This is a genomic window from Sporotomaculum syntrophicum, assembly GCF_009932395.1.
GTDB classification, from domain to species: domain Bacteria; phylum Bacillota; class Desulfotomaculia; order Desulfotomaculales; family Desulfallaceae; genus Sporotomaculum; species Sporotomaculum syntrophicum.
On the sequence record NZ_LSRS01000003.1, the window covers coordinates 841813 to 899483 of the forward strand.

Here is a 57671-nt window from a genome sequence, read left to right on the forward strand (position 1 = left end):
CAACACAATTACCGTCTATAGTCCCTTGTTTCCGGAGTTGACTCACAAGTTGTTGAAAATACTGTTCTAACAATTCATTTTCGGATATTGCTTTAAATAGTCGGCTAAAGGTGGAAACGCTCGGTGCTTGACTTGCTATTGGAAAACCGCATGCAAATCTAAAAACAGGATCTTGGCTTAATCGTTCGGTTAAAGCAGTAAAATTCGGTATTCTTTCAATAACCATTGCAAACAGAGCTCGTAACTTTGCAGCCATAGAGTACCCATTAGGCCCTAAAGAACTTTTCTCAAAGTTATCAATAATGGGGCTAAGATCGAGGGTATGAAAAATCTTTTCTAACCGGGTTTCCGGTTGCAGTTTCATAATTTCGTCAAAGGAAAACAGGCACTGTTGTTGAATATACAAGTAACTTCACCTCTGGTTTTTGTCGTTTGTTATTAGGTGCTACTTGTAATATTCGGCAAAACAAGGGGTGAAGTCCTTTTTTGTGGCCTTGAAACCCTTGATTCTATTGGCTTATGGATTATGCAAAACACTTACTTAACTACCTATTCCGATTTTATAAAAACAAATCCCCGGCACTTACTCCGGGGAAAATGAATATTCGGGTATAATATTATACCTTCCCAATTATTATTATTTTATACGAAAATTAGTTTGGCTAGTATGTGGTTCATTAAAATAATATAATTTATTACCATAATTTTAACTATGCCATCTGACCGGTTGGCACTTGTGGGCATGGCTATTATTTTAATGTCCTGCTAAGCTTTTTAACGAAACCTTTTATTCACAGGTTTTGGCTCACCGCGATCTTGGGGCTAGCTGCGGCTCTGGCTTTGGTACTGGTTGTATTTCATATTCGTTTTGTTCAGGTACCTGCTGCGCAGGCCCGCTATTAGTTAGTTCGTTAATTGCCGGGATTGTCTGGCCAGTAGTTTGCTGTTCCTCTGGTTTTTTGTTCATTGGTTCCTTTGCTGGTATTGCAGTCAGCAGGATTCGGCAAGGAACATGAAGAAAAGACTAATTATGACTACTTGCAAAGATGCATTGAACACTATTATTCCATTAACAACTGGAGCAATATCTTAACACGGACGGAGACACCTATGCAAAAACATGAACTTCAACAAGGTATCAAAGACTCAATCCCCATCATTTTGGGCTATTTACCGCTTGGTTTTGCCTTTGGAGTGCTGGCCAATGAAGCAGGCATGTCAATTTTACAAGCTACAACAATGTCGATTCTGTGCTTTACCGGAGCCGGACAATATGTGGCCATCGGCATCATACAAGCAGGTGGGGCAATATTCACTGTTATTATGGCCAATATTTTGTTAAATTTAAGGTACTCATTATTTTCTACATCGCTGGTGCCCTACCTTAAGGGACACGTGCCAACTGCCCTTGGCAGTCTGTTATCCTATGGCTTGACTGATGAGACCTATGCAGTAGCAATGAACCGTTATCAGGAGCATGCGCCGACTGCTTCTTATATGGCCGGGCTAAATCTAAGCGCACACCTTGGCTGGATCTCCAGTACACTATTGGGAGCAGTTCTAGGTGGTTATATTGGCAATACTGATCGTTTTGGCCTGGATTTTGCCTTACCGGCAATGTATACCTGTCTATTAATTTTTATGCTCAGAGATAAATCAGACGTTATTGTGGCCATATCTTCCGCCTTTTTTTGTTTGCTCATTGGTTATTTCATGCCTGCTGCTATGGCAAATATGTTTAATATTATTATAGCTACAGTAATTGCGGCAAGCTTGGGGGTGTTAATCAGTGAACGGGACTAGTATTTGGCTCATGATCATAGGTGTGTCGCTGGTATCCCTTTTGCCACGTATTCTACCGGTTGCACTGTTTTCTCGTTTTGATTTTCCTAAACCCTTTAAAAGGTGGTTAGCATTTGTAGCCCCGGCAGTTCTTGGTGCTTTAACAGCACTAAGTGTATTAGCACCTGAGGGGGCAATTAGTATTAGCCTTAATAACCGGTATATCTGGGCCTTTCTACCCACGCTGCTGGTTGCCATCAAAACCAAAAGTCTTTTCTATAGTTTATTAGTGGGTATTGTTATTACGGCCCTGCTTTATAATTTTGTATAATTTTGTTTGGACAAAATTACACTACCTGGTTTGTCGCTTACGGCCGGGTTATAGATGTTTTTTTAAATGTAATCACAGTCTATTTACTAAAAATTTTGTATATAAAAAATCTTATTGCTCAATTTCATATTTTTAGTATAATAGTTTGTTAGTAGATTAATTAAATATCGTGTAGTATGGGAGGATGGTAAGCTATGGGTTTTTTAATCTTTTTGACGCTGCTGCCAATTTTAGTTATTGTGTATTTAATGGTGCGACGACAAATGGCAGCTGATATCAGCGGTACGGTAGGTTGGGTATTAACCATCATCATTGCTCTAATGTTCTTTAATACTTCACTTGAGGTTAGCCTCAAATCCAGTCTGGCTGGGTTTATTTCTTCCTTTCCAATATCCTTAATGGTATTCGCCTCGATTTTTCAAATTACCTTTATGCAAGCTACTGGTGCTCTACAAAGAATAGTAGTCTTCATTAAAACACTAGCTCCCACTGATAAAGCAGTCCAGATTATGCTGCTCAATGTTGGTGCGGGAACTTTGCTAGTGTCTATTGGAGCAACACCTGTATCCATTTTGCCGCCAATTTTGGTAGCTATGGGTTACACCACCTTCGTTGCTGTTGCCCTGCCGGCCATCGGTTATGATGCCTTATGCACTTACGCCATGCTCGGTTCTTCACTGGTAATTATCGCCGATCTGACCGGTACTCCGCTGGTGGAATCAGCCAAGATAATTTCTCTCTTTTTACCGGTTATCTCCACCGTTATTGGTATAGGCATGTTATATATCGTCGGCAAATTCAACCTGGTCAAAAAAGGGTTGGTTGCGTGTGTGCTGGCCGGCGTCACCAATGGTTCCGCTGCTATAGCCATGAGCCATATTCCTTTTCTCAGCCAGGGCGTGGTGTTAACGGGCGTAGTTGCCGGTATGTGCACTATTTTAGTGATGCTGGTCTATTTGAAGCTCACCGGTCAGCCAATTATTGACCGTTCCAGACTAACTAAAGAAGACCTGAATACGGAAAAAGAAATGTCTTTATTAAAAGCAATGTCTCCATGGTTAATTCTAATCAGCATCTTATTAGTTATTAACTTTTATAAACCGATATTTGACCTGTTATTTAATGTTTTCGCCACGCCCATCTCCATCATACCTGACAAAATCATTAAAACCAGGCTACTTTGGAATGCCTATACCTGGGTGTTTATTAGTACCATCTTATCATTTATAGTTCTTAAGCCTTCCGGTAAAGCTGTCAAAACTACCTTTCACAAGTGGCTGGCTCGGGCTCCCAGGCCAACTTTTGCCGCAGGTGTGTTTTTCGCTACAGCCTTTGTATTCAACAATTCAGGAATGCAGGACCTGGGTACTACCTGGGAGGTTATTAAGCCGAACTCAAATATGATAGCCGTTTTAGCCCAGGCGTCAGCTAACACCTTCGGTCCCTTGTATCCATTTATCAGTGCCTTTTTAGGTTTGTTTGGAGGCTTTGTCAGCGGCAGTGAAGCATCAACCATCGCCATGTTTGCCAAATATCATCAACTCACTTCAGAAATGCTTAAGGTGAATGCCTTGATTGTTATCGCCGCAACTGCCATTGGCGGGGGCTTGGCCAGTGTTATTTCACCGGCCAAGCTGCAAAACGCTGCAGCTACAATTGATGCGCTAGGCTTGGAAAGCCAGGTTATCAAAACTGCCTTTGTGATCTCAGTAATCTTAACAAGTATTTGTGCAATTATGGCGATGCTGCTGATCTAAAAATCAACCTTTAACATTTTACATTTTAGTATGCACCTGATAAGATAAGTTGTAGTACATTACTATAAATTAGTACAAAGTTATTCATAGGATGAGGCATTGATGAATTACAGCTGTAGCTCAACCTGCTTTGGCTGACTCAACACAGCAAAGTCATTTAATAATTCTAATAGTTAATCAGGTTAGTTTAACTGACTTAACCAACCCTCAATACCTAATTTTAAATCAGGTATTGAAAAGGTGCCGTTGCAGTGATAAACATCTCCACGGGGGGTGTCCAAATACCGGATAATACTTTTGTAACCATCAGAGCAGGCAGCAGGACCATTAGGTATCCCGCTGCCTCTCAGGCTTTTAATGCAGGGGATAAATTAAACATGTAACCTGTATTCGGTAATGTCTACGCCGACTAATAACCCGGCGGTAGACCGAACATTATCAGCCTTAAAGTAGAACAAATTAAAGCTCTAACAGTTCTCAATGTGTAATAAATTATTAATGCGAACCCATTGGGAGGAGGAAGATGATGTTAATCGAGCAAGGTCCGATTAGACCACCCAGCGAAGCATATAGTTTGCTACTTCGAGTTACCAGGAACTGCCCCTGGAATAAATGTGCTTTTTGCATAACTTACAAAAACGAGCAATTCAGCCGGCGCACAGTTGAAGAGGTACAACGTGATATCGATACGGTAGCTAAGGTTGCTGAGCAAATCAGGAAAATTTCCTGGCATATCGGTTTAGGAGGCGAGGTCAACGGACAGGTAGTCAACGAGGCAGCACGCTATGGCCATTTGCCTTACCATGTTGCTCACTGGTTATATTCCGGCGCCAGAAATGTTTTTTTGCAGGATGCTAACTCATTAATCATGAAGACAAGTGATTTAGTGAAAATTATTCAATATCTTCGTACCACCTTACCCTCTGTTGCACGAGTAACCACTTACGCCAGGGCTAACACCGTAACAAGAAAAAGTACCGATGAACTCCGGGAACTACATGAGGCCGGTCTGGACAGGATTCACATGGGTATGGAATCTGGCTCAGATACAGTGTTGCAAATAATACAAAAGGGTATCACAGCTAACCAATTAATTGAAGCTGCGCAAAAAATTAAGGACGCTAACATATCGCTGTGCTGGTATATCATGCCCGGGCTAGGAGGCCGAGAGCATACCCGAAAACATGCCCTGGAAACCGCAGCTGTAATTAACCAGGGCAACCCTGATTACCTGCGTTTTAGAACGCTATCGGTATTAAAGAATACCCCGCTGCATGATATGATGACCAGTGGTGCTTTTACGCCTTTAGATGAAGATGAAGTGGTTATTGAACAACGTTTACTGCTTGAATCATTGACAGGAATAACGACAACGGTAGTAAGTGATCACATGCGAAATTTACTAATGGAACTGGAAGGCACCCTACCTATCGAACGCGATAAATTGCTGAATACTATCGATCGCTACCTGGGTATGACACCGCGAGAAAAAGCTAACTTCCAGCTGGGAAGGCGGGCCGGAGTATATTCAGTATTGGATGACATGAAAAACCCAATTAAATCCTCATATGTAGAAAAATTACTAAAAAATATTCATACTCCGGAACAATTAAAGACTGCGCTAACTGAATTACGCAGCCAATATGAATAATACAAAAAAACTTTAGTATTTGAAGCGGACATAAACGGTAGTACCACGAGCACTAGTTTCTATATCTATTTTGGCATGATGTCTCTGAGCAATGCTATAGCATACAGCAAGCCCAAGCCCCGTACCATTATTCTTAGTTGTAAAGAAGGGGGTACCTATTTTCTCAAGCACTTCCGAAGCTATCCCATTGCCATCATCCTGAACAACTAGTACAATTTCTTCCTTGGTCGTATAGGTTTTTATTTTCAACTTCCCACCTGGTGACATTGCCTGCAAGCCGTTTCGAACCAAGTTGATAATTAACTGCCGGATTTCTTCTTCATCCAAAAGGGTTTCTTTAATTTCTTCTAGTTCCACATAAATATCCATTTCAGAAACCCTTGCATCTGCTTGGATTAAGGGGAACAAGTTTTCAATAATCTTATTAAGGCTTTGCCTTTTTAATTGAGTATGTTTATCATTTGCCAAAGAAAGAAAATTCGTGATAATTGAATTTGCCCTGTCCAATTCATCAAGCATTAGGGGAAAGTATTTATTATTTTTAGTGTTCTCGTCCTTACTCGCTAACACCTGTATTAAACCTCGAACAGTGGTCATCGGGTTTCTGACTTCATGGGCAATACCGGCAGCTAATTTGCCCACCGTATTCAAACGATCAATTTTTATCATTTCCTTTTGAAGTAATTTAATTTCTGTGACATTTCTAAAATAAATAGACAATCCACCAAAAAAGGGATACGCATTAACTTCACAGAACAATTGTTGTGGTTCTGGAATTTCCAACTCAAAATTAACCCTTTGCTTACTATTAATAGCTTCATTAAGCTGTTCATATAGTGTTGGAACAATGGTTTCCGGGATTAAGTCCCATATACTCTTACCTTCCAGGGAATTATTAGATAAATGAAATATACGAACAGCTTCTTTATTAATGTAAGTCAATTGCCAGTTATTATCTACCGAAATAAAGGCATCAGAGATACTTTCTAAAATATTAGTAATCTTTTCATATGACACGCGATCCTGGTAAACCCGTAAATATCCCTGAACCTTAAATTTTAATGTGTCCGGGTGAAACGGCTTAATAATATAATCCGTAGCACCAATTTGATAGCCCTTAAGCACATATTCACTGGCGTGGTTAATGGCTGTAATGAATATAATTGGAATATTGTGAGACCTTTTCCTCATTCTAATCAACTTTGCTGTCTCAAAACCATCTAAACCAGGCATTTGTACATCCAACAAAATAAGTGAAAAGTCCTCTTTGAGTATTAATTTCAAGGCTTCTTCCCCGGAATTCGCCCTAACCAGGTTATAATGTGGAGACATTAATACAGCTTCTAATGCTACTAAATTTTCAACTCGATCATCAACTAGTAATATATTTAGTTTTTGCCCATCCATCCGAATCCCCCATTTTAATATCAAACTTGTTCATTTCTATCCGTAATTCTTGGCTAACTGATCTATACTTCACAATTTAACAACCAGCTTAAATTTAACACTACTTCTATACGTAAATTTAAACAAAAGTTTCATTTTTCCCTTCGGAAATATTGTAATATAACGTCATATTATAATTTCGTATGATAAACTAACTTGGCATCAAAATATAAATTGGGGGAATTATATGTTTATTCAAAATATATAAGAGAGGTGGAGCCGACCATGGAAAAAGAAGCTACTATTCAAGTGCTGGAAAATGGACCGTATATTATAACCGGCAACGCTATACTGATAGACACACAAGGAAATCATATTGAAAATAAAGGACAGACAGCTTTATGCCGTTGCGGTAAATCAAACAAAAAACCATATTGCAGCGGAAAATGTCAGGAGCAGGATTTTCAAAATGTATAACACATATTGCAAAACAAAGCAACCCCGTTATATCAATAACGGGGTTTTGTTCTAAAAATTTCCTCCACAAGAAAAGGACTTATTGCTATCATGCAGAAGATTAAGTCAAAGGAGCTCCAGCTGGTCAGCGGAAGAGATTCAAATGTGTAGGTGTTTAAATTGAGAGGAAGGAGATACTACAATGCCAAATGCTGATACATCGGGTAAATTCTATGAGAGACCGGAAACAATAGCCTCGGGCGACGAGGCAAAACAACTGCTCATTGACGGCAACAAAAGATTTATGCAAGCAAAGCAGGCCAATCTAGACCTGGGAAGCACCAAAAGAACAGCCTTATTAAAAGGACAAAAACCTTTTGCTGCCATACTCAGCTGCTCCGACTCCCGTGTACCTCCGGAACTAATCTTCGATCAAGGGCTCGGGGACCTTTTTATTATACGCAATGCAGGCAATATCATTGATCCGGTTTCCCTGGGCAGTATAGAATATGCTATCGAGCATCTCCAGGTGCCCCTCCTGGTGGTCATGGGACATCAGAATTGTGGGGCTGTAACTGCAACCGTCGAAGGCGGTGAAGCCACTGGCAGTATAAGCGCCATAGTCAAGAGAATCGCACCGGCAGTGGAAAAGGCCAAAGCAGGTAAAAATATGTCTAAAGAAGAACTTATTGAAAAATCCATTAAAGAAAACATCAAAGCGACAATTAGAATAATTGAAAGGAGTCCCATCCTGGAACATGTTTTAGCCAATGGAAAACTAACCATCGTAGGTGCGGAATACCACCTAGTGTCGGGTGAGGTACAATGGTTAAACTATTAGGTAACTGACAAGAGAGACATGTATCCATCGACACAACGCTCTTAGATAGCAATGCAATAGGGCACATACCGACGCTGTAAATGCGGAGCTTCCCAAAATAGCGCTGTCAGATGCTATAAGTGCCCCCAAAGGTGCTCTTATCAACCTTTTTGATTCCAAAGCAGCGCGTAAGCTGCTCCAGAAGCCATGTGGGTGCTGTGTTAGCTATGGAATAAAGCTTAACTGAGTACCTGGTGGTATAGTTGACTTGGCAAGAGGCTGGTTAAACCATTTATACATAACGCCCATGTTTAATTGGTTAGACGGTATGGACATATGCACTTCTTCTGCTATTGACTTTTAATATATGAATAAATGTACACCTGTCGTTGTGAGCAGGTGTATTAATTATGCTGTTTCCAGTACGCAATAATTCCCGGCGTTATTTTTCAGAACAATAAATTGCATCAGGGCTTGATCTAAAGGAGTTCAAAAATTAAAGTAGAATGACTATAGAAAAGATGCAGCGGAACGCTACAAGAATACAAAAGAGGTGTTTTTAATTGGAACTTATGCTAAAAGATAAAAATTGCATTATCACTGGCTCCGGTCGAGGCATCGGGCGCGCTACCGCATTACTATTTGCCAAAGAGGGCGGCCGTGTAGTGGTAAGTGATTTAGACGCAGGCCCGGCAAATGAAGTAGTAGAGGAAATCAAATCCTGTGGTGGTCAGGCTGTGGCATGTATAGGAGATGTAACCGACCGGGCATTTCCGGACAGACTGATTAAAACAACTGTGGCAGCCTTTGGACCCAGTATCGATGTGATTGTCAATAACGCCGGCTACATATGGGACGCGGTTATCCATAAAATGAGTGATGAACAGTGGGAAGCCATGCTTAATATACATTTAACCGCTCCCTTCAGGGTTATCCGGGCTGCCGCCCCCTATATACGAGAAGCTGCTAAAAAAGACAAAGAAGCAGGTCGTCTGATAACCCGTAAAATCATTAACATTGCCTCCACCGCAGGCTTAGACGGTAGCGCCGGGCAGACCAACTACTCCAGTGCTAAGGCAGCTCTGGTTGGCTTTACCAAAAGTCTGGCCAAAGAATGGGGACCTTTAAATGTGTGTGTCAATACGGTAGCCTTCGGTTTTATTGAGACCCGTCTCACTCAGGTTAAAGAAAAGAATGACCTCATCGAACTTGACGGCAAAAAGGTGTCTGTCGGTATCCCGGAAAACAGGCGTGATATGCTCAAACCAATGATACCCCTCAGAAGGTTTGGCACACCCGAGGAAGGTGCCGGTGCCGTGCTGCTGATGGCCTCGCCGCTGTCGGATTATATCACCGGTGAAGTATTACGAGTCGCGGGAGGAAAGTAATACAGCACAATAAATTTAATGACGCCGCAGTATCTTACTGCGGCGTTGCTATTAGCATAATATTTATGCAAAAGACACTTAAATAAGTTAAGTTATAGGGAAGTAGTCGAAGCTTTGGAGCAGTCACCTGTTACAAACATTAAACAGAGACAGCTTGTTTAATATTAAGATAAAAACAACTCCGGTTCTCTACGACTAGCAAATTTAACCTCAATATCTTGCTTATGTTCTAAAAAGCCCGGGTCATCAAAATATTTTGCTTCCACAGGACATTTCTTAATGCAAGAACCACATTTGGTACAAATACCATTTAACTTGGTAACATCTTCTTCATCAATAGAGCCCATTGGACAGACATGAGCACATAGCTTACAATCTATACAAACTTCAGTATTTGTTTTGGGAGTAACCTTTCTAATATCAATTGGATCACCATTGGCACTCTTAGGCACATAATAACTTCCCAAAGGCTGGTTGCCTGGCACATATACAGGTTTCATACTATCCGGACCATTTAATTTTTTATATATTTGCTCGGCAAAATCATTTGCAATGGTCATATCTTTTTCGTCAGGCCGGTTTTTAGCCAGGATTTTAGAAAAAGAATGCTCTCCGATAAATGCTGCTGCGGCAATAACTTGAAAGCCTTTCGATTCAAGTATACCTTTTAATTCAATTGCCGCATCATCATAATTGCGATTGCCGTAAAGTACTACAGGAACTGCTAATGCACCATTGCCCGCTAGAGTATCCAAATATTTAAGCAAAACATTGGGGACTCTTCCTGCAACGACTGGAACACCAAAAACTACTAAATCATCTGCTGTAAACGATACCGCTACCTTCCTGGCTTCCGGCAAGGTAAAATCGATATTCTTTACAGTTTGACCATCAAATTCAGCAATTTTATTAGCAATTGCTAATACTATTTTTTGCGTAGTGCCTGTGGCACTAAAATACATTGCATTAATATTTTTGTCCACGATGAGTTTGGTTACCACCTTTCCATTATCTAATATACCCTCTCAACCTATAATACACTATTTAGGCAGTTAACTGTTAATAAAACTTAAAACTTATCGTTCCAAAAATTAGCTATTGCCGCACTAGAATAATAGTAGTCTAAACCTGCCCGTCCATATAACCGCTGGATATTTCAAAAGTGTATATGAAATGGTGATGGAATTTTAATTGCAGTAAGAATGAAAAAAAACGAAATACAGTTTTAATTACAGTACTCCGTTTTTTTGGTGGGTGCAGTAGGAATTGAACCTACGACCCCTTCCGCGTCAAGGAAGTGCTCTCCCCCTGAGCTATGCACCCGCATATATAGCAAGGGATTGACGCACTTTCTAAGATGTCGAAAAAGTGTTAAACCACTTTCTTTTTTTAACTTTATATTCCATTATAAAGTGGTTGGTAAAAGGAGTCAAGTGGTTTAGAAATATAGATATTATCACTATTAAAAAAACAATTTTAATTTTGTGACATATCTACAGCTAACTTTTTGATTCACAAATTAACCGATTTCTATGTCATTAACTATGACTGAGTTCTAAACTTATCATGGTTGTACCTCCTTTGATATGGAATAAAAAAAACCTGCCGGGTGGCAGGTTAAAATAAAACTTTTTAATAATTAATATCAATTATTTTAAAATTATCATCTTCATTAGTCACTGTAAAATATACCTTTTTATATAAAGAATTACCCAAAGCATTAGTTAAGTTTACATCATATAATAAAATAATTTTATCATAATACTTTCCAGTAAAAATAGAAAAAGAATTATTTGTTTCACTAATTATTTCACCTTTGTTTAAAAATACATTTTTCATTTTTAAAACATATTCATCATATGTTTCATTAGTTGATTTACTTAAATATTGATTGTAATCTGAGCGATTTAATTCTAAAACCTCTTTTTCTTTATCGAAACTTTTTATACTTACAAATTTATAATCTAAAACGTTTATAAAATCATCTACGCCATATTCTTTATAATCACTTGTATCTTCTCCGTTTTTTATTGCATTTAAATAATTATTTACACATATTTTTGCTCTAGCTTCGATACTTAAATAATTAGAATAAATGAAGAATGTTAATACTAATACAACTATAACACTTATTATAATTTTTAAATTATATTTTTGATAAAATGACTTGACTTCATTTTGAACTTCGTTTGTCTGGATATTTTGATTATTGTTTTTATCCATAACCTCACACCCCTTAAGTCTTTCTTCCATTCTATCACTTAAAGCGGACAATATTACAAATTAATAGTTTAGTTATTTAATATTAATATCAACTATTTTGCATTATCTAACTATGATTTTTATTTTACGTCACCAATTAACAATTTATATTTTTCATATTCATCTTTATACCTATGCATTATTTCAAATTCTCGCATTTCTCCAGGTTTTAAAACTAAGTTATCATTTGTATAGTCACTATCTAAAACTTGATCATTCTTATCTAAAAAATCACATCTTACTTCAAAATAATTTATATCTTTATTGCTAACATTTTTTACTCTGCCCGTTATATAGATATAATCATTTTGTATTTTACTTTTATGGTTTTGTTGAATTTCTAATTTAGAAGAAGGATATATTTCTTCTTTCATTTGTTTTCTATATAAATCTCTTTCTTTATCTTCTTCTATATAATTTATTATTTCTACTAATTTATCATTTTCATCTTTATATAATTCATTTGCTCTTTGAACTGCTTCATCATAGTTTTTATTATTTAATAATTGAACTATTTCTTTTTCTCTTGGATCAACTTTTTGACTACATGCAGATAATAAAAGTATTGCAAAAAATATTATGCAATAATACAGTATTTTTTGATATTTAATATTCATAAAATCACTCCTAATAATAAGTGTTTTCAAAATCGTGACTAACAGTTAAATTACTTCCTGGTTTAACTTCAATATCTTTAGTTTCATATTTCCAAACATACAAATTACTTGTATCAAAATAATCTATCATATTTTCACTTATATAATTACTTAATTTATCTCTTATATAATCATTATCATCATCTATAATATTTCTTTTAGCACTATTTGAAACAATAATTACGTTATATTTGCCTGGTGCCACATCTTGAATGTCATAATTTCCGTTACCATCAGTTTTTGCGTAATAATAACCTTTTGGACTTTCTATTCCCAAAAAATATGAATCTGCTTCATCGTCACTAAGTTTTTTGTCAATCTTATCAGGCATTAAAAAAACAGTTGCCCCAACATCTGGTTTTGTTCCTATTAAGTCATTATATTGCCAAGTTATTAGGCCATTAATTGTTGCTGGTCTGTTGAAAATATAGAAAATACAAGAAAAAATTATTAAAATAATTATTGAAATAATAATTTCTTTTTTATATTTCAAATTTATCCCTCCAAAATTATTCTAAAAATACTTCCACAACAGACAATAAAATAATTGCCCAATACTCCTACCCCCAAAAATTTTTTATTCCATTTTATCACTTAAAACAGACAATTAGGGGTATATGACATAATGTTACATAATATTTGATTCTTTTCAGGTTAAGTTGTCGGGGTATTACTGACACTTATCTTTACTCTGTTTAAAACCATAGATGGAGCGGTTTAAATGATACTCGCGATTATATAACATGCATTATAATCACCATCTGTTAACCGCACATACTTTCCCTGTAATGCCTTGATTTTTATATACCACCCGGCACCCCTTTGGCGAAGACTATATAATAATTTATCGACAAAATAAAAATCCGCTCAATTGGCGGATTCTTTTTGTTCAGCAATTGCCCTATAAAAAGCACTTCTGCTTACATTAGTTATCTGACATATTTGTTTTACTGTATCATATAGGTGCATTATTCCGTTATCTAAAAACAATCCCAATAGAGTGTACCCTAATGGGATATATTAGTTTAGCAATCATTTTAATAAATGCTTCGCCATACAAGGTTTATCAAGTGTTTTTATTTACTCCTATTAGTTACCACATCTAAAATAACAATAAAATGAATTTAGAACTATTAAAATTATAAAATAGAATTAAATACTACCACATGTAGAATAAGATCTCCTTATTACCAAACAACATATTGGTTTTTATTAAGTAAATATAATTTTGACTCTCTATTTACAGTTGGTAATCAATGAATAAATTCAATTAAAATATGGTATTCGCTGAAAAAGCTATAAACATATACTGCTAAAATTTGCCTAAATTTATTTAGTATTACCCATATAATTGAAATATGCTCTTCTAATGGTAAGCATTTTTAATAGAACGCAAAGCCCTGCATTCCTCCCGCATTTATTGCAATCCTTTAAATTTACGTTCTTAGGGGTAGTAATTTTGAAGGCAACATACAAAGGATCGTATGTATCATTTCCTGAATTTGTCATATATAAAATACAACACCCTTCATGGGAAAAAAAACCTGCTTAGTTAGCAGGTTAATCATTGATGGATATTTTTTCAACAATGTCTTGTAATTCCTTCTCACCTGGGACAGTGTAGATTTTACTTGATTCCAAACTGCTATGTCCGGCCAGCATTGCTACCTTTTCAATTCCCGCTCCGGCAATTATAAGGTTATGGCAAAATGTGTGTCTTAGTATGTGACAAGTCAGTTTTTCAATTTTTGCCCTTTCTCCATAATGTTCTACCATGTGTTGTATCGCCCTGGTTGTCATTTGTGGGCTACGCTCAGATATGAATAGATATTTACTATCTGAATATTTATGGTCTTGTCTTTCCTTTAAGTAATCCTTTAAAGCATTCCTGGCATCCTTATTTAATGGCACTTCCCTATATTTATTTCTCTTGCCATGCCTGACAATTACCTTACCGCTCTTACAATTTACTTCAATGTCGGTTATTTCTAATTCTGTTACCTCTTCTACCCGCAAGCCAGTTTGAAGCATCATTTGTATAATAGCAATATCTCTAACTTTTTTTAATTCATTCTTTTCCTTCTCTACTTCTCTCAATAGTTTATTTTGTTCATTTCTATCTAACCACTTAGGAGCAAGTTTTTGACGTTCCTGCAATTTTATTTTTCTTGCAGGATTAATATTGCTTATTCCGTTCTCTACAGCCCATCCAAAGAAGGATTTTAAGGTTACAATTATTTTATTAACCGTTGCTGGTTTGCGTTCTTTAGTTATTATCAGGTATTGTTTATAATCCTTTATATCCATAGGGGTGATCCGCTCAATAGTGGCCTGTTGCTCATTGCTATCTTCATACCAGGAAATGAATTGTTGAATTGTTGTCCGATAAGAAATAATTGTTTTCTCACTCTTGCCCTCTGCTTCTAAATCTTTAAGGTATTTTTCTAGTTCATTGGTCATAGATTATCCGCTCCAATCTTAAAATTATACTATGACGAATTTTTTCTAAGATAATCTGCAATTCTACCTGTATTCTATGACCAATTATAGCATTTTAATGTCATATAATCAATATTCTATGACTAATTATTCAACATACCTTTATTCTTTTGATACCACAATGGAATAGATGCATAAGAAACAAATGGGTATCCTAAGATCAAAAATCAATTCTTATTTGTCTTTCACATTATTTAAAAACTTCGCAAACTATAACACCAAAACAATTATCGAACACATGTTAACTAATTTATCGATTATTTTTTGTTTAAACTAATGTAAATAGTATTAATTAATATTTTTACCTCCATTTTGTCTACCAACTCCACTTGCTTTTGATTTTTATAATTATTAATGATAATAAGGAACTTCTGAAACATGAAAATTGTTAATACCATTATGTTTTAGCGAATCGGTTCCGGTGATATCATTATTCTATAAAAAAAAGGTTCTTCAAAACACCTATTTAAAATTAATTAAGTCCATCTAAAGGACAGGGAAAAATTTTATTGTCACCTTCTGGCAACATTCCAGAATGACTTAATATCCTTTCCGGTAGTGATTACATTCTTTCCACACTTTAAATTAACCAAACAACAGTAGTGTTGCATTAAAGTATATTAGCATATTTAGGGTGTTTCCCAAATTCGTAAGACATGTAGTGAATTTACAAAACTGGTGTATACAGTTAAATGATTTTCTCTCTACCGTGTTAAAGGAACAACCAAGTAACAAGTAGCCCTCATCCACATTTTGACATTAATGTGCTTTTTATTACACTAAAAAATCTACAGCTGAGTAAACCGTTATGTCCGCTTCTACTTGCTTTACGACTTCTTGAAAAGCGGCTTCGTGGTCTATTTTACGTCGCCCTTTTGATTTGCGTTTAGGCTTGTAATAAAGCTTTTGGACGAAGACGGTAAAAGGTTCGTAAAGACAGACATCCAACAATCTTTTAATATTTAGTAGTGGCCCCTTATACCCTGTTTTCAACTTTATTAACATTAACAAACAATAAGTAATTAACGCTATGAACAACTGATTTTGCACCGCTTGCTGACTTGTGCCGTAGAAGTGCTTAACTAAAAAATGTTGTTTGATCCATTTAAAAAAGAGTTCTATTTGCCAGCGGTTGCGGTAGATGTCACCTATTTCTTCGGTGTTCAGATTAAAATCGTTAGTGATGATAGTTACAGGTTTACCTTGAATGTCTTCGACTTCAATTAGTCTAAGTGGGTGTTTCATCCGATTAATGCCCTTTGTTCCCAGGTAAACGATTTGATGCTTTTTAATTAAACCTGTTGGATCTACCGGGAATTCCTTGATTAATTCAATTTTGGCATTGCCCTTTAAACGGGTAACAAACCTGGTGCCGTTTGCACAGTATTTGTCAAATTTCTTGTAGTCAACATATCCCCGATCAAAAACATTTAAAGCATCTTTACCTATAACAATAAGTTCATCCATTTGGGTTTTGTCAGCGGGTTTGGCAGATGTAATTATTGCTTTATCTGGTATAACTCCTTCTTCACAGAACCTAAGCCTTTGATGAAGCTTTACGCCACCTTTGGTATTTCTAAAATCAGCCCATTGGTACTGGGAAAGGCAAAGACTTATAGTCGAAGAATCAATGAGGTAAATACGGCCTAATTGACGGGTGATACTATCAAAGCCAATTTCTTTCCCAATTTCAGTTATGCATTTTTTAAAAAGCAACTGGACCACTTCCAGAGACAGATCCCTTAACCTACGGGATATCTGTGAAGCGCTAATAGAATCAAGATAAATTGCCTGGTTAAATTGGTTTTCGTTAAGACTATTGCTAATATCCCGCAATCCAACATACTGTTCCAATTGGGCGTGGATGATAAGTATAATCAGTTGTTCGGTGCTTAATTTTTTAGCGTATTTGTCGACTCTCAGACTATCAATTTGCTCGCAAGAAGTTATGCTACAAACTGGTTTAAGCAGTTGAAAAAATGTGAATTTTGTTGTATCCTTGTCCTGCATTGTTAATCTCCTTATATTAGAGATTTGGGCAAGGACTACCTATATCTCTATTATAAGGATTTTTTCTTTGCAAAAACAGGTTTAATCTGCCAATTTGGCTGAATATAATCGATTTCGGCCGTAATTTATTCATTTTAGAACTTGACATATAGAAAATCTATTTATGCAACGCTAGTGACCAAACAACAATATTGAATAGATAAAGATAACTTGCAACACTACAGAAATATTTTTTTGGAGGGAATCTCTTAACTGGGATTCCCTCATTTTTAACAATTTATTATTACATTTTTTCTAATTTTTTGATTTTCTTTACTTGTCCGGTTTTAATACCCCCAGATATTCGTTTCTCTAGTGTAGTCCTATCCTTGATTACCACTTCTTTTAATTTTCTAATATTATAACAATCACCAATATTAGATATATCCTCATTAGCAATCCTTTTTAGTAAAATTTCTAAACCCTTTTCAACGCTCTTATATCTTGATAATCTTTTATCTGTTTTATGTTTAAATTCTTTATCTATATATGTACGGAAATCATTATACAATTCTTCAAGTTCAGATGGGTTAGCATTACTAAATGTATTAATAGTTCTTTTCATAGAAAACCTTATTTCATTACTTATATATTTTTCATCTGCATCTTCAGATATATATGCTCCATGCTTACGAATATTAGGCAATACCTCAAACGCTAACCATTTCTGAAATGCTATAGCTGAATTGTTTTCTGCCTTCATTGCCAGTAAATAGACATATTGCTCAGGGATAAAATCGCCTTTCCCCAAAATGTTGGGGAAACCAAATTCTTCTAAATATTTATTAATTGTTTCCCATCTATAAGAAATATAAATTTTATCATTTTTATTTTGTTTTTGAATAAATCCTAAATATTTTGCTATATCATCAATTCTAAACTCGATAACCTCATTACATTCTCTTGCTTTAACCTCATACTCATCATTACTAAAAATCATTAGTTCTTTACTCATAAAACAAATCCTCCAATATTTTTTTTGAACCTCTCACCTCAAAATGTCCTCACTGTTAGTGGCCTATTCTCACTTACCGCTGATTTTCTCTGTCAAAAAAACTATAAAACTATAAAACCATAAAATCACCTTATTCCCACATCACCTCCTTTAATTTGGGCACTACTTTGGGCAAGCCAAAATATCCTTGGTCGGATATTTCAGATATAATGCTACGCATATATCTTTAATCAATTATTGCTACATACATTCAATCATTCAATTAATTGTTTAAATATTATAGTTATATTATTCACCCTTTAAAAACCCTTATAAATATTGAGACTGCATGCAAAAGTTTACCCGTTTTCTATATAGGTTATTATCTTTATAGATTTGGGTTAACTTTTTATCAAAAACCATTGATATTATTGGATTTGTTAATGCTATTTTTTAACCTAAAATAATAATTACTTTTATACCATTAAAATTTAATGTTTGTTTAAAATATTACGATAAAGTTTGCGTTAGCATAACTTTATTTTTATTCGCAAGAATGAAATTATGTCGCTAGACAAAGCAGTGCTACCACGTTTGGTATTTAAGCGTTTTTTATAATACTCTGTCCTATTGATAATATGTTGTTATCTTTCATATATTTTTTTACACTCATATGATTCAATACTTTATTTGAATAATATGATTTATTTTCACAGCCAATTTTCTCTCTTAAATATTTTTTCTTATATTTACCAAAAGGTATAATTTTAAGTGTTTGAATAAATTTATCAACATAATTTTCTTTTTCAACTGGATTTTGTTTAGGTGCTTTTTTGTACTCTATATCTAAGTCAAATTCTCTACTTTTTACATTTTTCATTTGTTTTTTAAGCATTTCAATTACTATAGAATCATTATTTAAAATATATACATCTGCTTTATATTCATTGTTTCGGTTAATTCTTTTTACGGTTTGGTATAACTCACTAACTAGATAAGCAATTCTAACCTTATTAAAATCTTTATTTTTAAATATCATAACTCTGCCATTTTTAACAAGGTTCCAATTGCTGCGGTTGTCCATTTTCTTTTTGCTGTAGTATAAATATCTTAAAACAAATACATGAAATGGAATGTTTGGCGTATGTATTAAATATGCTTTATTAAAATCTTTCCAGTCATTCTTGCCAATTACATTTAGAAAGTGATTTATGCTTATATTTTTATGCTCTATTTTTATATATTGTTCATCATCTTTACTACCGCATATAAATAATTTATCTTCTGGCTTAAGAATACCCTCTATGTGTTTTCTTATCTGATCATAAAAGTTTATTGCTTTTAGTTTTTTACTTTTAGTGGTATTAATATCGGCAATATGCAAAGTCCAATTTCTATGATCAACTATTTTTGCTTGTCTTCTTACCTCAAAAATATCTGATATTTTATATAGATATTGAAAGCCACCATTTGCATCTAAAATAATATTGTTGTTCAACATCCAGTATTGAATATCAGAATCATATGTATAAGCATTTTGATTATCCACTACGCTTGTATGTTTATAGAACTGCTCTAAAATATGTACTTCGTTTAAAAAATCACTTTTTTTCATCGGAGTTTTATTTTCACTAATTTCATTCCTATAGGTCTTTGCATATTCTGGTGTAATATTTACCTGGATTAGTTTTTTAAATTCTTTAATCATTTTACCAGTATCCTTATTCTTACTATTAAAAAAAGATTTGCCTTTATTAGTTACTAGAAAATTTTCGAGTTCATTAATGCACTCATTATAAATTGGTCTTAATTCTCTTGGCAAACAGTCCTCAAACCACGCAAATCTTAATTTGTTGTAAAGATAAACTTCTAGCATATCAATCATTTCATCAATTATCAAAATGCTTCTGTCCTCTGAAAATATTTTTCTTTGCTTTTTGTCTTTGGATAGAACTTTATATTTTTCATGAGTAATAATTAGGACGTTGAAATTTTTTAATTTCTTTTTATGTTCTTTATAATTGCTGGCATCAATAGCAATGGCTATTTCTTTTCCAGCCAGCTTATTTATTCTTTTGTGGCTAAAATTTTTATCAGTATTTTTAAATTTTTGGACAAAAATGCTTTTAATTTTGGGATTTTGCATATAAAGTAATGCTAAAGTTTTTTCAGTTTCTAGTGACTTACCTAATCCTGCTTCAGTATCAATTACTAGAAACTTATCTTTGTTTTGCCCATTAATTATTGCATCCTGAAGGTACTCTAACTGTTTTTGTTTTTTCTCTGTGAACTCCATCCATACGATCTCCCTTTATTAGTTTAGGTTTTGCCGAATTATAAAAACTCATAGCTTCTCTTAAATTTTAAGTATCATTGAAAATATAAATATACTTGTTGTGATCTTTTAAATCTGTTTTAGAACATCATAAATCCACAAAACATTAGCCATCCAGCCATTTTAGGTGAATTAATTTACTATTGTTTGATTCATGCTCATACCTCCTATTAACTTGCTGGTCTCTATCCTAGATAAAAATAAAAAAAGACGTATTAAAGCAATCCACATACTTATCAAACCAGCAGCAGACTGTTCAACAACGTCCTTTAAGACTGTGTTGATACGTCTATACCAGCCTTTTATGAGCTATACAGGCAGGTTTAGACATAGAATATGTAATTAATAACTTTCATTTCGTTTATGTCTTGTAATTACGTCAAGGAAAGTCGTTAATTAAACAATAGATATAAATAAATCTGGTAACTATTGTTGTTCTACCTGTACAGCTCATTTATCATCAACCCCTTTCTTTGTGGGATATTTTAAAGAGTCAACAAAAAATTTTTATAAAATACCAAAACCGTGTTGACTATAAAAACAATCCTGTGTTAATATTAATTCACCTGATAATATTTTTATTTAAAGTAATAGGCAACATCTCCAAAAGTTTTTTTAAAAATTGCATCAAAAAATTGGCATTGGTATGCCCTGGGTATAATATACCCTTTTTGAGGTTGGATGTCAATAGTTAATTAACCGGCGAAATTAATCGCTGGTTTTTCTATGTAGAACATTCAACAAGGATAAATACTACCATAAAATCGCCTTAAAAGACGCTCAAATTCACCCAGCAAGGTTGTTTGTACCTATTTTCAGTTTTATTTTGTTACAGACCATTTAAATTAAATAAAAATTAAAAAGCACTTAAAAAGCCTAATATATAAGATTTTGGGGATATGATGAAAAGCATTGTGAGATAAGGGTTTAGGGGTTTGTGTTGACTGGATTAAGAGATTAGTGGAAAAGGTTGAAGAAGAAAAGTAAAGGAATGTATCTACCAAATAAAAAACCTGCTACATTAGCAGGTTTATAAATTAGAATAGCAATGCTTTTACTTCAGTTAGTATTGTTTCATTTTCTAAATGATGTGCTACCGTAATAAGTGTCATAATCTGACCTTCTGCTAGATTTAGATAATATTCTCTAACCGCTTCATATTTAAGTAAAACTGGCTAATCTCATATGTTCACATATACTATACAACGATTGCTTGTAAATATGTTCAAATAATTCTATGTCCATATTGGCACCCCCTAAATATTCAATTTATTCAGGGGATTGTATTTCTCATTTTGCTCTGCTAGTGCAGTACCAAAAAGGTTAACATACCTCATAGTCATTTTTAAATCAGAATGTCTAAGCATACGTTGTAATGTAAAAGCGTCTGCACCGCTCCTTATCATAGTCACTGAAAAGTAGTGGCGAAAGCTGTGAGCCGATACCCTAGCATCTTTAAAATTCATTATTTTTTTCAGGCGTTTAAAAATATTCTTTACAGCATTAGGCGTAAGACGTTCATTGTATTTATTTGTAAAGACAAATCCCAACTGTGCATTTTCAAAGTGCTGTTGAAGAAAAACGTAATATTCAGTTAGTTCCTTTTTGAGTTTATCCGTAATTGGCACAGAAGATTGTTGACGTTTCTTGCCAATTACTGTAATTGTTTGATTTTTAAAGTTAATATTATTCCAGGTTAAATTGCATAATTCACCTAATCTAACGCCTGTACCAAGCAATGTTAAAATTATGGTATAGTCACGATAAGCATAAAAACTTTTTTCTCTATATTTCATTCTTGAATAATAGTTCAACATTTGCTTGACTTGTTCATCCGTAAAAACATCAATTTTAACATCTGCTTTAACATAATCAATTTTTTTAGTTGGATTCTTATTCTCAGAAATGATTTCCGCTTCTTGCAAGTAGTTAAAAAATATTTTTAAGTTATGCAGTTTAGTATTGATTGATGTAGGATTATTTTTCCTTTGCTTTTGGCAATACATTAAATATTTCTTAATAATATTAGGAGTGACATCTTTTACATCAACAATTTCTTGTTCAACGCAAAAATCATGGAACTCATTAAGCGTTCTATTGTAGTTTTCAATGCTTACAGGTGAAAGATTTTTAAATTCCCTGTCGTCAATAAAATCTTTAATGGCAAATTTCATTAACACGAAAAAACCACCCTCCTAAAAATTTTTAGGAAAGTGGTTTAACACTTTATCAAGGAGTTAATCTGCGACCACTTTAATTTAAAAATCCGTAGACCCTTGATATATCTGGCTTGGTGGGTGCAGTAGGAATTGAACCTACGACCCCTTCCGCGTCAAGGAAGTGCTCTCCCCCTGAGCTATGCACCCGCATATATTATACTTGTCTCACGTGCAATATTTATTATGCCGTAAAGCGAGGGAAATGTCAAGGAGAAAATACTAATTCCTGAGCCTCACCATTGATTCCACTAGCATGCGACGTATGGGGAGGCTGTATGGACATTTTTCTTCACAGGCTCCACATTCTATACAAGCATCTGGTTTAGTCGGAAGCGCCCAGTAACGTTCCCTTGCCCAGCCTTTTAAATTATACCTAGTGTAGTACCCGTCCAGTAAAAAAACCATCGGTATATCAATACCTTGTGGGCAAGGCTGGCAATACTCACAACGTCGGCAGAAAGCCGCCCCCAAGGAACCGGCTTCCTCATTCAGTGCGTTTTTTTCATCTGCAGTTAGAGGCTGCAGCTCCTGACCAGCCAACGTATTTTCATCCACCTGGGCAATTGAATCCATACCGGGAATAACAGTAGATACCTTGTGTCCCAAGATAAAGCGCAGTGCTTGAATCGGGCTTTTTAAAGCTCCCCCAGCCAGCGGTTTCATAATTATGATACCGGCGCCCACTTGCTCCGCCAGCTCAAACAACTCCTGCGCTTCACTCGTTTCAACTACATTAAAAGGAAATTGCACTGTATCCAGCTCGCCTGACTTCAGCGCTGCTTGTAAATGACTCTTAACATGCCCTGTGACGCCGATATGCTTGACCACTCCTGCCTTTTGAGCTTCCTTTAAAGCAGCCAACGCTCCGTTCGGTCTAAACACCTGTTCAAGAGCTTCCCGGGTTTTCACGTTATGTAACTGGTAAAGGTCAATATAATCTACGCCCAGCATAGCCAGGCTGGTTTGAATATCAGAGGTCATATCGTCTTTGGTTCTGGCCATTGACTTGGTAGCAATGATAACCCTGGACCTGCTGTTTTTTAACGCTTCACCCATTTTAGCTTCACTATCTGTATAGCTCCGGGCGGTGTCAAAGAAATTAATGCCTCTTTCCAAAGCATGCTGCACAATGGTCACAGCTTCATTAACGGGTACCCGTTGTATAGGAATGCCTCCAAAGCCAATAACCGACACGTTAAGTCCGGTACGCCCCAGTTTTCTGTACTGCATCTTTCATCTCTCCTCCAACATTAATCACTTGGAAAACCAGTATAGCACGCGATCTAATAAAGCTACTGGTGGCACTTCCCGGGCTGCTACCAGTGGTACTTTGAGCAGTTGGTAGCCGTCGATGGTAAATACGGCATGACCGAGCCTCTGCCCTTCCCGCACCGGCGCTATAGTATTGCTATTCAATGATAAATTTAGTTTAATGTTAAGCTGCTGATCCCGCGCTATCTCAACCCGCACAGGCTCTGCAACAGTTAAAGGTACGGTTGCAAAAATACCGTCTTTAACCGGTATTTCAGTCATTTCCTTACCAGCGGGAAATATAGTCACCGGACGCACTTCAGAAAAACCATATTCCAGCAATTTAGCAGCTTCCCGGTAGCGATTGCCGGCATGTAAAACCACCGCAATTAAACGCTTGTCCCCCCTGGTAGCTGAAGCGATCAAACAATTGCCTGCCCGGGCTGTACTGCCAGTTTTAACCCCGTCAATACCCTGAACTTCGTTAGCACGCAGCAGCCGATTAGTATTATGCACTTCTTTTTCCTTCTCCGGCTCGACCCACCGGATAACGGTTTCCCTGGTTGCAACTAGTTTATTGACATATGGTTTCTGCAGTGCATAACGAGTAATTAAGCCTAAATCGTAAGCGGTAGTATAGTGCTGTGGCTCATAATATCCGTTCGTATTAGTAAACCTGGTGTCCGCAGCACCCAGTATAACAGCTTTTCGATTCATCTGGTAAATAAAGCTATCATGATTACCCCCGACATGTTCGGCTATGGCAACCGTGGAGTCATTTGCTGAAGTGATCAAAGCTGACTTAAGTAAATTTTCCAAAGTAATACGGTCACCTTTATTCAAACCGATCGTAGACCCTACAGACACCGAAGCAGCCCGTTCCGTTACGGTAACAATATCATCCATTTTACCGTTTTCCACGGCCAGTATAGCTGTCATGAGCTTGGTTAAACTGGCCGGTGAGCGTCTCAGCTCAGCACCCTTAGCGTAATAGACCTGGCCAGTTGCAGCATCCATTAAAATGGCAGCCCGGGCGTTGATATTAAGTGACTCGTCCTTAGCATGTGCAGCAGACAATGCAGTAAAGTTACAGAAAATCAAAAAACAAACGATTGCCATACAGTTTTTCAACAAATTTCCCGTTAACAATTATAACACCCCCTTGGTATTATTTTCATTAATAAAACTAAAAAAATTTAACATAATGGCCTTTACCTGGAAATACCCTATTATAGATTCTAATTCAGTTGGTTTTAATTACCCACTTAAACTTTTAAAGAGGTGAAAGATATGCGTGTTTATTTACTGAGCCGGCAAAGGATTCTACGCAACATACTGATGGGCGCTCTGCTAATTTTCACCGCAAGCCTATTTATCGTCATACTGCAGCAAAACACGGTACCCACTGATGTCGAACCACAACCCTATGAGATCTACAAAGTACAGACTGATAAACCAGTCGTGGCATTAACCTTCGATATCAGCTGGGGCACCCAGATTCCTGGACCGGTGCTGGATGTGTTAAAAGAAAAGAATGTAAAATCAACCTTTTTCCTCAGTGGTCCCTGGGTAAAAAAATACCCGGAGATTCCCAAAAGGATTGCCGCCGAAGGACATGAAATCGGCAGTCACGGCAACCAGCATGTTAACTACAGTGAACATGACCCTGATTGGATCAAGAAAGAGGTCATGACTGCACACCAAGACATTAAAGATGTCACGGGTGTCGAACCAAACCTTATTCGCACCCCCAACGGTGACTGGAATGACATGGTACGCCAAACCATTGCTGATTTAGGTTATAAGTCGATTAAGTGGAGTGACGATTCACTGGACTGGCAAAAAGACAAATCCGTGGAGCAAATCACCAACCGGGTATTAGAAAAAGCGCACCCAGGCGCCATAATATTAATGCACGCCAGCGACACCTGTGACCGCACCCCAGCTGCACTACCCGCTGTGATTGACGGACTGCGTGAAAAAGGATATAGTCTGGTAACTGTCAGTGAGTTGCTCAAACTAGGACCTGGAATAGTAGACTAAAAGTTATTATGAAACGTATAGCAATAAAAAATACGAAGGGGAACTATTTGAATTCCCCTTCGTATTTAAGTTTTCTTTAAATCGCCATGCCCAGGGCAATACCCCCAGTAACCCAGCGAAGCAATAAAAGCTGTTACCTCATAATGAACTTCAGTTTTTTGGCACCTCAAACATCTACTTAATACAAATACGAAACCAACTATTCTAATACTTACCGTTCTTATTTATTTGCAGGGTGCGGATTATATTCCTATAGTTATTAGAAATTGTTGAGGCTGATACTTTATATTTATGCGCCAGGATATTTTGATTAATTAACTTATTGCCGGTACTCCTGCTAACAGCATATATCACAGCCGCTGCCCAAGTTTCAGGCTTTTTAAAAGTCGGCGAGACCATTTTGCTATAATCCCACCACATTTTTTCAGCTATCTTAATTTGCTGGGCAGGATAACCCATTTCAGTCAAACCATCTTTAATTAATTTTGAAACCTCAGAATAATCATGCTCGACTTCGTCATTATGTGTCGAGCCTTCCATACAGCTATCTAAGGGAATACTCAGCTTCTGGCAAACCTTAGCAAAATCATAAGCTGGCTCACCCTTTTTGGCTCTCTTTTTTTCTACTTTAAGCAATTCCCGCAGCAGAGTTTGCAGCTTACTCCGCCCTGTCTTAGTGCGGGAAGCCTCCAGGGGAGTTTGCCCCTGCAAAATATCCATTGGCTCATTAATCCAACGGTCATAAAAATAGTCTAAGAAAACATTAGTAGCCCGCTGGGCTAGCTGGGATGAAGAACCACCCGTCTTATTAAGGTCTTCACCTAATTCCTTATCATACCTTTCCTCAAGGCCCCATACAATTGAGGCTGTTTCCATAACCAGTGCATTAATTATTTGGGACCGATGCTGCAAATAAGCATCCCACTTACCACGCCTGCCATTTTTACTCCAGAATAACTCGGCATCAAAAGTAATCCGGCTGATAATATAATCTTTGCTATAAGCAGGCAATATCAATCCACCCGTAGAAAATTCAAATTCATCACCTACTGGTAATATCCGAATAAATAAAAGCTGCCCTGGTACAAGTTCCTGCACAATGTCCGGATCAGCAACCAGTACTTCACCGCCTCTAAGCAAATCCTTTATTGTTATGGCATGGTTATCAATAACCTCGACCACCTGATAGATTGAACTTCTGCTTTTGCCCCATTTTTCGAGCAACTCTGTTTCTTCACGGGTAAAATTGCCAGCCATAATGACATACTCCAGCAAGGTGCGACCGCGAATCCGGTAATCAAATATGAACCATTCAAAAAAGCGCTCCATTAAAAAATCGTCTTCATAATCCGCCAAATCCGGATCAATAACACTGAAGTATTTCTCCCTCGCCATACCGACCTCATCCATGAGCATTTCATGATCGGCAAATTCGGCAAGCTTTGAACGGAGATGCTGCCCTGTACGCCACCAGCGGTATTTACCAATATCAATCACATTTTCCTTATTCGCATTGCTCGCGCCAGTTTTTTTCCTGGTACCGCTCAAGCATTGTTTATCCGGCATCCAAAGCACCTCCCTGATAATTTTTGTTAACAACAATCCAATTATTATATTTTCCTAGTTAAAGTAATTTTATTTTCTTCCTTTACTATATCAATATTCAGTTGCTTCAATAAATTCTCAGATAAATAACTGATTCCATCTTGCACAAATACATCAGACCTGTCGCTGCGTTTACCTACTATAGGTCTGTTCCTCCACACTTCCTGCTGGCCTGAAAATACTATAATTAAACCGTCCTGCCAAAATACCTGATAAAGCATGGCTTCCAACACCGGGCGTAAGGGCAGCGCATACGAATTGTCTTGTTTCTCAATTTTAAGGATATTACCCAGAGCCCGGCCGTTTAAAACTGCACGGCCAGTACCGGGTTCCAAAACTATATCCGGTACCTCCTCCGGGTGCAATATTTGCCAGGCGACTTCCCTTTGCAATTCTGTAGTTAGCACATAATGATCCGGGATAAGGCCCACCTGGTCAATATCGTTGCCCGCAGGGGTAAGATATTTAGAGACCGTCAATTTCAAGGCACCTCCGGAACTAAGCGGTAAAATAGTTTGCACCACACCCTTGCCATAGGTTACATCCCCTACCAGGGTAGCAATTTTATAATCTCGCAGCGCTCCGGCCAGCAACTCCGAAGCACTGGCACTATATTTATTAACCAAAACCACCATGGGCGGAGCGTCAGCAGTAGCCGGCTCCAGTGTACGTATCTCCTCCCGGTGTCCCTGCCCGTCCAGAATGCTGACCGCCAAGGTATCTTCTGCTACAAAATTACCCAGTATACCCACCGCTCCATCCAAGTAACCACCGCCGTTATTGCGCAAATCTAAAATCAGGCTTTCCATGCCGGCAGCTCTTAGTTTGTGCAGAGCATCGTTAAATTCCTGGCTGGAAGTGGAACTAAAGGCAGCTAAATGAATATATCCTGTATTTCCCGGCAGCATTTCATGTCTTACCGAGGGCACATGAATATCAGCCCGCAATAGACTAATACTAAAAATATCATTACCACGCATAATTGTTAAAATGACCTTGGAGCCAGCGGTACCGCGAATCTTACTCACTGCATCGTCCAAGGACCAGCCTGAGATGCTTTGTCCGTCAACAGCCCTGATGACATCGCCTGCCTTTATTCCACTCTTTTCAGCTGGGGTACCGGGTATTACACTCAATACTTGAGGATACTGCTCGCCGGGTACAACTTCAATACCAACCCCCACAAGATCGCCATTTAAAGCGTCAGTAAACCCTTTGAATTCTTCATCACTGAAATAATCGGCATAAGGGTCCTCCAAACTGTCCAACAAGCCTTGGATTGCCCCCTCCGTTAAGACTGTAGCATCAGGATTGTTCAGGTGGTATTCATGCAATAAATCCATTAACTCAACAACTAAAGCCGCGCCGCTTTCCAAATCGTCAACAGCCTGAGCAGGCGAAAACAAGCTAAAAGTGAACAAAAAAACGCATGCAATAATGAAAAAAAACCGCCTGGTCATTGTTAGCCTACCTCCCAGGGTCAGCCTTGGCTGAATTCACAGCGGCCCCAATTATATATATTTAACAACTACTTCTCTTGCTGAACTAAAAATTCCTGCCACAAAAAAAATTGTTTACACAAATACTAAACACATATTAAAATTACCCGGCAGGTATTTTATGCTTTACCGGTGAAAATACTGATTAGAATCAGTATTTTACTAAAAGGTAGGTGCCTTATGTGCCCGAATAATTTCTTAATCATAGACGGCAACAGTCTGGCCCATCGGGCTTTTCATGCTATTCCCCATTTGTGCACCAGCGATGGCACGGAGACTAACGCCGTGTATGGTTTTACCAATATGCTATTTAAAGTGCTGAAAAAAATAAAGCCCGATTATATTGCCGTAGCCTTTGATAAAAGCAAAATCACTTTTAGACATGATAGTTATGCAGCTTATAAAGCTAACCGCATGGCCACCCCGCCCGAGCTGCGGCCTCAGTTCCCGCTGCTCAAGGAAGTACTATGTCACATGCGCATCAGCATACTGGAACTGGACAACTTTGAGGCGGATGATATTATCGGCACCCTCGCCAGCTTAGCCGAGGCCAGCGACTTAGAGGCAGTTATACTCACCAGCGACGGGGACGCCCTGCAGTTGGTTTCCCCCCGTGTGCGCGTGCTACTCACTAAAAAAGGCATCACAGAAATGGAAGAATACGATGAAGGGCGGGTTTGGGACCGTTACGGAGTCAGCCCGGTGCAAATCATCGATATCAAAGGGCTGATGGGGGATACTTCCGATAATATTCCTGGTGTACCAGGTATCGGTGAAAAAACAGCGTTGAAGCTGATTCAGGAACACGGAACCCTAGAGGATGTAATTGCTGACGTTGACAAGCTGCCCGCCCGCTGGAGAAATAAATTGGTCGAACACCGGGACCAGGCCTTGTTATCTAAAAAATTAGCCACCATTGAACGCCAGGTGCCCTTAAATGTACAAATTGAACAATTTAAATGGCGGGGACCTGACTACCCGGCACTCCTAGATATATTTAGCAGGCTGGAATTTAAAACTCTTATCCACAATATTATCAATAAAGCAAACGAACGAGATAACAACGATAAGCCCCCTGAGCAGACAGTCGCTGAGCAGGATGAACTAGACACATATTTTGTGCAATACCAAAAGGTGTCATCACCAGAAGAACTGCTACAGGTAAGGAAGGCGGCCATTACGTCCGGGATGGTCATGCTAGAGCTTGCAGGCAGCCGGCAGACCGGCATCAGCTATGCTGCCCTAGCCGCCACCGACGATGGTACTGTATACATATTGCCTGTACAGGAACAAGCCAAGGCACTGGACACTATCTTAGACATTTGCGACGATCCGCAAATAAAAATCATCTGCGCCGACGGTAAGGAAGCTCTGTGGCTACTGCACCGTCATAATCGTTCCCTGCAGGGACTAGAATTCGACCTGCTGCTGGCCGATTACTTATTAAACCCCAGCGTCTCCCAAAATACGCTCATGGATCTGGCTCTGCAGTACCTGCAGCTGATTTTGCCCACTGCAGGCGAAGCTGCAACCGCAGCACGCGTAGACATACTGTGGCGCTTAAAGCAGCTGATGCACCAAAAGCTGGTGGACACCGGTATGGACCGACTGTATTACGAAGTTGAAATGCCGCTGGTGACAGTGCTGGCCGATATGGAAATGGAAGGGGTTGCAGTGGATCCTCAGATCTTATGCAGTATGGCAGAAGAAACGGGACAGCAAATCGATAGCCTGGTGCAGGAAATTTACCAGCTGGCCGGCGAGGAATTCAATCTTAATTCCCCCAAACAGCTGGGTGATATATTATTCAACAAAATGGGTCTGCCGGTGCTCAAGAAAACTAAAACCGGTTTTTCTACCGATGCCTCGGTGCTGGAAGAGCTGGCCTCCGCGCACGTGATCGTGGATAAAATTCTGAACTATCGCCAGCTGGCTAAACTTAAATCAACCTATATTGACGGTCTGTTCGGACTGATTAACCCTACTAGCGGCAAAATACACACTACCTTTCACCAAAATGTTACTGCCACCGGCAGGTTGTCCAGCTCAAACCCAAATTTACAAAACATCCCCATTCGGATGGAAGAAGGTCGTAAAATCAGACGGGTATTTGTTCCACATCAGCCGGGCAACCTGATCCTAACAGCCGATTACTCCCAAATTGAGCTGCGCATACTGGCCCATCTGTCCGGGGATCCAAACTTGATTAGTGCTTTTATACAAGGGCAGGATATCCATACCCGCACAGCCTCTGAGGTATTCAACGTACCCCTGGAGCAAGTGACAACGGAAATGCGCAGCCGTGCCAAGGCAGTCAACTTTGGCATTGTGTACGGGATCAGCGATTTTGGCCTGGCTAGGGACATTAAAGTCAGCCGGGCTGAAGCCGGAAAATACATCCGCAGCTATTTTGAGCGTTACTCCGGCGTTAAAGATTTTATCGACCGTAAAATTGCTGAAGCCCGAGAAAAAGGATACACCACAACCATGCTTAACCGGCGTCGCTACCTGCCGGACCTGCAAAGCCGCAACCGGGTAACCAGAGCTTTCGGCGAGCGCACGGCCATAAACACGCCCATCCAGGGCAGCGCAGCAGACATAATTAAGCTGGCAATGGTTAGAATATATCGTGAATTAAAAAGCAGATGCTTGGCCACAAAAATGATTTTACAGGTGCACGACGAACTTATATTTGACACACCCGCGGAGGAACTGCCGGTAGTCAAGGACCTGGTAAAAGAATACATGGAAAATGCGCTGCAGCTTAATGTGCCGTTAGTCGTGGATTTAAAACTAGGACCCAATTGGTATGACGTCAGAAAGGTGACATAAACATGCCTGAGCTACCAGAAGTAGAAACCATCAAAAGAACCCTGGGAAAAAAAATAACCGGTTTGACCATAACCGATGTCGAGATAATCATGTCCAAAGTCATTCGGGATCCCAGCCCGGAAGAGTTCAGTGCACAAATTACAGGCAGTAAGATTACCCGACTGGGCAGGCGCGGCAAATACCTGTTGTTGTATCTAACCGGTAATAATGTATTGGTTATCCACCTGCGCATGACCGGACGCCTGGTCTATACTGAGCCCTCCGAACCCCTGGCCAAGCATACCCATGTAGTCTTTTCCCTTAGCGACGGCAATGAACTGCGTTTTAACGATATTCGGCAATTTGGACGACTGCAGCTTGCTCCCAAGCAGGCCTTGAACCAGGTCAAAGGTTTAAAAGACCTGGGACCTGAGCCTTTAGAACGGGAGTTCACCAAAACTTTTTTACGGCGGGAGCTAAAACGCAAACGCGTGCGCATTAAGTCATTGCTACTGGACCAAACCTTTATTGCAGGCCTGGGCAATATTTACGCCGACGAAGCCCTGTACCGGGCTCACTTGAATCCCCAGCGCATCGCCAATTCGCTGTCCCCCCGGGAGATAGCCAAACTATATCACGCGATCACGGAAGTCCTGCAGGAGGGCATCGAAAACCGGGGCACATCCTTTAGAGACTATGTGGACGGAGATGGCCGCAAGGGCAACTACCAGGAACTGCTGCAAGTATACAACCGCGAAGGTTCCGCGTGTAAACATTGCGGTACAACTATCACTCGCATCAAAATAAACGGGCGCAGCTCATACTTCTGCCCCGTCTGCCAGCGAGAGCATAACTAGCCACTCCGCACCAGGTACACACTCTACCCATCACCATAGTATTGAGCCAAAGCTAACTATACCAGGGTAACAGACCATTTAATACCGCCTCCATATCCGCAAGCTGGGACTGGTACTGCAAAATTTCCGAGAGTAATCCGGGAACACCCGGACAAGTATGACATCATTAACCGGCTCCATTCTTATTGTCATGGTATTCTTTAAAATTCATTAGGTTCAGCTTATAACTAACTAGACTTATCATACAACATTAATATAGCATTATTTAGTAGACTAGCTATTACCTGTTCACCTTGCACGGGACAAAAATTTTCTTTAATATATGTTGTATCTAAACCAAACCAGCAGGACCATACTTAAACCCGGGAAAATTAATAATAATTGCATTTCGGGGGGAATATCATATGTTGATCGTTGGTTTAACGGGAAACATCGGCAGTGGTAAAAGCAGTGTAGCCCGTTATTTTAAAGAGCTTGGCGCCCGTGTGATCGATACAGACCAAGTGGCCAGGGACGTAGTGGCTCCGGGGACACCTGGGTTGCAGCAAATCGTCCAATATTTTAGTGCCGACATCCTAAACCCAGACGGCACTCTTGACCGATTAAAAATGGCGGAAATTGTTTTTCACGACTCCGAGGCATTAAAACAGCTCAATGCAATTGTACACCCAATCATCAGGACCGAATTATTAAAAGCAATGACTGATTATAAAAGCAAACCTGATACTCCTCTGCTGATTATCGAAGCCCCGCTGCTTATTGAAACAGGTTTATATAAGTTAGTGGATGAAGTCTGGCTGGTCACTGTGAACAGCGAAGCCCAAATTCAGCGAGTGATGAAACGGGATAAGGCAACTGAAGAACAGGTATCCAGTCGTTTGGCCTCCCAGATGCCCCAGGAGGACAAGATTCCTTACGCAGACAGGATTATCGACAACAGTGGTAATCCCGAGAACACCATAAAACAAGTGCGGCAAATATGGAGTGATGTGCTTGACCGCCCGCAGACGCAAGTTAAATAAATTCAGATTTATAATATTTTTACTAGTGCTGGTTGTAGCTTTTAACTTTACTAACATCGTAAAGCTGTATTACCCCATGCATTTCAGCGACCAAGTATTTAAATATGCCGCCGAAAATGATATCGACCCGTATTTTTTAACTGCCATCATGAAAACGGAAAGCGGCTTCAACCCGAATGCTGTTTCACCGAAAGACGCTAGAGGACTAATGCAGATTATGCCCGAGACCGGTGAATGGATAGCCAGGCAAATCAATATCTACCCCTACCACTCGGACCTGCTATTCGACCCCACAACCAATATTCGGATGGGTGCCTGGTATATCGCCAATTTAGAAGATGAATTTGCCGGCAATAAAATAATCGCACTGGCTGCCTATAATGGCGGACGCGGAAACGTAACAAAATGGTTGCAAGATAATAAGATATCCGGAGAACTATCGGACATCAGAACTATTCCTTTCCCGGAAACCAAAAACTTTGTGAGCAAGGTATTGTGGCATTACCGGATCTATACCTGGCTCTACGACAGGCAGTGACCATGATTGGTTAAATATACACCCTTGACAAACTGGTGCCGGAATCATATAATTTTATTTGCATGACGCATATGTCGGAGTGGCGGAATAGGCAGACGCGTACGTTTGAGGGGCGTATGGGTGACCGTACGGGTTCAAGTCCCGTCTCCGACACCAGAAAAGCCCGAAAAATAAGGGCACGAGACCGAACGTGAAATTATCACGTTCGGTTTTTTATTTGGTGAACGGATGCATAAAAGATAATCGTCAAATAAGCAACATACGCGATTATCTGTAACTATGCAACTTATGCAGAAAAGTCTCTAACAATAAATTTTTTCTTGAGACATATTTGTTAAGCCTGCCTACAAACATACGATTAAATTGGCCGCAAAATTGGCATTATACAGTCAGGAGGGGATTTTTTGAACATAGACAACTCATCAAAACCCTATTTGCGCTTTAAAACTCGGGACCAATTGCAAAGCTACTTGGCAAGAGCAGGCCATGCCGAATTTGACTTTCGTACTCATCCTATATTCGGGGCTCCGGAAAACTTTCATTACAGCGGCAGGGAGAAGGTTATTACCCGGGAAAATGACCAGAAATTCTTTGACAGTCTGGATGATTTCACTTGTTATGCCTTTCAATGTGATGCCGAAGGTTATAGTAATACGGAATATATTGATTTTGAATTATTAAACTAACAATGAGTTATATTATAACTTGCAATTTATCGTTACACCGTAGCATTAAAAATAGGTTTTATATTAACCAGGTCAAATTATATCTAATAATTAATGACTGATTCACACTGCACATTGAATGAAAAGTATATCCACAACGATAACCTACGGGCGATCTGGGCCGTGTCTATAAACCTGTCCTAATTGCAATAATACTGTCTTCTTTTTCTTTCCAGATAAGTTTAACGCAAGTAACAAGTATGAACAGGCCAAGATATTCAGTTTATCGGTTAGTAGATTTTCTTAACTGGGCATCGATGCTTCCGGTTAATTTAAGATAATTCTTCCATACATAATACATATTTGTATGCATGTGGTAGCCAGCAGATACATATAGTATAATTACATGAACTAACTGAATATAAGGAGGAATACATTGTGGCTTTTGAAGTATATCGGCCAAGGTCAACCAGTGAAAATATAGTTGCAATTACTAAACATCATATAAGACTTGGCACAAAAATAGCAGGCCTACTTAAGGGCGATCAAGTTGAAATAGCTTATGATAAAGAAACGAATAAATTGCGCATTAGGAGCGTAGATGAAGCTGGAATGAAGGTTACCAAAAATAAAATCGGCGCCAAGGGTGTATTAAATTATTTTGATCTTAATGTAGCCAAAGGTAATTATGCAGCCGAGTTCAATCCAGAGGAGATAGCTGTTTACGTGGATTTAAATACGCGGAAATGACTAAATGTTCAATTAAAGAGAATTGCTTTTAATTTATTAGTCGCTCATTAATTAAGCCGGGTTCCCCCCGACTTTTTGTTATTTCAAGGGAGCTACAATCCTACCTAAACTGTCGCGATTATGACACATCCTGCACAAAAATAATTGCTTTTGCATATATTTAATTAGCACTGCATTAACCAGAGGGGGCTTTTTTTGAGCAACGCTCCCTGGTTATAAGGAGGGAGGATTGATATATGCCTATTCAATATTTCTACAATGAACCAGATAATGTTCTATGCGTAAAAATAAAGGTTCCTGTAGTGCTGGCAGAAGCAGAAGTGCAAGTTATTATCGACAACGTTTTAACTTTACCCGAATCAGCCCAAAAAATTGATCACATTGACGCGCGCCTGCAGGACTTTGAGGCCAGGCCGGTTTTTGTGCATGAGAACGGAGACAGGTGGATCAGTGTTATCGAAGAAGAAGGCTGGGAAAAATTCGGCTGGCACTGGAGCACACATCGCCAGCCTGTAGTAAAAAAAATACTGATCAGCGGGACACTGCATAAACAAATTTATTATGTAGATAAGAACGACCACGTCAAACATGTGGGAGAAGACATCCCTTTTACAAAGGATACAACATTAGAAGTGCCACAACCTGTTGTTAACGAGGATAATGTTTTCATCCAGCTACACCACAAGGCCATCGATATGCGCTGGGATTTAAGGAATGGGTCCAGGCTATCTCAAACCGGGTTGCTGATTTTCCAGGTCAAGGTGGTGGAAGAAAGGCAAATTTTTGTGCAGGTTTGCCCGCAGTTAAATGACAGTTGTCCGGCCAATGTAAATCTGCTTAAGGACGGTAACATTCAAGCTTGGGCTACCAATACTGTCCCCATATTTTGGAACGGAAGCAACATCCTGCGCTATGGTAGTGCCCTGTTGGGAGCTGATCCCAGCAAACCAGCAGTTTTGTTCCAAACCATTACCCGTTCTTATCCTAGTGTCGCCCCCAACAGCCAGTATCGCTTTTGCTTTGATGCTAAAGAAATTCCGGATTACCAGAAAGCGCAGCAAGGAATGGCTGCTTATACCCTTACAGCGGAAGTCGTATTACTTGACGAGTTTGGTAAAGTAATCGCCAACGAAAACAAAAGCTGGACTGCCAGCCAGATTTCAGATGGCAGCTTCACTAATTTTTGTTTTAATGGCCGGACGCCCGAGGGAACCAGGGAAGCACTGGTGCGCTTTAGCTTTGAACCTCTTAATTCCGAAAACCAGACCAGGGGGTGGCTTCCCCCGCCATTTAAACCAAAACCACCCTTTGTGCCACCGCACGAGCCGCCATGCGAACCTGAACCACCTTATATACCACCGCCATGCGAACCGAAACCACCTTTTATACCACCGCCATGCGAACCGAAACCACCTTTTGTACCACCGCCATGCGAACCGAAACCACCTTTTGTACCACCGCCATGCGAACCTGAACCTAAGCCGCCGCAAAGCAAACCTGTAAACACCAGCGCTGTAGTCATTACCAATGTTAGTTTGATCTGCATGGGACAGTTTACCTAAAATACTTCAATTCCCAGAGGCTTGTAGAAAATAATAAAGACCGGTACACGCAACCGGTCTTTAACTACTCATGAGGTTGTACTGAATTAACGTATCTAGATATTGGTTTAGTTACATAGTTATCTGAGTTTTTAATTTATCATATAAAGTAGTTCTGCTAATACCAAGCAGTTTAGCGGCCCTTGACTTATTACCCTTGGTAATCTTCAATGCATTAGCAATAGCTTTTTTCTGAGCTTCTCTGGCCATTTCTTTGGTTGATTCGGCTAAGATAATGTGTTCCAGTCTTTTATTTTGCTCCCAGGCAGTAGTTCCCAAAAGATCAATTTGAATCAAATCAAGGTGGCAGCCTGCAATGGCTCGTTCAATAACATTTTCCAGTTCCCCAATATTTCCTGGCCATTGATAAGTTTTAAAGAAAACCATGGTATCATCCGAAACGCCTTTAATTTGTTTTCCATATTTTTTATTATACTTGTCTACCAAGTGATTGACCAATAAAGGAATATCTTTAATATGCTTTCTCAATGGAGGTATAGTGATGTCCAAAACGTTTAACCTATAATAAAGCTCTTTTCTAAACCGCCCTTCTAAAGTAAGCTTATACAGGTCCTGGTTTGTTGCAGCAATTATACGGACATCAATTTTCTTGGTTGTGATCCCACCTACCCGTTCAATTTCTTTCTCCTGGAGCACCCGCAGTAATCTTCCTTGCAAAGACCATGGCATACTGCCAATTTCATCAAAGAAAATTGTGCCACCATCAGCCAGCTCAAATTGACCCGGTTTTCCATGCTTGAGAGCGCCTGTAAACGCCCCTCCTTCGTAACCGAATAATTCTATTTCCGCAATCCCTGCAGAAATTGCTGTACAATCTACCTTGATGAAGGGACGTTTATAACGATTGCTGGCATTATGAATCGATTGGGCTAATAATTCTTTCCCAACTCCGCTTTCACCACATATAAGCACCGTGGAAGAGCTTTTTGCAGCTTGCAAAGCTTGACTCTTAATTTTGACCATACAGGGGCTCTGACTAATGAAACAATCAATTGTATACTTGGTGCCGTTTTGCTTAAATAGCTGGTTATTGTCTGTGATCTTATTCACCAAAGATAATTCTTGCCTGTTGTCTTCTTTCTTGCTGTGAATAGATGCCGAAATAGCTGCAGTTTCTTGCAAGAGCAAAATCGCACCGTTTATTCTGCCGCCTTGCAACATCGGCAGTCCATTGACAATCACGTTTGTAGAAAAAAGCTTGACCTTTTGGGGCTCACAAGAAACCCCATTGATGATTTTGTCAAAGGATAGACCAGCTAATAATTCCTTAATCTGCTGGCCAACCCGGATATCAGGGAATGTCTGTTTAAGATACACGCTGACTAAAGTTATTTTCCCCTGTACATCGGTAGCCACAAGCCCACACGGTGTTTTTTGAAAAATATCTGCTATTTCCTTGTATGTAAATCTAATGTGGTCAAGCAATTGATTGATCGCATCAGTATGGTTTATGATGCCAACCGGCCGGCCATTAATATCAATTACCGGGGTCTGCTCAATACGGGAGCTACGCAGCCAGCTGATGATATCAGCAAGATTATTAATAGTTAAATCCTCACGAATGCACATTATATCACGAAGGTAATATTTTTGAATACAGGTTTCAAGGCTGGTTCCCTTTAGCAGACAATCATCTAAAATATCGCGGGTAAACATACCAATTAATCGCCCGTCCTGATTATGGACAGATACTCCTGTTAGCCTGGTGCTTCGGAAAACAAGCAGAGCATCTTTCATTGTGCTATCAGGCTTCAATGATACATTGATGGGAACCATGATTTCTTTTGCTTTCATATACTCCACCAACCTCTATAATTTTGAGTGGTCCTAAGACTGCCCGGATACCGCTTCGCCGGATTTATTTAATCGCACCGACAAAAAAATAAAGCCGGGCAGAGGTTGCGTAAAGCAAAGCTAGCCCGGCATTACATACCGAATCCAACTCTCCTTCTCGCAATGGAAGGCGCAACAGTTTCCCGTTGAGCCCAATGGCCAGTAAACCATGACTGAAATAGTTTTAGGTTATATGGCTCCAGAGAGCACCCTATAAAATTATAAAAAGCTTTGTCATATGCAAAAAAGGACAAAGCTTTAAAAAATTGCTAAAGCTAAATTCCCCTTTCCGCAATGGGAGGCACACCGGTTTCCCTGTGTACCCAATGGCCAAGCAACCATACCATTTGTTCAGGTTACCAGACTCGGAGATATTTAATACACCCAATAATATAATACTTTATTAATAGATTAAAGTATTTTAATAATAATGTCAAGAATAGTTTGTATTATAAATAATCTTAGCTATCAAACTATTTTGTTAATTTTTTATCTGGCGTTAAAGCAACAGCAGCAAAGCTAAAAGTAGTGCAACAAAAAGACATGTTTTGGCGTCTAGTAAAAGTAGATGAACACATTTCATCAAGTTTTGTGCCTTAAACGAAGCGAAAGGAATGGTTATAAATATGAAAAAAATACTTTTGCCGGCACTGATCTTTTTACTAAGTATATCTTTGATTGGTTGTTCCGGCGGAGGTAACCAAACACAGTCTATAGTGGAACCATCACCCAACAGCCAGCAGCCGAGTAATGCAAGCGATGAGGCTCTGGTTACCGGGCTGGTCAAAGATTTCGGCAGGAAATTGCAATCTGTTTCACTGTCAGCACCCGAGGATCTAGTTCAAGTAAGCTTGCATGAGAATTATAGCGGATTGGTATCCACCGAGTTGTTAACCAATTGGCAAAGCGATCCTCAGAATGCTCCCGGGCGATTAGTATCAAGTCCGTGGCCGGATCGTATTGAAATTGTATCGTTTAACAAAATATCGGAAAAGTCCTACGAGGTTAAAGGTGAAATTATTGAAATCACCAGCACGGAGAAGAAAAACGGCGGAATTGCTGCCAAGCGTCCTATTACCCTCGTGGTAGAGAAAATTAATAACCACTGGCTAATTAATGCTGTAAAGCTGGGTGCATACGAGGAAACCAGCACCATTGTCTATAAAAACATACCATATGGGTTCGATTTTTACTTGCCGCAAAGCTGGAAAAACTATACGATAATCACCGGTCAGTGGGAAGGTTTTCCACCTGGCGGGCAGGTGTCTGAAGCTGCCGCATCCGGACCAATGATTTCCATCAGACATCCCCTGTGGACTGAGCATAACCAGCGGCAGGACATACCCATCCTGGTATTTACCCTTGACCAGTGGAACTCACTACAGCAGGAAAAATTTCATATCGGCGCGGCACCTATGGGACCGAGCGAGCTTAGCCGCAATAACAAATACGTTTTTGCCCTGCCCGCGCGGTACAACTACGCATTTCCAACCGGCTTTGAAGAGGTGGAGAATATTTTAGATGGCAATCCTCTGCAACCGATAACACTAGAACATTAAGCTGGTATGAGTAGATACATTATCTTGTAGTAGTTCGTCGTTTCATCAACTTTTCGTTAAACCTTCGGCAATATAATCAATAATTACGCTCATGACTTTCGGAAATAACTCTGCCCCAATCTCTTCCTTATGTAACCGGAGCAACATAATGGCATGCAATACCCCATTGATCACTTCTGGAGACTGTTCTTTGAACACATCGCGCTGAATTAAAGCTTCAACAAATGCAATCCCATCTTGGGTATGATCTTGTGAAAAATCTCTTACCAGATGCTTTGGCAGTTTACGTTTAACTCGTTCAGCTACTCCTTCCTTAAACCACTGCTGCAAAAGAGGATTTTCATCGGCCATTGCAAAAGCCATATGTAAGAAAGAAGAGATCAACTCTTTAGGAGGGAGTTTCTCCTGCATATGTTCACCGATTAACCGGTTCTTAATCTCTTCTTGTTGTTGTATGATGACATAAAAAAGCTCTTCTTTGGAGGAGAAAAATTTATAAAATGAGCCTTTAGCAATCCCGCAGGCTTGCACCAGATCATCAATGCTGGTTTTGTCCAGGCCATATTTAATAAATAGCTCTTTACCTTTGTTTAAAAGACATTGTCTGATTTGTTCCTTTTCATTTTCTGTAAACTTAGCCATTGTCTCAACTCCTTTGACCTTATTTTTATGACTACTCATTGACAAAAAGTCACCGAGTTTTTATAATGATCTTATCAGCCACAATAACAAATGTAAAGGTCACCTAAGGAGGGGTATTTTTTTACAACCCTTGGTGACCAGATGTTATTAATTAGTCATTTGGTCAATATGGAATTACATTAGAAAAAAATCAAGGAGTGATTAAACAATGCCTTTCACACAAGTTAATGGTATTAACCTGCACTATGAAATTCGTGGCGCAGGACCACGTGTCCTCTTTATTCACGGCATAGGCGCCGATTTAAAGAGCCCCGTCAGCATCTTCACTACCCCTGTCCCTCAATATTTCACTGTACTTGCCTTTGACCCCCGAGGGCTCGGGGAATCAGATAGTCCTCAAGAACCCTGCAGCATTGCCGAACTGGCCGATAATGCTGCCGGCCTGGCGGAGGCGGCAGGCTGGGAGCGTTACCATGTCCTTGGCGCTTCAATGGGAGGTATGGTGGCTCAGGAACTGGCGCTGCGCTACCCTGCTAGGGTGGAACGACTTGTTCTGTCCGTTACCAATGGGGGCGGCGTAAACTCTGGACCCCAGGTGATCGACAAATTAAATGAAATGTCTACTGCCGAAAAGCTCAAATTATCGGATAGTCGGAAAGACAAGGCCTGGGTAGCCGCCCACCCGGAGTTGGTAAGCCAGGCAGAGCAGGAATCAAAGGCCTTTTTGGCGGCACTACAGGCTAACCCGGAACATCTTCGGGGCTATAACAATCAGGTATATGCCGTACTCAGACACAATACCTTTGCCCGCCTGCCACAGATTAAAGCTCCAACCCTCGTTATCGGCGGGCGGTATGATAACAGCTGCCCACCAGACATAACCCGGGCGCTGGCCAAGCAAATACCGGGTGCGCGCTACGAACTGCTAGAGTCTGGACATGGTGACTGGTATTTTGACTCGGCTGCTTGGGCTATGATCATTGATTTTCTCCGCGGCTAGGCGGGTGCTACTTAAGACAACGGAAGAGCAAGCCTTGAGCTCCTCCCTTTTGCTTGATTATTAAGGTGGTTACAAGTCTCAGATCCAAACAACTCCAAAAAACCCCGGTTGAGTATGGGATAACCACCTACCTTTCGGGCACATTAAGAATAAATCGTTAAAACAAGGTGAGACCTCATGCTCGTTCGTTTTGGCTTTGTCGCCATGTCGGTATTGCAGGAGAAAGCCTCTCCTTCCAAAGCAGTAACCTTTAAGAATTACCAACAGCTTGCCCGGCAAAACCCCGGAGCTGCGCTGGATAAGGTTAAGCGGGTAGCCAGGGAAAACCTGTTCAATACACTGCGCCTGCTCAGGCATTGCCAGGTCAACGGGGTAAAGTTATACCGCTTCTCTTCAAAGATAATTCCACTTGCTACTCACCCGGAGTTAACAGACTGGGATTACTTAACAGAGTTAAGTCCCCAGTTGCAGCAAATAGGGGAATTCGTTAAACAGCATGAAATGAGAGTTACCTTTCATCCTGACCATTTCACATTGATTAATACCCCCCGCGAGGATGTTTTCCAGGCATCGGTGAACGACCTTATGCATCACTGCAGGCTCCTGGAGGTTATGCGACTGAATGACCAGGCCAAGTTAATTACTCACATTGGTGGCGGTTATGGCAACAAGAAGTCTGCGTTGGATAAGTTCATTGAAAACTGGGCCCGTATTCCTCAAAATATAGCTAGACGCATTGCCCTGGAAAATGACGACAAAACATTCACCGCCCGGGACACGCTCTGCTTATGCCAGAAACTGCAGTTGCCTATGGTATTGGATATCCATCACTTCAGCTGTAACCACGAAACAGATAGCCGCCTAGAAGATATTTATCCTGGATTTGTGGACACCTGGCAGGAGACCGGGTTACCGCCTAAAATTCACGCATCCAGTCCCAAAAGTGAAGCTGACTCTCGAGGCCACCATGATTATGTGGAGCCAGGCAGCGTGTATAACTTTATTAAGTTGGCGAGGGAATTGCCAATAGATTTGGATGTAATGGTTGAAGCCAAGCAAAAGGACCAAGCCATGTTTAAACTAGTTCAAGATTTAAGTCAATTACCGGGTATTGTACCAGTAAGCGCTGCAAGTGTCAGAATTTAAACTAATCACCAACTGCCCCTTACAACCAGCGTATTAAAGCAACTTGGCAACACCTACCTCCAGTTTGTGAAACTCAAAAACAATTTCAGCAGAATTTTTTGCTTCCTGTAAAGGGTGCTGCTGCTGAATTAATATGCTTAGTGATTGTTCACTTTGTATTTTATGTAAAAGGAAGGATATTGGATTTACTTTTTGAATATAGACATAAACAATGTCCCCAGTTTGAGGAGGAACCGGTATACAAATTAAATTAATAATGGAGGAGATGTGGATTTTGTTACATCGTCTACTATGAATTTTAATAGGCAGGTGCTAAGTAAATGAAAATTATTGGTTTAAACGGAAGTCCGCGCAAATCTCAAAGCCGTACCGGGCAGTTGGTGCAGGAGATATTAAACAGTGCCGGTGCAGCAGGCGCTGAAACTGAATATCTTAACATCACCGACCTAAAGCTGGATTTTTGCATTGCCTGCGGCAAATGTCATCATATCGGTTACTGTATCCTTAAGGATGACTTTGAGCCATTGATGGAGAAAATTATTGCTGCTGACGGATTAGTGGTAGGAAGCCCGGTTTATATTTATCAAATAACTGCTCAGTTAAAAGTGTGGGTTGACCGCTTGGGCGGGCCGACCATCCATTGCCAAAAGCTTCTTGGGAAATACGGGGCAGTGGTCTCTACCTCCGGCGGTGCCGGTGAAAATGAAACTGCCCAGTATCTAGAAGCAACTTTAATAAATACGGGCATGCAGTGCGTCGGACGCATTGCCAGCGGTATTGAGCTGGATGGTTTGCTGCCCCTTGATTCCCCTTTAATGCAAAATGCGCAAGAATTAGGCCTTTCCCTGGTCCGAGCGATTGAGCATAAGCAGGAATTTCCTGAACAAACCCAGGTCCACCATCAATTTAGAGAATTTTTCCGGTATGTGATTAGCCAACAGCAGGAAGCCTGGAATTGGGAATATAAATACTGGCAAGAAAAGGGTTGGTTATAAAACAGTTAGTTCCAAAGAATAACTAATCAACAGTCTTAGCTCGAACTTCCTTCGGACTAAGGCTGTTTAATGTGAAGCATTGCCATGCTGCCAGGTTCAGCAGTTGGCCTAGTCCAATTTTTGAAAACTGACCAAATCAAGGTCTACCCCGCAATAACTCCTTTAGTCCGCTGTAAATCGCTACCACATCATCTAGTTTCATACGTACCAGACCACTTGAAGAGGGGACCACAAAGTCAGTAATTCCGGGTACAACAGGTTCTTTTTGCTTACCCCAGGGTACATTACGCCGACCGCTGTACTTTTCGTATACCCCCTTGCCTACATAACACACTACATGTGGTTTGTAATATGCCAGCTTCCGACGCAGCTCGACTGCGCCTTTCTGATATTCCTGGGTCGTAATTTCAGCGGCTGCCCGGGTTGGACCTGACACAATATTCGTAATACCATAGCCCAGTTGAAGTAAACCGGCATCTTCCTCCGGACTATATTTGCGCGGTGTTAACCCCGCCCTGTACAAAATATTCCAGAACCGGTTGCTCGGGTTAGCAAAGTGGTGTCCTGTTTCCGATGAGCGGAGGCTGGGATTATAACCCACAAAAATTATTTTCAAGCCTTTTTCTAGAATATCTGATAACGGCTTTAACATATCAATATTCCCCATACATAATTAAAATTACTTGACGAGCCAAGTGTCAGGCTGCTGGATAAATGCCAGATTGCCAGTTCTATATTTTATTTTAATGCATTGAACCGGGACTAACAATAAATAATCAACATTACGGATTGTGATAGAGATTGTCTATCTAATATAAACATTTCCCCTCAACTTGCGGGCGGAGTTTATGCCAACAGGTTATATTTCATCACTATCCCCATAATCCAGTAACTATGTGTTAAAATATAATGGGTGATTAATGTAATGTTATGGTTTTTGTTTAATAATAACAACATGTTGATCAAATTGAATAATAATCAAGTGGCTATCCCAGAACAGAAAGATATAACGAGGCTGGCAATTCAGATAGATAGAGAAGTTCAAATCGGCGTTTTGGAGAACTCCCCTTGTTATGCTGCAGAATTCAGTCAGGTTTCGGAAGCGCTACCGGATGGCTTTGCATACATGAGTTTAAGAAAACTATTTTTTAAAACCGGTGAGGAGGTTTTTGGCATTGCCGGGCGCGCTTATCAAATTATACACTGGATACGCACACACCAGTACTGCGGTAAATGCGGTAGTTTAATGGAAAATAAAGCTGGTGAACTGGCCAGAAAATGTCCCAACTGCGGCATGACAAGTTACCCGCGCATATCTCCTGCCGTAATCGTTGCTGTAGTTAAAGATGAGCAGCTATTAATGGCTAGCAATATAAGTTTCCCGACTAGTTTTTACAGCGTGCTGGCAGGCTTCGTTGAACCCGGAGAGACTTTAGAGGCATGTGTGCAAAGAGAAATTAAAGAGGAAGTTGGTATTGAAGTTAAAAATATCACTTACTTCGGTAGCCAGCCCTGGCCATTTCCAGACTCCCTGATGATCGGCTTCACTGCCGAATATGCCAGCGGTGAAATTACCGTAAACAACACAGAACTAGCCACGGCGGATTGGTTTACACGCTCCCAACTGCCGGGAAATATCCCGAACATCAAAACAATTGCCGGACGTCTGATTGAGTGGTTTTTACAGGGGGGTACACATGGACTATACTCAAATAATAAAAGATGAATTGCAGCATTATGCTGATCCCAAGAAAGCAGAATACTTGCCAAGGTTCTTTAAGGCTCACCCCGGTGGTTATGGTGCCGGGGATAGCTTTATCGGGGTTACTGTGCCTAATCAGAGGAAAGTTGCTAAAAAGTATTATCAGCAAATACCCTTAGAGCAACTAGTGCAACTGCTCCATGCTCCCGTACATGAGTACAGGTTAACAGCGTTATTGCTACTGGTTTACAAATTTGGGAAGCTAACCGCCGAGCGGGATAAACAAGCTGTTGTTGATTTTTACTTGGCCAATACCCAGTATATTAACAACTGGGACCTGGTAGATAGCTCAGCAGATAAAATTCTTGGCGCTTACCTGCTGGATAAGGATAAAGAAATTTTGTATAAGTTAGCCAACTCCAACAACCTGTGGCAACAAAGGATAGCGATTATGGCCACTTATTACTTTATCAAGCAAAACAGGTTTGATGAAACCTTGAAAATTGCCGAGATGCTGTTAAACCACCAGCATGATTTAATACATAAGGCAGTGGGCTGGATGTTAAGGGAGATTGGCAACAGGGATTTTGCCGTTGAGTTCAATTTTCTACAGGTACACTACCGGCAAATGCCCAGAACAATGCTGCGGTATGCTATAGAGAAATTCGAAGAGGTACTGCGCCAGCAATTCTTAAAAGGTATGGTTTAATGCCGTATAATTTGCTTAACTTCTTCATCAGTAACCTGGTCAAAGTTGGCATAAAACTGTCCGACTGCATAAAAAGGCTCCGGCACCAGGGGGCAGACCACCTCATCCACCTCGGTACTGAGCATATCAATTACCTCAGCCGGCGCCACCGGTACTGCTAAAATTGTCTTATGTGGCTTGAATATTTTTTTAATGGACATGATAGCGGCTCGGGTGGTAAAGCCAGTGGCAATACCATCATCAACAATAATCACCGTTTTGCCTGTATATTCAGGGTATTCAGTATTACCTCGATATTCTTGCATTCTTCTTTTGATTTCTTTTATTTCTTGCTTGATAAAATCACTAATGGCCCCTTTGCCGGTAAACTGCAACAGCTGTTTATTTTCGGTTAACAGAACTGTGCCGTCCTGAGTTACTGCCCCAATGGCAACCTCCGGATTAAAGGGCGCGCCAATTTTTCTGGGGATGATAATATCCAGCGGCAGCCTTAGCTCTTCCGCAACTTGAGCAGCCGTCACTACTCCTCCCCTTGGTATAGCCATAATCACGCCATCAGCAATATCCTTTTCTTTTAAAATACCAGCAAGCACCGCACCGGCATGAATCCTGTCTTGGTAAATATAATTTTCCACAAAAATTCCCTCCAATTTTTGTAGAGTAATAGCAAGGTTAATAAATACAATTAGAAGTTTATGTATTTTACCATTAAAATATATATATTTTGAAAATTTATGCACAACATTAGCAAATACTATCTATAGACATCTACGAAATAAATCGCTGGCAAGAACCTGACCAGCGATTTTCTAAGCGCTATCTTACTAATAGATTTTATACCTGTTTAACTTTTTATACAGCCCTGCCCGGGATATGCCTAGCATAGCGGCGGTCCGGTTTTTATTACCCGCACAGGCTTCCAAAGCATCTAAAATAGCTTCCCGCTCAATATCTTCCACAAGCTTCGACAGCCCGCCTTTATGGCGTTTCCCCTTCAGCCTTCGACTATTTTGCATATAAAGGGGTAAATGTTCCTTACGGATGATATCACCATCGATAATATTAAAGGCCCTTTCAATTACATTTTCGAGTTCCCGGAGATTTCCCGGCCACCGCTGGTTTTTGAAAATTTCAATGACCTCTTTATCCGCCCCGGAAACATGTAGGCCGAAATCTTCATTAAACCGTTTAATAAAATAATTAACCAGCAGTTCAATGTCTTCAATCCGACTGCGCAGTGGCGGAATATTCAGGGTAACTACATTAATCCGATAGTACAGATCCTCACGGAATTCTCCGTTAATAATCATTTCCTCCAGGTTGCGGTTTGTAGCGGCAATAACCCGCACATCCACCCTACGAGTTCTGGTATCCCCTAGGCGCTCTATCTCTTTTTCCTGAAGCACGCGCAGCAGCTTAGCCTGCATCATCAAGGGCATATCACCGATTTCATCAAGAAAAATTACTCCTTTGTCGGCGAACTCAAATTTTCCCATATGCCCGCCCTTTTGAGCGCCGGTGAAAGCGCCTTCGTTATAACCAAACAACTCAGATTCAAGCAGTGTTTCCGGAATCGCTGCGCAGTTTACCCGAACAAACGGGCTCTGGCTACGGCCACTTTCGCTATGAATAGCCCGGGCAAAGAGTTCCTTCCCTGTACCGCTTTCCCCCCTGAGTAGCACAGTGGAATTGCTTTGAGCCACCCTTTTAACAGTTTCTTTGAGGGCAATAAACCCGGGACTTTGGCCAATAATGCGGTCGCAAATGGATGGTACCCGCTGCCTATAGGAAATTCCCTCCCGACGGTATTCTTGCAAGTTACGCTGTTTCTGCGTTTTAGTCGCTAGAGCTTTATCAGCAGTTTTAAGGGAAACAATACCTAGCGCACCAATAATATGCCCGTCCTTTTTGATGGGCATCCGGTTAGCTGTAATTTCGTAACCATTTAAGTTCGTAACATAGCCGTGCTCGGTTTCACCATCCTCTATTGACCGGCTAAATATTGGGACGCCTTGATAAATCTTTTGCACGTGTTGACCTACTAAATCCTGCACCTTTTTACCAAAGAGACTGGCAAAAGGCTGGTTAACCATGGTAATAATATAGTCTCTATCAATAGCAATGATACCATCGTTGGATAACTCCAGAATATTGGCCAGAGTTTCTTTAAGTCCGAATGTATTTTCAACATTTGAAGTTTCGGTAATATCTTGAATTACCGTTACCGCTCCAGCCATTCGGCCCTTATTGAACACGGGGCTGCAATTGGAGAGGTAGATTCTGCCATTTAGCACAAACTGGCGCCCCAACTGAGGATGGCCACCTAACAGAACGTCTAACAAGCCGGTTTTCGGTAAATATTTATGTACCGGCTGCCCTTTGAGCAACCGAACCGGTAGTCCAAAGAATTTTTCCACCTGGTAATTGCCGTAAATGATTAAGCCTTCAACGTTCACAGCCAGCACCGCATTGCTTGATGAGTCAATAATGTCTTCAAGTTTGAGCTTTGCAGTTCCCAATGTTTACACCAAACCTTTTCTGTGTGATAAAAGTAGACATTGTTCACATTCGCCGGACACAACTAAAAAACCTGCCTTGGAACAACAACAACTGAAATTTTGCCTTATTAAGCCCTTTCCGCCTAGTTTATACCTAAGCTGACAGTTATAGTCTAACCACATCCTTTTGGATTCAAGTACATTTTAATTAGAAAACATTATTGGCATGAAATTTGCCAAATCTTGCCCCCTGCATGGATATGTGATAAAATTCCCCCAGATCGAATAAAGGAGCAACAACATGACAAAACCATCTATTGCCTTTATCGGGACTGGCAAGGTAGGCTCGGCCCTAGCTATTTTGTTGCAAGCCAAAGGTTACCCCGTTACCGCCGTAGCCAGCTTAAACCGGTCATCGGCTGAGCAGCTGGCCAGCCAGTTGAATTGCCCTGTGTTGAGCAACCATGAGGCAGCAGCTAGGGCTGAGTTAGTTTTTATTACCACCCCCGACCGCAATATTGCTTCCGTAGCCGCCGAGATTGCAGGAGCCGGCGTTCTGCGGCCAAGTCAAATTGTAGTGCACACCAGCGGAGCTCATTCGGCAGATGAACTAACGGGTGTCCGGGAAACAGGCGCACTGGCGGTTAGCATTCACCCGCTGCAGTCCTTCGCCGAAGTTCAGGCCGCGATGAAAAACTTGCCCGGTTCGTACTTTGCCCTGGAAGGTGATGAAAAGGCCTTGCCCCTAGCCAGGCAAGTGGTTGAGGACCTGAACGGCAAATGGTTCACTATTTCCGCCGCCGACAAACCCATTTACCACGCTGCGGCCTGCATTGCCTCCAATTATCTAGTATCGCTAATGCACTTTGCTACCGTATTATACACAAAATTCGGGCTAGGTCCCCAAGAGGCATTTGCAGCTTTATATCCATTGGTGCAAGGGACGGTAGCCAATATCACTAAGGTAGGTCCAACACAAGCGCTGACCGGGCCGGTAGCCAGAGGCGACTCCCCCACTATTGCCGGACACATCAGAGCCCTGCAGGAACATGATCCCCAGTTGCAGGAGCTATACTGCATCTTGGGTGAATACACCATCAAGGTAGCCCTGGAAAAAGGCGGTATCACCGCACCACAAGGCGAAGAACTATATAAAATCTTCCGACAAAAATAGGTCTTTAAAAACGGGTTTTTAATCATGCGCTCGAGACCAGCAGCACAGCGTTTAATGTGCCTGGTCTGATGCAAATACGCCAGACAAAGCTTTTGCTCGGAGGTTAACTCAACCAGCACCTTGCTTTCTACCTAAGCAGCAGTTATCCTCACACCCCATTTGTTAACGTACTTATGAAATGCGAAAAAGCCTCTTGCAGCACAGGCAGAAAGAGGCTTTGAATTTTAAATACCAGGTTTGAGCCGCGACACTTTCGGGTAAAATCATATTTGTGATTAAGCTTATTGGCTTTTTTCCATTTGTTCAAATAAAATATCCTTGAATTTTGCCCGATCCGCCGGATTAATTAAAATTTCATTAATTTTGGTAAGTGTACGGCCCTTATAGGAAGCAACCAGGATTTTCCCTTTAGCGGCCGTAATACCGCCAATCTCACTGAAAGGTATTTCCTTTACACCGGACAAGCTTTTAACATATAAACAGCGCTCGGTAATAATATATTTTCTTGTTACCGCGGGAAGATAAAAAGTAATTAGATCCATAAAAGCAAATAATCCGAATACGCTAAAAAACCTGGTCCAGGACCAGACATAAAAAATCGCAAAGATCAGATTCAACGATATACCGACAATCATAATTCTTTTCAGATCTACGATAAAAGGCGGTTGTGTAGTCTCAAACAATATGTTTTCTTGAATATCCACCAGGCTCACCTCAAATTATAGTATAATTGCTAATAATTCGGCGCAGCGCATAAAAATCCTGTTTCAAAAATTATTACTCCAAAACCGGTTTGAATTACGGGTAAAAACTGCAGATTATTCCCACAATATATTATAGCTACCCAAGGCCAAGCCAGCATGCTATAATAACACTGTTTGTATATAGGCTGGATACATACTGTTGCTAAGCTGCAGATTGTTTATGCAAAAACGCATACAATTATGCAAATATGCATCAGGATATTATATGTTTCGCTAGCTTTATTGTTTAAAACCTGGTTTTAAACTACTGGCATGAATGTTGCTTAAGTAGTATATCAGTCAGGTGTGTTTTATTTTTGCGATAAGGAAGGGGATTTCCCGACATAATAATAGTAAGAGACATGCATTTGTCCTTACCAGGTAAGTTTTTTTGTTTTTTTAATATCAGAGGAAAGGAGGAGTTATATAATGGCAAACGTTAACGCCCCGATGGCTGGAAAATTAATCTCCGTTGATGTAAAAGTTGGAGATACCGTTAAGAAAAATGATCCCGTAGCTACTCTGGAGGCCATGAAAATGCAAATTAAAGTATTTGCACCGGCTGATGGTAAAGTAGCAGAAATTAAAGCTGAAGCTGGTGCCAACATTGACCCTTCAGTAGTAATCATGACTCTGGAGTAATTTTTTGTTTTTTTTACGGCCGGAGTAAAGAAAAAAATGTGTCGGCCGTCTTCGCGGGACCCCTTCCTTATCTAACACCTGCGCGACGGCCGTCAACATTTTTTTAAAATTAAAACCTAGGGGAGGTGTGCCTTAGTGGAATTTTTGCAGTCGGCAGCATTTTGGAGCGGTTTAGCGCAAATTTGCCTCATTAATTTGATTTTAAGCGGGGACAATGCGGTTGTTATTGCCCTTGCCTCCAGAAATCTGCCGCCCAAACCAAGAAAGTTAGCTATCCTTATTGGTAGCGGCGCAGCTATTGTTCTGCGTGTTATTTTAACTCTTGTGGCCGCTTATCTGCTTAACTTCCCATATCTACAAGCCATCGGCGGCGTGCTGTTGATTTACATCGGCATTAAGCTGCTTACAGATGAAGAAGGCGAGGAGGACATGGAGGCGTCCAGTAACATTGCGACAGCCGTTAAAACCATTGTTATCGCCGATTTGATCATGAGCCTGGATAATGTGCTTGCTGTGGCGGCTATTGCCAAAGCGGCAGGCGGAGAGCACTATATGATTTTAGTTGGTTTAGGTCTAGCGATCAGTATTCCGATTATTATTGGTGGCAGTCAGTTGCTGGTCTGGGTAATGAATAAGTTTCCACCCTTTGTCTATATCGGCGCCGGTTTAATCGGCTATGCTGCCGGAGAAATGTTTGTCGGCGACAAAAGACTTGGACCGATTTTATTTGGGAATGCGGAAACAGGCACCCATGGTCTAATGCCTCATAGCTTGGAATGGACGATTCCGGCGTTTGTTGTGTTGTTAGTTGTCGGCGTAGGCTGGTGGATACGCAAGAGAAGAGTGGCAGCCGTTGAGGGAAATGATTTCAGTCAATAATATTGGCAGTGTTTTACGAACTTATATATAGGTTATTGATCCTTAGTTGTGTTTTTGTTAAGTTTCACAAATTGGGCGGTTACCGATAACTAACTGGTTGTTATATTAGTTTTATTTTTTACTGAGGGGAGTGGTAATAACGACATGGAAGCAATTATGGCAGTTATAACAAACAATGATTTTTTATATAACGTGTTTGGCGGGTTTACCCATTTCACCTGGCAATCTGCGGTAATGATCCTGATTGGTTGCATATTAATTTACCTGGGCGCTGCTAAGGATTACGAGCCGCTGTTGCTGGTTCCTATTGGTTTCGGATGTATTTTGGCCAACCTGCCCCTAACTGAGTTAATCCATGTGCCACGTGATGGTTATGTATTTAACCATAGCATACAAGAAGCGTTAGGCGAAGCAGGCTTGATGCCCTTCGTGGAAGGCGCGCGAGTAGTTAATGAAGGTATTTTAGACGTGCTCTATAACGCAGGTATTGCGAACGAGCTGTTCCCCTGCCTGCTGTTCATCGGCATTGGTGCCATGACTGACTTTGGCCCGCTGCTGCAGAATCCCCGGGTCATGCTGCTGGGCGGCGCAGGCCAGTTTGGTATTTTCTTAACCCTGATGCTGGCGTTGGCTATCGGTTATGAAAAACTGGAAGCCATTTGTATCGCTATCATCGGAGCCTGTGACGGTCCTACCTCCATTTTTATAACCTCTATGTTTAACCCGGCGCTGCTTGGCCCGATTTCAGTGGCTGCGTATTCCTACATGTCGCTGGTACCTCTTATCCAGCCGCCGGTCATGAAACTGTGCACCACAAAAAAAGAACGGGAATTTATCATGTCTTACGAAATGCTTACCCCGGTTACCCAAAGAACCAAGATCTTATTCCCGATTGTGGTCACCATTGTTACTCTGCTAATTGCTCCGTCCGGCGGAGCTTTGATGGGTACTTTGATGTTCGGTAACTTCTTGAGAGAGTGCGGTGCGGTCGGGCGTTTAGTTCAGGCGGCAGAAAACGAAATCGCCAATATCACCACGTTATTCCTCGGTCTAACCGTAGGTGCCACCATGACTGGTGAGGTGTTCTTAACTGCTAAAACACTTGGTATCTTCGCCCTTGGTTTCATTGCCATCTGCGGCGATACTGCCTTTGGTGTCTTCGGCGCCAAGCTGATGAACCTGTTCTCAAAACAAAAGATCAACCCGCTAATTGGAGCATCCGGCATCTCGGCTTTCCCGATGTCAGCCCGTGTGGCACAAAAAGTGGGTAATGAAGCCAACCCACAGAATTACCTGCTGATGCACGCCATGGGCGTAAACACCAGCGGTCAGATCGGTTCTGTGCTGACGGCCAGCGTGATGATTGCAATTATCGGCGCTTTACAAACTATGGGTGTGGATTTAACTATTTAATAAGTAGGTGATAATTAATGGAAGCTATTGGCAACATGACTTTTGGCTGGTTGCTCACGGTTGTGGGCTTGGTAATGACCATGACCTCTCTGGGAGTTCTAATTATTGTAGTGAATATATTAAAAAAATTCCAAAATTAATAAGCTGTTATTGAAATATTTTTGCATTAGCTAAGCCTCATGGTTTATTAAATACCATGAGGCTTTTTGTTTCTACGTTTCTCATCAATCTGCCTGAAAGCAGGCACACCAGGCCTGGATTCATAATGTGGTTGGTAATCTGTTTCCCGGTAACCTACCGGTATGCCAACCACCCGGGCAGTAAAATCATCCAGGGCAAACAAATCGCTTTTATCAACCTCATGAATGCTTTTTTTACCCAGGGCACGCACTGCATCTTGTATTTCCTCACTGCAGGACCGCAAAAATTTAGCCAGGCTTTCGGCTCCCTTATGAACATCAAGCTTATTTTGATACTTGCCCTTGTACCAGACAATCTCCGGAGGAGGCTCCCAGGGCATCGGCTTCAGGGACTGGGTATGATTCATGGCAAATAAAGCCACACTGCCAATATAAACGGCATCCGCTCCCAGGGCTAGGGCTTTAAGAAAATCACCCGGGGTAGCTAACCCACCCGATACGATTAAGCTAACTTGCTGACCCAGATCATGCTTGCGAATAAAATCTGCCGCCCTTACTAAGGCAAACAGCGTGGGCAATCCAAAATCATCCTGAAGAATGGGTGTGGTGCCTTTGGAACCGGCATTGCTACCGTCCACGGTAAAGAAATCCACACCCGCAGACAGAGCAATGCTTAAATCAGCTTCCAAATATTTGCCTCCCGCCAATTTTACTCCAATGGGCACTCCACCGGTAATCTCCCTTAAGTAAGCCACCAGTTCCCCAAATTTGTCTGTCTGTTTCCCCATGCCTGGATAGGTAGCATGGACCACAGCTTTTTCTCCCCAGCCCAGTCCCATCTGTCGTCTTATTTTCCAGTCGATTTCTTGATCCTCTATGTAATGCCCTACCCCGCCGGCTGCTCCCTGGCCGATATAAATTTCAATCGCATCCGCTTGTTTTAGTATCGCCTCAGACTTATTCCATTTGCCCCGATTATATTGAATAATCAACTTACCGGCCGCATCTCTTTCAGCCTGCAGAAAGGGTCCCTCGCCGGTGTTGGTAGCCGTCCCAACTAGTTTACTGCCTTTAGCCAGGGCAATTTTAGCCTTAGCCGACAAGGCAAGAGCATAGGCCATCCCTGAAATCATAATGGGCAGTTCAATTTGCAAAGGTTTCTTAGCACAAGGCCCTATGATCACCCTTGTATCGATGGGAAGTCCCTCATCGGTGGGCAGCCGGTGCAACTGGGCAAAGTTAAACATTATACCATCAAAATTAGGTAGTTTCTTTGGACTGCCCAAAGGGCGCTTGATCATTTTCCCTGCCTGAGATCTGATATTAGTTTCAAGTATCTTCTGCAGACCGGTTTTTCGAGTTGCCGAGACAATCTCCCATAAGTTTTCCGAATAGGCGTCCACCATCAGCCGGTGCACGAAACTGTCTGCCGCTTTGTTGACAACGTTTCTGCCCACCCAAACCGCCCCATGATAGCCAATAAATGCCAGGGCAGCCTTGAGTAACATATTCTTCATCAGATTGTTATTGTCAAACATGTTTGCCATCCTTATAAAAATTATGCTAAGCAGCAAAAGCAGTTTAACTCATTATGCTGCTTAAGTTAATATATATTCTTCTATGACAGCCGTTTATCTATACTTCATTGATATATTTGCCAAGAAATCTACCATATTCGCGAAGGTTATTTTCAGCGGGGGCAAAAAAAAATCGGTGGACAAACATCCACCGAATTATATAAGGTTGTTGATTAACTATCTTTTATTACTTCTCCGCCAGATCTTCATCTTCTCGGCATCTTTAATCAGCTGTTCACGAAAGTCGGGATGGGCAATGGAGATCAGAGCCTCAGCTCTCTGCCAGGTATTCATACCCTTCAAGTTAATCTTACCATACTCAGTTACCAGCCAGTGTGTAGTGGTGCGGGTATCGGTAGCAATAGTCCCGGGAGCCAGGGTAGGAACGATGCGAGATTGCATCGACTCACTCTTGCCATAAGCCGAGGATAAGCAAATAAAACTCTTACCACCCTTGGAATAATAGGCGCCCATTACAAAATCAAGCTGCCCGCCAGTACCGCTGATTTGCCTGAATCCGGAAGATTCAGCGCTGACCTGGCCAAACAGGTCAACTTCTACTGCATTATTAATGGACATAAAGTTATCCAACTGTCCGATTACCCTGGGGTCATTGGTGTAATCAACCGTGGCACTCATCATTTCAGGATTATCATTGATATAATCATATAATTTCTGCGTACCCGCAGCGAAAGCATAGGTCTGCCGACCTTTATCGATATTCTTTTTGGAGCCATTGATTTTACCGTTGTCAGCCATGTCCACATAAGCATCAACATACATTTCCGTATGCACACCTAGATCCTTGAGGTCTGATTCAGCGATCATCATACCTATAGCATTGGGCATACCACCAATGCCTAGCTGTAGACAAGCACCATTAGGTATTTCTTCCACAATCAATTGTGCAACCCTTTGATCAACTTCGTTAGGGGCTGCAGCACCTAACTGCGCAATAGGCGGGTTCGGGCCTTCAACAATATAGTCAACCTGAGAAACATGAATAGCTACTTCAGTGCCACCCAAGCAGCGGGGCATATTTTCATTAACCTCAACTATTTTAATTTTGGCGTTATCGAAAGTAGCCATCTGGTGCGAGGCTTGAGGACCGAAGTTAAAGTAACCATGCTTATCCATCGGTGTTACCTGGCAGACAGCTACTGCAATTGGCTCTACACAGTACCGGTAAAAACCGGGTAATTCAGAATAGCGCATGGGTGAGTAAAAACCACAGCCCATGTCAATAATCTTGCGGTCAACCCCGGTGCAATGCCAGGAGTTCCAGGTAAAACGCTCGGCAGCATCTTCTACTTTCATTACCTCCGGCATCCACATGGTTACGCCGCCTCTGAACTTAACATCGGTCAGTTCACTTGCTCTTTCTGCAATAGCCTTATCAACTATAAAAGAATGCCCTAAACACCAACCGTAGTCTACCCAGTCACCGGACTTAACCATTTTCGCCGCGTCAGCAGCAGAAATCAATTTGTTCTTGTACTGATCCACAAAAGACATTAAATACCCTCCCCAATAATAGTGATTATTCTAGTTCTCCTATTTAATGGCAGCATTCACTTCATCATGGACGCTGCTAAAAATGGTGTCTGAACTCACAAATCTATCATTATAGTTGCAAATATTATACCAAACAACAATTCGTTCAGGATTCAGCTAACCAACAAAGCTAGCTAATTTGATTGTCAACGTGGTTAAACATACTATAACGAATAAGATTTATACAGAGGTAATTAACTGATTAATAGTTGTCTACAAAGTTTACACCGTATACATACGCAACATTTATCACGCACCAGCCGGGCGGCCAAATACA

General features: G+C 40.6%; 49 protein-coding genes, 3 tRNA genes and 2 riboswitches. Of the genes, 27 read left to right on the top strand and 25 right to left on the bottom strand.

Annotated features, from left to right (window positions below):
- On the bottom strand, positions 1–406 hold a 406-nt coding region (locus SPSYN_RS08980), incomplete at its 3' end, for a transposase (RefSeq protein WP_161822108.1).
- 704 nt (positions 407–1110) lie between these two features.
- Between SPSYN_RS08980 and SPSYN_RS08985 the strand changes: the two genes are divergently transcribed.
- The 4 genes from SPSYN_RS08985 (at position 1111) to SPSYN_RS09000 (ending at position 5521) form a co-directional block, all read left to right on the top strand.
- Positions 1111–1803 (top strand): AzlC family ABC transporter permease, encoded by a 693-nt coding sequence (locus SPSYN_RS08985; protein ID WP_161822109.1) that lies wholly within the window; start codon positions 1111–1113, stop codon positions 1801–1803.
- Positions 1790–2113, top strand: coding sequence for an AzlD domain-containing protein (locus SPSYN_RS08990; RefSeq protein WP_161822110.1), 324 nt, complete (start codon positions 1790–1792; stop codon positions 2111–2113). Before SPSYN_RS08985 ends, SPSYN_RS08990 begins: the two co-directional genes overlap by 14 nt.
- Before the next feature lie 194 nt (positions 2114–2307).
- Complete coding sequence (locus tag SPSYN_RS08995; protein ID WP_161822111.1) at positions 2308–3870, top strand: L-lactate permease; 1563 nt, start codon at positions 2308–2310, stop codon at positions 3868–3870.
- Positions 3871–4393: 523 nt separating this feature from the next.
- Positions 4394–5521: a radical SAM protein gene (locus SPSYN_RS09000; protein WP_161822112.1), complete on the top strand. Its 1128-nt coding sequence runs from the start codon at positions 4394–4396 to the stop codon at positions 5519–5521.
- Positions 5522–5533: 12 nt separating this feature from the next.
- On the opposite strand, the gene SPSYN_RS09005 is transcribed toward SPSYN_RS09000, so the two are convergent.
- Positions 5534–6928, bottom strand: a complete 1395-nt coding sequence (locus SPSYN_RS09005; protein WP_161822113.1) for an ATP-binding response regulator — start codon at positions 6926–6928, stop codon at positions 5534–5536.
- Between the two features lie 264 nt (positions 6929–7192).
- Here SPSYN_RS09005 and SPSYN_RS09010 point away from each other — a divergent pair, with 264 nt between their 5' ends.
- The 3 genes from SPSYN_RS09010 (at position 7193) to SPSYN_RS09020 (ending at position 9571) form a co-directional block, all read left to right on the top strand.
- Positions 7193–7384: a CDGSH iron-sulfur domain-containing protein gene (locus SPSYN_RS09010; protein ID WP_161822114.1), complete on the top strand. Its 192-nt coding sequence runs from the start codon at positions 7193–7195 to the stop codon at positions 7382–7384.
- A 181-nt stretch (positions 7385–7565) separates the two neighbouring features.
- Positions 7566–8204: a carbonic anhydrase gene (locus tag SPSYN_RS09015; RefSeq protein WP_161822115.1), complete on the top strand. Its 639-nt coding sequence runs from the start codon at positions 7566–7568 to the stop codon at positions 8202–8204.
- A gap of 551 nt (positions 8205–8755) precedes the next feature.
- Positions 8756–9571 carry an SDR family NAD(P)-dependent oxidoreductase gene (locus tag SPSYN_RS09020; protein ID WP_161822261.1) on the top strand — a complete coding sequence of 272 codons (816 nt, stop codon included), beginning with the start codon at positions 8756–8758 and terminating at the stop codon, positions 9569–9571.
- A 164-nt stretch (positions 9572–9735) separates the two neighbouring features.
- On the opposite strand, the gene SPSYN_RS09025 is transcribed toward SPSYN_RS09020, so the two are convergent.
- The 13 genes from SPSYN_RS09025 to SPSYN_RS09085 form a co-directional block, all read right to left on the bottom strand.
- Positions 9736–10554, bottom strand: coding sequence for an EFR1 family ferrodoxin (locus SPSYN_RS09025; protein WP_161822116.1), 819 nt, complete (start codon positions 10552–10554; stop codon positions 9736–9738).
- A 265-nt stretch (positions 10555–10819) separates the two neighbouring features.
- Positions 10820–10894 (bottom strand) — tRNA-Val (locus SPSYN_RS09030).
- Positions 10895–11203: 309 nt separating this feature from the next.
- On the bottom strand, positions 11204–11794 hold the full coding sequence (locus SPSYN_RS09035; protein WP_161822117.1) for a hypothetical protein: 591 nt from the start codon (positions 11792–11794) through the stop codon (positions 11204–11206).
- Between the two features lie 119 nt (positions 11795–11913).
- Positions 11914–12450 (bottom strand): FxLYD domain-containing protein, encoded by a 537-nt coding sequence (locus SPSYN_RS09040; RefSeq protein ID WP_161822118.1) that lies wholly within the window; start codon positions 12448–12450, stop codon positions 11914–11916.
- 10 nt (positions 12451–12460) lie between these two features.
- Entirely contained in the window at positions 12461–12982 is a 522-nt protein-coding gene (locus tag SPSYN_RS09045) for a peptidase associated/transthyretin-like domain-containing protein (RefSeq protein ID WP_161822119.1), read from the bottom strand.
- 1067 nt (positions 12983–14049) lie between these two features.
- On the bottom strand, positions 14050–14949 hold the full coding sequence (locus SPSYN_RS09050; protein ID WP_161822120.1) for a tyrosine-type recombinase/integrase: 900 nt from the start codon (positions 14947–14949) through the stop codon (positions 14050–14052).
- Positions 14950–15762: 813 nt separating this feature from the next.
- Entirely contained in the window at positions 15763–16998 is a 1236-nt protein-coding gene (locus SPSYN_RS09055; RefSeq protein WP_161822121.1) for an IS4 family transposase, read from the bottom strand.
- Between the two features lie 283 nt (positions 16999–17281).
- Positions 17282–17992 carry a BRO-N domain-containing protein gene (locus tag SPSYN_RS09060; RefSeq protein WP_161822122.1) on the bottom strand — a complete coding sequence of 237 codons (711 nt, stop codon included), beginning with the start codon at positions 17990–17992 and terminating at the stop codon, positions 17282–17284.
- A 580-nt stretch (positions 17993–18572) separates the two neighbouring features.
- Positions 18573–20267 carry a DEAD/DEAH box helicase family protein gene (locus SPSYN_RS09065; protein ID WP_161822123.1) on the bottom strand — a complete coding sequence of 565 codons (1695 nt, stop codon included), beginning with the start codon at positions 20265–20267 and terminating at the stop codon, positions 18573–18575.
- A gap of 1295 nt (positions 20268–21562) precedes the next feature.
- Positions 21563–22480 (bottom strand): tyrosine-type recombinase/integrase, encoded by a 918-nt coding sequence (locus tag SPSYN_RS09070; RefSeq protein ID WP_243152975.1) that lies wholly within the window; start codon positions 22478–22480, stop codon positions 21563–21565.
- 117 nt (positions 22481–22597) lie between these two features.
- Positions 22598–22672 (bottom strand) — tRNA-Val (locus SPSYN_RS09075).
- 72 nt (positions 22673–22744) lie between these two features.
- Positions 22745–23755: an aldo/keto reductase gene (locus SPSYN_RS09080; RefSeq protein ID WP_161822125.1), complete on the bottom strand. Its 1011-nt coding sequence runs from the start codon at positions 23753–23755 to the stop codon at positions 22745–22747.
- 24 nt (positions 23756–23779) lie between these two features.
- Positions 23780–24925, bottom strand: coding sequence for a D-alanyl-D-alanine carboxypeptidase family protein (locus SPSYN_RS09085; protein WP_243152976.1), 1146 nt, complete (start codon positions 24923–24925; stop codon positions 23780–23782).
- A gap of 141 nt (positions 24926–25066) precedes the next feature.
- Here SPSYN_RS09085 and pdaB point away from each other — a divergent pair, with 141 nt between their 5' ends.
- Positions 25067–25819 carry a polysaccharide deacetylase family sporulation protein PdaB gene (gene pdaB, locus SPSYN_RS09090; RefSeq protein ID WP_161822126.1) on the top strand — a complete coding sequence of 251 codons (753 nt, stop codon included), beginning with the start codon at positions 25067–25069 and terminating at the stop codon, positions 25817–25819.
- A gap of 204 nt (positions 25820–26023) precedes the next feature.
- Here pdaB and SPSYN_RS09095 read toward each other — a convergent pair whose 3' ends face one another.
- Positions 26024–27385 carry a DUF7986 domain-containing protein gene (locus SPSYN_RS09095; protein WP_161822127.1) on the bottom strand — a complete coding sequence of 454 codons (1362 nt, stop codon included), beginning with the start codon at positions 27383–27385 and terminating at the stop codon, positions 26024–26026.
- A 44-nt stretch (positions 27386–27429) separates the two neighbouring features.
- A complete protein-coding gene (locus tag SPSYN_RS09100; RefSeq protein ID WP_161822128.1) occupies positions 27430–28884 on the bottom strand; it encodes a S41 family peptidase in 1455 nt (484 codons plus the stop codon).
- A gap of 219 nt (positions 28885–29103) precedes the next feature.
- Here SPSYN_RS09100 and polA point away from each other — a divergent pair, with 219 nt between their 5' ends.
- The 8 genes from polA (at position 29104) to SPSYN_RS09140 (ending at position 37128) form a co-directional block, all read left to right on the top strand.
- Positions 29104–31755 carry a DNA polymerase I gene (polA, locus tag SPSYN_RS09105; RefSeq protein ID WP_161822129.1) on the top strand — a complete coding sequence of 884 codons (2652 nt, stop codon included), beginning with the start codon at positions 29104–29106 and terminating at the stop codon, positions 31753–31755.
- 2 nt (positions 31756–31757) lie between these two features.
- Positions 31758–32591 (top strand): bifunctional DNA-formamidopyrimidine glycosylase/DNA-(apurinic or apyrimidinic site) lyase, encoded by an 834-nt coding sequence (gene mutM / locus SPSYN_RS09110; protein WP_161822130.1) that lies wholly within the window; start codon positions 31758–31760, stop codon positions 32589–32591.
- A 404-nt stretch (positions 32592–32995) separates the two neighbouring features.
- A complete protein-coding gene (gene coaE, locus SPSYN_RS09115; protein ID WP_202623772.1) occupies positions 32996–33613 on the top strand; it encodes a dephospho-CoA kinase in 618 nt (205 codons plus the stop codon).
- Complete coding sequence (locus SPSYN_RS09120) at positions 33579–34151, top strand: lytic transglycosylase domain-containing protein (protein ID WP_243152977.1); 573 nt, start codon at positions 33579–33581, stop codon at positions 34149–34151. Before coaE ends, SPSYN_RS09120 begins: the two co-directional genes overlap by 35 nt.
- 73 nt (positions 34152–34224) lie before the next feature.
- Positions 34225–34307: transfer RNA gene (locus SPSYN_RS09125), tRNA-Leu, on the top strand.
- A gap of 248 nt (positions 34308–34555) precedes the next feature.
- Positions 34556–34837: a hypothetical protein gene (locus tag SPSYN_RS09130; protein ID WP_161822132.1), complete on the top strand. Its 282-nt coding sequence runs from the start codon at positions 34556–34558 to the stop codon at positions 34835–34837.
- A 417-nt stretch (positions 34838–35254) separates the two neighbouring features.
- Entirely contained in the window at positions 35255–35566 is a 312-nt protein-coding gene (locus SPSYN_RS09135) for a hypothetical protein (RefSeq protein WP_161822133.1), read from the top strand.
- A gap of 236 nt (positions 35567–35802) precedes the next feature.
- On the top strand, positions 35803–37128 hold the full coding sequence (locus tag SPSYN_RS09140; protein WP_161822134.1) for an SPOCS domain-containing protein: 1326 nt from the start codon (positions 35803–35805) through the stop codon (positions 37126–37128).
- A gap of 111 nt (positions 37129–37239) precedes the next feature.
- On the opposite strand, the gene SPSYN_RS09145 is transcribed toward SPSYN_RS09140, so the two are convergent.
- Entirely contained in the window at positions 37240–38982 is a 1743-nt protein-coding gene (locus SPSYN_RS09145; protein ID WP_161822135.1) for a sigma-54-dependent Fis family transcriptional regulator, read from the bottom strand.
- Between the two features lie 134 nt (positions 38983–39116).
- A riboswitch (molybdenum cofactor riboswitch) is annotated at positions 39117–39238 on the bottom strand.
- 49 nt (positions 39239–39287) lie between these two features.
- A riboswitch (molybdenum cofactor riboswitch) is annotated at positions 39288–39404 on the bottom strand.
- A gap of 243 nt (positions 39405–39647) precedes the next feature.
- Here SPSYN_RS09145 and SPSYN_RS09150 point away from each other — a divergent pair.
- Positions 39648–40580: a hypothetical protein gene (locus tag SPSYN_RS09150; RefSeq protein WP_161822136.1), complete on the top strand. Its 933-nt coding sequence runs from the start codon at positions 39648–39650 to the stop codon at positions 40578–40580.
- A 45-nt stretch (positions 40581–40625) separates the two neighbouring features.
- Here SPSYN_RS09150 and SPSYN_RS09155 read toward each other — a convergent pair whose 3' ends face one another.
- Positions 40626–41222 carry a TetR/AcrR family transcriptional regulator gene (locus SPSYN_RS09155; protein ID WP_161822137.1) on the bottom strand — a complete coding sequence of 199 codons (597 nt, stop codon included), beginning with the start codon at positions 41220–41222 and terminating at the stop codon, positions 40626–40628.
- 208 nt (positions 41223–41430) lie between these two features.
- Between SPSYN_RS09155 and SPSYN_RS09160 the strand changes: the two genes are divergently transcribed.
- The 3 genes from SPSYN_RS09160 (at position 41431) to SPSYN_RS09170 (ending at position 44363) form a co-directional block, all read left to right on the top strand.
- Positions 41431–42222: an alpha/beta fold hydrolase gene (locus SPSYN_RS09160; RefSeq protein ID WP_161822138.1), complete on the top strand. Its 792-nt coding sequence runs from the start codon at positions 41431–41433 to the stop codon at positions 42220–42222.
- A gap of 177 nt (positions 42223–42399) precedes the next feature.
- On the top strand, positions 42400–43368 hold the full coding sequence (gene uvsE, locus SPSYN_RS09165) for a UV DNA damage repair endonuclease UvsE (RefSeq protein ID WP_161822139.1): 969 nt from the start codon (positions 42400–42402) through the stop codon (positions 43366–43368).
- Between the two features lie 320 nt (positions 43369–43688).
- Positions 43689–44363, top strand: a complete 675-nt coding sequence (locus SPSYN_RS09170; RefSeq protein WP_161822140.1) for a flavodoxin family protein — start codon at positions 43689–43691, stop codon at positions 44361–44363.
- A 136-nt stretch (positions 44364–44499) separates the two neighbouring features.
- Here the strand turns inward: SPSYN_RS09170 and mug are convergent, their stop codons facing one another.
- The gene (gene mug / locus SPSYN_RS09175; protein WP_161822141.1) at positions 44500–45015 is read right to left on the bottom strand and encodes a G/U mismatch-specific DNA glycosylase; all 516 of its coding nucleotides are present in this window, start codon (positions 45013–45015) and stop codon (positions 44500–44502) included.
- A gap of 273 nt (positions 45016–45288) precedes the next feature.
- Between mug and nudC the strand changes: the two genes are divergently transcribed.
- Together nudC and SPSYN_RS09185 are read left to right on the top strand one after the other, a co-directional pair.
- Positions 45289–46089, top strand: coding sequence for an NAD(+) diphosphatase (nudC, locus tag SPSYN_RS09180; RefSeq protein ID WP_161822142.1), 801 nt, complete (start codon positions 45289–45291; stop codon positions 46087–46089).
- Positions 46061–46774, top strand: coding sequence for a DNA alkylation repair protein (locus SPSYN_RS09185; RefSeq protein ID WP_161822143.1), 714 nt, complete (start codon positions 46061–46063; stop codon positions 46772–46774). The genes nudC and SPSYN_RS09185 overlap by 29 nt, the downstream gene beginning before the upstream one ends.
- Here the strand turns inward: SPSYN_RS09185 and SPSYN_RS09190 are convergent.
- Positions 46771–47409, bottom strand: a complete 639-nt coding sequence (locus SPSYN_RS09190) for a phosphoribosyltransferase (protein WP_243152978.1) — start codon at positions 47407–47409, stop codon at positions 46771–46773. The two genes, SPSYN_RS09185 and SPSYN_RS09190, sit on opposite strands and share 4 nt — an antisense overlap.
- Positions 47410–47598: 189 nt before the next feature.
- Entirely contained in the window at positions 47599–49293 is a 1695-nt protein-coding gene (locus SPSYN_RS09195; protein ID WP_161822144.1) for a sigma 54-interacting transcriptional regulator, read from the bottom strand.
- 280 nt (positions 49294–49573) lie between these two features.
- Between SPSYN_RS09195 and SPSYN_RS09200 the strand changes: the two genes are divergently transcribed.
- A complete protein-coding gene (locus SPSYN_RS09200; protein WP_161822145.1) occupies positions 49574–50446 on the top strand; it encodes a Rossmann-like and DUF2520 domain-containing protein in 873 nt (290 codons plus the stop codon).
- 281 nt (positions 50447–50727) lie between these two features.
- On the opposite strand, the gene SPSYN_RS09205 is transcribed toward SPSYN_RS09200, so the two are convergent.
- Positions 50728–51150 carry a hypothetical protein gene (locus SPSYN_RS09205; protein ID WP_161822146.1) on the bottom strand — a complete coding sequence of 141 codons (423 nt, stop codon included), beginning with the start codon at positions 51148–51150 and terminating at the stop codon, positions 50728–50730.
- Positions 51151–51618: 468 nt separating this feature from the next.
- Here SPSYN_RS09205 and SPSYN_RS09210 point away from each other — a divergent pair, with 468 nt between their 5' ends.
- The 4 genes from SPSYN_RS09210 to SPSYN_RS16210 all read left to right on the top strand — a co-directional run bounded on the left by SPSYN_RS09210 (position 51619) and on the right by SPSYN_RS16210 (position 54263).
- Entirely contained in the window at positions 51619–51831 is a 213-nt protein-coding gene (locus tag SPSYN_RS09210; protein ID WP_161822147.1) for a biotin/lipoyl-containing protein, read from the top strand.
- Between the two features lie 135 nt (positions 51832–51966).
- On the top strand, positions 51967–52710 hold the full coding sequence (locus tag SPSYN_RS09215; protein WP_161822148.1) for a TerC family protein: 744 nt from the start codon (positions 51967–51969) through the stop codon (positions 52708–52710).
- Positions 52711–52854: 144 nt separating this feature from the next.
- Positions 52855–54123, top strand: a complete 1269-nt coding sequence (locus SPSYN_RS09220) for a sodium ion-translocating decarboxylase subunit beta (RefSeq protein ID WP_243152979.1) — start codon at positions 52855–52857, stop codon at positions 54121–54123.
- Between the two features lie 17 nt (positions 54124–54140).
- A complete protein-coding gene (locus SPSYN_RS16210) occupies positions 54141–54263 on the top strand; it encodes an OadG-related small transporter subunit (protein ID WP_279279252.1) in 123 nt (40 codons plus the stop codon).
- Positions 54264–54310: 47 nt separating this feature from the next.
- Here SPSYN_RS16210 and SPSYN_RS09225 read toward each other — a convergent pair whose 3' ends face one another.
- Both SPSYN_RS09225 and SPSYN_RS09230 read right to left on the bottom strand, forming a co-directional pair.
- Positions 54311–55801: an FMN-binding glutamate synthase family protein gene (locus tag SPSYN_RS09225; RefSeq protein ID WP_161822150.1), complete on the bottom strand. Its 1491-nt coding sequence runs from the start codon at positions 55799–55801 to the stop codon at positions 54311–54313.
- A 216-nt stretch (positions 55802–56017) separates the two neighbouring features.
- Positions 56018–57355, bottom strand: coding sequence for a butyryl-CoA:acetate CoA-transferase (locus SPSYN_RS09230; protein WP_161822151.1), 1338 nt, complete (start codon positions 57353–57355; stop codon positions 56018–56020).
- Positions 57356–57671 lie beyond the last annotated feature (316 nt).

What these genes read in the sequence shown, in the direction of transcription:
- SPSYN_RS08985 (WP_161822109.1), top strand. Translation starts at nt 1,111, where the DNA reads ATGCAAAAACATGAACTTCAACAAGGTATCAAAGACTCAATCCCCATC.
- SPSYN_RS08995 (WP_161822111.1), top strand. Translation starts at nt 2,308, where the DNA reads ATGGGTTTTTTAATCTTTTTGACGCTGCTGCCAATTTTAGTTATTGTG.
- SPSYN_RS09000 (WP_161822112.1), top strand. Translation starts at nt 4,394, where the DNA reads ATGATGTTAATCGAGCAAGGTCCGATTAGACCACCCAGCGAAGCATAT.
- SPSYN_RS09005 (WP_161822113.1), bottom strand. Translation starts at nt 6,928, where the DNA reads ATGGATGGGCAAAAACTAAATATATTACTAGTTGATGATCGAGTTGAA.
- SPSYN_RS09010 (WP_161822114.1), top strand. Translation starts at nt 7,193, where the DNA reads ATGGAAAAAGAAGCTACTATTCAAGTGCTGGAAAATGGACCGTATATT.
- SPSYN_RS09015 (WP_161822115.1), top strand. Translation starts at nt 7,566, where the DNA reads ATGCCAAATGCTGATACATCGGGTAAATTCTATGAGAGACCGGAAACA.
- SPSYN_RS09020 (WP_161822261.1), top strand. Translation starts at nt 8,756, where the DNA reads ATGCTAAAAGATAAAAATTGCATTATCACTGGCTCCGGTCGAGGCATC.
- SPSYN_RS09035 (WP_161822117.1), bottom strand. Translation starts at nt 11,794, where the DNA reads ATGGATAAAAACAATAATCAAAATATCCAGACAAACGAAGTTCAAAAT.
- SPSYN_RS09040 (WP_161822118.1), bottom strand. Translation starts at nt 12,450, where the DNA reads ATGAATATTAAATATCAAAAAATACTGTATTATTGCATAATATTTTTT.
- SPSYN_RS09050 (WP_161822120.1), bottom strand. Translation starts at nt 14,949, where the DNA reads ATGACCAATGAACTAGAAAAATACCTTAAAGATTTAGAAGCAGAGGGC.
- SPSYN_RS09055 (WP_161822121.1), bottom strand. Translation starts at nt 16,998, where the DNA reads ATGCAGGACAAGGATACAACAAAATTCACATTTTTTCAACTGCTTAAA.
- SPSYN_RS09060 (WP_161822122.1), bottom strand. Translation starts at nt 17,992, where the DNA reads ATGAGTAAAGAACTAATGATTTTTAGTAATGATGAGTATGAGGTTAAA.
- SPSYN_RS09065 (WP_161822123.1), bottom strand. Translation starts at nt 20,267, where the DNA reads ATGGAGTTCACAGAGAAAAAACAAAAACAGTTAGAGTACCTTCAGGAT.
- SPSYN_RS09070 (WP_243152975.1), bottom strand. Translation starts at nt 22,480, where the DNA reads ATGAAATTTGCCATTAAAGATTTTATTGACGACAGGGAATTTAAAAAT.
- SPSYN_RS09080 (WP_161822125.1), bottom strand. Translation starts at nt 23,755, where the DNA reads ATGCAGTACAGAAAACTGGGGCGTACCGGACTTAACGTGTCGGTTATT.
- pdaB (WP_161822126.1), top strand. Translation starts at nt 25,067, where the DNA reads ATGCGTGTTTATTTACTGAGCCGGCAAAGGATTCTACGCAACATACTG.
- SPSYN_RS09095 (WP_161822127.1), bottom strand. Translation starts at nt 27,385, where the DNA reads ATGCCGGATAAACAATGCTTGAGCGGTACCAGGAAAAAAACTGGCGCG.
- SPSYN_RS09100 (WP_161822128.1), bottom strand. Translation starts at nt 28,884, where the DNA reads ATGACCAGGCGGTTTTTTTTCATTATTGCATGCGTTTTTTTGTTCACT.
- polA (WP_161822129.1), top strand. Translation starts at nt 29,104, where the DNA reads ATGTGCCCGAATAATTTCTTAATCATAGACGGCAACAGTCTGGCCCAT.
- mutM (WP_161822130.1), top strand. Translation starts at nt 31,758, where the DNA reads ATGCCTGAGCTACCAGAAGTAGAAACCATCAAAAGAACCCTGGGAAAA.
- coaE (WP_202623772.1), top strand. Translation starts at nt 32,996, where the DNA reads ATGTTGATCGTTGGTTTAACGGGAAACATCGGCAGTGGTAAAAGCAGT.
- SPSYN_RS09120 (WP_243152977.1), top strand. Translation starts at nt 33,579, where the DNA reads ATGTGCTTGACCGCCCGCAGACGCAAGTTAAATAAATTCAGATTTATA.
- SPSYN_RS09140 (WP_161822134.1), top strand. Translation starts at nt 35,803, where the DNA reads ATGCCTATTCAATATTTCTACAATGAACCAGATAATGTTCTATGCGTA.
- SPSYN_RS09145 (WP_161822135.1), bottom strand. Translation starts at nt 38,982, where the DNA reads ATGAAAGCAAAAGAAATCATGGTTCCCATCAATGTATCATTGAAGCCT.
- SPSYN_RS09150 (WP_161822136.1), top strand. Translation starts at nt 39,648, where the DNA reads ATGAAAAAAATACTTTTGCCGGCACTGATCTTTTTACTAAGTATATCT.
- SPSYN_RS09155 (WP_161822137.1), bottom strand. Translation starts at nt 41,222, where the DNA reads ATGGCTAAGTTTACAGAAAATGAAAAGGAACAAATCAGACAATGTCTT.
- SPSYN_RS09160 (WP_161822138.1), top strand. Translation starts at nt 41,431, where the DNA reads ATGCCTTTCACACAAGTTAATGGTATTAACCTGCACTATGAAATTCGT.
- uvsE (WP_161822139.1), top strand. Translation starts at nt 42,400, where the DNA reads ATGCTCGTTCGTTTTGGCTTTGTCGCCATGTCGGTATTGCAGGAGAAA.
- SPSYN_RS09170 (WP_161822140.1), top strand. Translation starts at nt 43,689, where the DNA reads ATGAAAATTATTGGTTTAAACGGAAGTCCGCGCAAATCTCAAAGCCGT.
- mug (WP_161822141.1), bottom strand. Translation starts at nt 45,015, where the DNA reads ATGTTAAAGCCGTTATCAGATATTCTAGAAAAAGGCTTGAAAATAATT.
- nudC (WP_161822142.1), top strand. Translation starts at nt 45,289, where the DNA reads ATGTTATGGTTTTTGTTTAATAATAACAACATGTTGATCAAATTGAAT.
- SPSYN_RS09185 (WP_161822143.1), top strand. Translation starts at nt 46,061, where the DNA reads ATGGACTATACTCAAATAATAAAAGATGAATTGCAGCATTATGCTGAT.
- SPSYN_RS09200 (WP_161822145.1), top strand. Translation starts at nt 49,574, where the DNA reads ATGACAAAACCATCTATTGCCTTTATCGGGACTGGCAAGGTAGGCTCG.
- SPSYN_RS09210 (WP_161822147.1), top strand. Translation starts at nt 51,619, where the DNA reads ATGGCAAACGTTAACGCCCCGATGGCTGGAAAATTAATCTCCGTTGAT.
- SPSYN_RS09220 (WP_243152979.1), top strand. Translation starts at nt 52,855, where the DNA reads ATGGAAGCAATTATGGCAGTTATAACAAACAATGATTTTTTATATAAC.
- SPSYN_RS16210 (WP_279279252.1), top strand. Translation starts at nt 54,141, where the DNA reads ATGGAAGCTATTGGCAACATGACTTTTGGCTGGTTGCTCACGGTTGTG.
- SPSYN_RS09225 (WP_161822150.1), bottom strand. Translation starts at nt 55,801, where the DNA reads ATGTTTGACAATAACAATCTGATGAAGAATATGTTACTCAAGGCTGCC.
- SPSYN_RS09230 (WP_161822151.1), bottom strand. Translation starts at nt 57,355, where the DNA reads ATGTCTTTTGTGGATCAGTACAAGAACAAATTGATTTCTGCTGCTGAC.